Below are 40,488 nucleotides of genomic sequence, written 5' to 3'. Positions count from 1 at the left end.
TCTAATAATGGAGGGGTAAAGTTGGTAGAATTTATGCATAACCAGAATCCATCTTTGAGTGAGAGTGGCATGCTAGAGATTGTGAAAGGGATCTCTGAACTTCGAAAGGCTGTACAGGTTGAACGTATAACCAGAGGATATTCCCTGGATCACAAGTTCAAAGTCGTTGTTCCTGATCAAAGAAATATGTTGCTGCGAATCTTTCCTTGCCATGATATGGATGACAAGCAACAAGAGGCTCATGTTTTGGCAGCGTTGAGAGAGATGGGTGTTTTATGCTCTACACCGCTTGGCATTGGCAGGCTGGATGAGAACAATGGATATATGGTTTTGAGTTATCTTGAAGGAGAAGATGCTTCCGAGGTATTACCTTCGATGAGTGAACAGCAGCAGTATTCTATCGGCCTGAAAGCAGGTGCTGAGCTAAAACGCATTCATCGGTTAGCTGTAGAGGAGCAGGCCGAGTCTTGGTACATACGGAAAAGTAAGAAGCATCGGCGGTACGTGGAGCAATACAACGCGTGCCCTGTTGTGATAGACAGAGATCAGCATATTCTGAATTTTATTGAAGAGCATCTGGAATGGATGAAAGACCGTCCCGATGGTTTTCAGCATGATGATTTTCATCCAGCTAATCTGATAGTAAACAAGGGAGAACTGGCAGGAGTGATTGATTTTAACCGTGCAGATCAGGGCGACCCTGTGCATGAGTTTTTGAAGCTGGGGTTATTTGCTACAGAGATCAGCATTCCATACTCGATTGGACAGATACAGGGGTATTTTGATGGACATGAACCGGACGAGGGTTTCTGGAAGATGTACTCTCTATATATGGCCATGGCGCTGATATCTTCCGTGGTGTGGATTCAGAACGTGAAGCCAGAGGAGACGGAGCAGATGATGATGAAGATTGAACGTGTGCGGAATGATCATGATGATTTCCGTAGTATGATTCCAAGGTGGTATACTGTGAACAGATAGATTGCATTAGTAGTTGGGTTAAACCGATGTAGCATTTGTGAAGCAGAAAGGAAAAATGCCGTGGCACAACCAGCATCCATACTGCTTGTCGATGATGAGCAGGATATTATTAAATTGATGGAAATTTATTTTGGTAATGAAGGGTACCGGATTTTTACTGCGAATGATGGARTGCAGGCGCTGGAACTGCTTAAGACAGAAGTGGTTGACTTAATTGTTTTGGATATCATGATGCCGAATATGGACGGAATTGAAGCCTGTATGAAAATTCGCGAAGAGCAGAAAATGCCGATTATCATGTTGTCCGCGAAGAGCACAGATATGGATAAAATTACAGGTTTAAGTATTGGTGCCGATGATTATTTAACGAAGCCATTCAATCCGCTTGAGCTTGTAGCGAGAGCAAAATCCCAACTGCGCAGGTATCACACATTTAATGAGGGCAGGGAGAGCAAGGAGCACGAGTGGGTAATTGATGATCTTATTATTAATACCGATACACATGAAGTTTGGGTCGATGACAAGCCTGTTCACCTGACTCCCCGCGAGTTTGCAGTGTTAGAACTGCTCGCTCGTCATCAAGGATCAGTACTTAGTATGGAACAGATTTACCGTCAAGTCTGGAAAGAAGATTTCATGGAGTCCAACAACACTGTTATGGTGCATATTCGTAAACTTCGTGAGAAGATTGAACAAGACAGTAAACATCCTAAATTTATACAGACCATATGGGGTGTGGGATATAAGATGATCAAACCGATGTAAGTTGAAGGTTAAGAGCAGGTGGAATGCTATAGGCAGGGAGTTTCTACAATGAATTCAAAACTGATTAATACGGTACGTTGGAAGTTTATTTATGCATTTTTGTTGAGCGGTATTTTGACTGCTGTGATATTGTATGGGGTAGGCAAAGTGGGCGAGACAATTCTGCAAAACCAGCGTTATCCGAATTACACTTTCCCCGGACAAGTAGTTCGCTGGTTAGTGAACCATATTGGTTCTGTTCCGCTGATGATTGCCGTAGGAATCATCTGCTTTGTGCTGTTTTTCTTTCTGTTCACCCGCAAAGTAATGGTTGTGCTGGATGAGATTACAGCGGGAATCCAGGAGGTAGCCAAAGGAGAACTATCTCATCGGATTGAGGTGAGAACTTCCGATGAGTTCGGTGTGGTTGCGGCAAGTATTAATCAGATGGCGGAGCAACTGCAGAGATCGCTTGAGGAGGAACGAAGTGCGGTTAAGGCCAAAAATGACTTGATTACAGGCATTTCGCATGATCTGAGAACACCCCTAACCTCGATTCTCGGATTCCTGGAGTATATTGAAAAGGACCGGTATCAGGATGAATTGGAAATGCGTTATTACGTCAGTATCGCGTATGAGAAATCTTTAACGTTGCGCAAGCTGATTGATGATTTGTTTGAATATACGCGAGTCAGCGGAGGAAGTCTGCCATTGTCTTTAAGACCATTGAATCTGACCCCATTCCTGATGCAGCTCGCCGAAGAATTTGCTCCTATGCTCGAAGAGGCAGGTATGACGTATACCATTGTTGGAGGGCAGGAGCCATTATGGGTTCAGGCTGCTCCAGGAGAATTGGTTCGAGCTTACGAAAATTTGTTCAGTAATGCAATTCGTTACGGTGCACAGGGTAAATTAATGGAAATCGGACTTACCCTTGAAGATGGAGAAGCGGTTGTACGTATCAGTAATTATGGAGAGCCAATTCCGGCTAACGACTTGCCACATTTGTTTGAGCGTTTCTATCGGGTAGATAAATCACGTTCCCGTGATACCGGAGGTACTGGACTGGGACTGGCCATTGCCAAATCAATGATTGAACTTCATCGGGGGCAGATTGCGGCTTATAGTGAACAGGGCAGGACGGATTTTGTAACCCGTTTTCCAGCAATACCCCCCCCAGTCCATACTACATTGGAAGAGTAAAGGTGTCACATCAAATATCTTACATCAAGCCAATGTGAAATTAAGAATTTGATAAGAAGTTAACAAAGCTTCCTTAAGAACTGTTCGGTATGCTACCTCTATACACTTTGTTAGAAGTATGGGGAGGGCGCCAAAGATGAGTTCCAGATTTAATACAGTTCGAATGAAGTACATATATATTTGCGGAGCAAGTGCGCTTCTTAGCGCGGTGCTTCTTTTTGTTATGTATCAGATCATGAGATTAGCTTATCGCTTGATGTATCACGAGGCAGCTTGGCTTACTCATATGGTGCATTGGGGTATCAATCATATAGGGAAAAAGCCGCTCATTTTATTTATAGGCGGAGGTTTGTTTGCTTTGTTTTTCTGGATTCGCTCTCAGAAGATAACTGATGACATTCAAAGCCTTGTTCGGGTAACCCATGAACTTGCAAGGGGGCGGACACCTGCACCAATTCGGGTCTTAAGTAGCGGGGAGCTAAGGCAATTAAGTGATCAGATCAACGCGATCGCTGCTCTCATGACGGATCGGGATCGTTCATCGATCAAGAGTGAATCCGAGGAAACATCATGTTAGGTATGAAGATTAAACGTACATTGTATCGACTTTACGATATCGCTGTTGTTGCAGCAGTTCTACTGATCTTGCTGTACGTTTATCTGTTTTCGTATGGGAAGCTCGTTATTCGTCACCAACCGGAGGCAATACAACAAGTTTCGTCTTCATTAATTCTCGATGAGGCTGGACATGAAATCACCAGGTTGACTACACCAAACCGTGGGTATTCTACGTATGCAAACTTACATGAAATGCCGGATATGATGAAACAGGCTTTTTTAGTTACCGAGGATCGACGCTTCTACCGTCATGCCGGTTTAGATGTTATTGGTGTGGGCAGAGCCATGGCACAAAATATGATTCATATGAATTGGAGTCAAGGTGGAAGCTCAATCACACAACAACTAGCCAGGAATCTGTATCTGAACGGAAGTAAGACCATTTCCCGCAAAATAAATGAGCTATCCATTGCAATAGAGATGGAGAAGAAGTATTCAAAGGATGAAATTCTCGAAATGTATCTGAATCAGATTTATATGGGGCGGCAGCAGTATGGCGTTAAGGCGGCGGCATGGCGTTATTTCGGTGTGCATGATCTGCATCAATTGAAACTATGGCAGATCGCTACGCTTGCTGGTATTCCCAAAGGACCTTCCATTTATAATCCGGTGGATAATGAAATGCTCTCCCAAGAGAGACGCAGTGTGGTACTGTCACTGATGCATGAACAGGGGATTATTACACGCGAGCAGATGCGGAAGGCAGCAGCTGTGAAGTACAAGCCGGCGGTTTCGAGCCCGGAAAACTTGTTAACTGGACCAGCGCGAGGGTTTGACCCACCTTCTTATATATCTGCCATAGATGCCGTAATGCAGGAGGCTTCGCGTCTCACCGGTAAGAGTGAAAACGAGATTCGCTCAGCAGGGTGGACGATTAAAACCGGGTTGAATGCAAGTGCACAGAGGGCGATGGAGGAAACTTTTGCGGAGCAATTCTGGTTCTCGGATGACAGAGAGGATCAACGCGTACAGGCCAGCATGGTTATTCTTGATCAACATAATGGAGAAGTGAAGGGCCTGATGGGCGGCCGAACGCCTGCAAAGGGTGATATCAATCGAGCATTGATGGATGCGAGACAGCCTGGATCCGTTTTTAAGCCAGTCATCGTTTATGGGCCTGCGTTAGAGTCAGGACAATTCGAGCCAGCAAGTATGCTGCCTGATCGACCCACGCGTTACGGGGATTATCAGCCGGGCAATGTGGGAGGAAGATATAGAGGTACAGTATCGTTATCCGAGGCAATGCAAAAGTCAATCAATACACCAGCTGTATGGCTACTGCATGAGATCGGGTTGAAACAGGCTAAAGGGTTCACTCAGCGATTGGGGATTGAGTTGCAGAATGAAGACATGAATCTGTCCGTTGCTCTTGGGGGTCTACATCAGGGGATTTCGCCGATGAAACTGGCGCAGGCCTATGCTGTTTTTGCCAATGAGGGGAAATTCAATCGTGCGCATCTGATCCGTGAAATTACAGATGCTCAAGGAAGAGTGTTCTATAAGCATAGCTCTGAAAATAAACAGGTCATCACGAAGCGAACGGCTCAAGAAATAACGAACATACTGCAGCTTGTCGTGAGCCAAGGAACAGGAAAGCGTGCCCAGTTAACTGATGATCATGTCGCTGGCAAAACGGGCACGACACAGGCGGCATTTGCAAATGCGCCCAAGGGAGCGAATCGGGATATCTGGTTTGCCGGTTATACACGGGAATGGACGGGGGTAGTGTGGATGGGATTTGATTATACCGATGCCAAACATTACTTACAGTCGGGAAGCGGCACTGCAGCAGAGTTGTTCGGGACGGTGATGAAGCGAACCAAGCAATAAAAAGAAAGAATAAATTTGTAATCATGCTCAATCTACCAGGAAATATTATCCTTTTTATAACACAAATACAAATTTTAAGTTATAATAGATGTTCTCATATTGTTATAAGGAGGATATCATGGATAGTCGATATGGTAAGCAGGATGATGAACTGGAAATGTATTCATCCAGAAGCGGCACCCGACCTGAACTTCCAGGTATCTCTGGCCTGGGCGGGTGGTTGATTTTAATCCAGATTAGTCTGTGGGCCTCACTGGTTTTTCTATTCTCGGATATTTCACAGGTTACGGTGATCATGGACCCGGCACGCTGGGAAGGCAGTCGCGGTGTTGATCCGCAGCTTTATGCGGAAGTCATAAGGCCACTTCTGTGGTTTGGATTCATCAGCAGCGTCATTCTATTCGTCATCGTTGTTGTGAATCTTGTTCTGTTATACCGTAGAAAGCGGCTGTTCCCACGGCTGATGATTGTACAGTACATCGTCAATGTGATTATAGGTGTGGTTACGTGGATTCTCATTGCTCAAAATGAGGTGGGAAGGGAAGAACATGTGCTGGATGCAACACCTGCATTTCACCTGATTGTTCGCTCACTGCTGACGTGCTGTATTTTTATACCGTATTTTCTGAAGTCGGTACGTGTAAAAAATACGTTTATCAAGTAGACGAGATGAAGTTCGTTATTCTGATCTGATGCAAAAACGAAAAGACCCATGATCTACAAGATCGGAGTTTGATTAAAAATCCGGCTTGCAGGCCATGGGTTTTTTTGATGAAATGCTGAACCTGACGACCCGGAGGAGTCATTTGGTGGTTGATTTTACGCGGGCTGAACGAGATATGCTTTGAATCAGCTGGTTTAATACCTCGGATAATACAAGTCCTACGGCGATAGCACCCGATAACATGAGTGCTTTGGCGGCCATTCCCATGGCGGCACTATAGTCATTTTGTACAAAACTGCGCATTGCATTATACGCCAGTCCTCCCGGCACGAGAGGAATAATGCCTGCTACACTAAAAATAATGACAGGAGCGCGGAACATGCGGGAGAACAGCTGACTAATTACACCTACGGCAATCGTTGCTGCAAGTGTGGCTGGAACAGCATCTGCTGCATACTCCAACACAATATAGATGATCCAGCCAATCATCCCGACAAAGCCGCCATGAAGCAGCATACGTCTTGGTGCATTAAATATAATGCCAAATGCGGCTGAAGCGACAAAGCTGGTTAAGGCTTGTCCAATAAAATGCAGCATATCCTGCAAACCTCCGTCTTACATCAAAAGTGAAAACACAACAGCAATGCCTGTACCGATGGCAAAAGCAGTCAGAAAAGCTTCGGCACCCTTAGATAAACCGGATACGAGATGTCCGGCCATCAAGTCGCGTACAGCATTAGTAATGAGCAGTCCTGGAACGAGCGGCATGACAGAACCGATAATAATTTTGTCCCGCTCAAAGCCTGCACCAATATACACGAGGAAAAAGGCGAGCATGCCAATGACAAAGGAGGCCGTAAGCTCAGCAAAGAATTTGACGCGCACCCAGCGGTGAAAAAGGATGACTGCTGCGTAACCGATCCCGCCGCAGATGAGTGCCGGAAGAAAGTCACCCCAGCCTCCGCCAAACATAATGGTAAAGCAGGCGCTGGATAAGGCAGCAGCGCTTAGCTGCACAACGTACGAATAACCTGATGGTTTTCGTTCAATCTCCAGCAGAAGATCATGGGCTTCTTGAACTTTCAGTTGTCCTTGGCCGATGCGACGTGAGACGGCGTTAACTTCAGACACTTTATCGAGATCTGTTGTACGCTCAGAGATCCGAATCAGCTTCGCGGGTTCCGTGGCATCCACCGAGAAAAAGATGCCAGTAGGCACGACATAACTGTGTGAGTGAGGCAATCCGAGCGCTGCAGCCATCCGTTTCATTGTATCTTCCACGCGGTACGTTTCCCCACCACTTTGCAGCATGATTTTACCGGCAAGCAAACAGATGGCGATGACTTGGGATTGCTCAGACGATTCAGTAACAGCATGTTGACTTTTGTTACGCATCTCCGGCTCGGATTCAACAGGAGAGGTTGGTTCGTGACGTATGTATTCCAACCGGATCAAACTCCGTTTCATATGAAATAAGGCGCGGTACCGACACCATTGTATCATATTTCACACGCTCACAAGCAATCCTGGGACATGTAATAAAAGGCTTCGCCCAATCCCCGGAAGGAAGGAGGCGAAGCCTTTTGGCCTACATTAATAAGGTGATGACAAGCAATTCATACAGCACCAGCGGTAGTATCGTTGGACCAAACAAGGCACGAGGTTCAGGGTAACCATGCATTGGTGTCACCTGCAGGTACAGAATTCCGCGGTCCGCACTAATAATGACACCTTCCCAGACCTGACCGTCCATGTTCTGAACTTGTACTTTTTGGCCGACATGTTGACGAACCGAATGATGCAGCATATTCCGCACGCTTTGAACGGATTGCAGCACTGGTTGATTGGCTTGGTATACAACACGAGTGGTTGGTGTGGATGGTGATTCAGACATGATGCACAACCCTTCCTCGAAATAAAATCCTTCTTACTTAAAGGTATGCATCTGCCTACAAAAGGTGATTACACATATGTCATGTGCAGTGTTCCTTGGCCATCTTCGTAACTTACCTGACCCAATGCGCCATTCACAAAAGTCATCTGAGGCGGAAGGTGACCCAAGTCCACATCATAGAGGACAGGCACGTTCAGATCACCCAGCGCAGAAGACAACGCATCGATAAACGTAAAATCATCTGTGTCGGAATAACCGTCAGGTCGCCCAAACAGGAAACCATTTGCACCGGCAAACCAGCTGGCTTGTCTCATCTGCCACAGGCGGCGATAGATATCACTTGCGTCCATCTCACAGCTTTCCAGATACCAGATCGTCCCCTCGTCAGCGCAGTACTGATGCAAATAATCTTCTACCGGTGCAAAGGGAGTACCGATCAGGCATGTAATGGTATCCATGCAGCCTCCAAGTAATCGTCCGGAAAAGCTAGTTAGTTCATTCGTACCTTCGGCTGCTCCAAGCTGCTTCCAGTGAGAAGGCGTATCCAGATTGAATCCGGGTAATGCCATGTTCCATTTGGATTGATAATGCGTGGAGGAAGTTTGTGTAATTTCTTCACCAGCACGGGTCTGTAATACGTTCAACCAGCGAGAAGTAACAGCATCCTGCTCACTTAACCGAAGATCCATAAAATTAGTACCATGGGCTGAAGCTGTTCCTGTCAATAATGTGTAGGCGAACAGGAATGTACTCGTATCCGAGTAACCTAAAATCCATTTGGGAGATGATTTTTTCAGTGCCTCCCAGTCCAAGAGCGGCAGAATATCCATTAGAAACTGTCCGCCCCATGGAGGAATGATTGCATTTATACCAGGATCAAGCATAAATGCGTTCAGTTCTGCGGCACGAGTTTCTTTAGGCCCACTGACGCATTTGTCGTTATGACGCACGTAGGGACTTTCCTGAATAATAAAGTCAAGGCGCTCCATATGATCTGTGCTTTCTTCCAAATAGCGATGCATAGACTCGCCTACACCACTGGACGGTGCGACTACGCCAATTGTATCGCCCTTTACGAGTGGTCGCGGATAACGGATAGAACGCTGATTCATCTTATAACACACCTTTCTTCGCAGGTTGATGGCTTATTTGTTCACAGGTATCTCTAAGGAGAAAGGGGAACGGGTTTGAACAGGATAAGAGAAAATCTCCATGTTCAGTTTTCCTTTTGCCGCAGCTCCATTAGCTATGGTAATCCAAGCTTCCGCTGCACGATGTTCATAGGAAGGGCTCCATCCCGCTTCTTTTACTTCAAAACCTTTTCCGGTGCTGTCTTTGATATTGGTGAAAGAGAGTCCTGAGGCCCCATTTTCAGTATTGGCAACGGAAAAATGCATGATGGTGTCATTACCTTGAATCTTATAGTCAAGTAGAGTTATGTCTCGCGGTCCACCTTCGATTAATTTGGATGACGGATCAATAGTAATCATCAGTTTATCCTTATCCAGTGCTGTAAGTCCAGAACCTTGCAAGGTTAGCTTCTTTGGAATCGAGAAGTACATGCTTTCAAAGAAAACAGAAGTCCCATAGCCCCCTATGGAAGCTCCGTCTGTTCGCCAAGCACGGCCTTGTTCATCAACTAATTGAAGATCATTGATTCCGAAGATTTTTTTGGTGTTATTTGCATCATGCTTTATATCCAGAACAAGCCTTGTCGGATATAAGGTGGCCTGTTCAACTGTAAAGCGTTGCCCGTCCAGAGTAATGGTTTGATTAACAGGAACTATCTTTTTCATGTTTTTAGTTAGATTATGGTCGACCGGGAAAGTAACCTTCCACGTATTATTTGTTTTTTCTAAGCGGTTCTTAAACACAACAGTCAGTTGATTGGGTGGCAAAGATTCATTAAACGATACGTCAATGATATCCTCGTAATCTTGACCTTCTAAAGGCTGTTTGGGTGATGCGTAACTAAAGGCAACAGGAAGCTGCTTACCATTGCCATCAAGCAAGTCGATGTCATAGTCGAATTTCTCTGTATCTTTCATGCCTTTCATTTTATAAAAAATAACCATGCGTGATTCGTCTGTAATAATGCCTTCCACGGTTACAGAAGCCCCATCATGCTCGTCGGTGATTCCGACCTTCTGCAACAGAGACTGATCAATCGCCATCATTAATCCTTTGTCTTGCCGAATCAGGCTGACCACTCCCTCCATGCCAGGCAGTTGCTCAACAAAAGACGCAAAGGCAGGGGATACCCGGATACAGCCTGTGAACAATAAAATCAAGGCAGCTGCCGAAATAGAGCTTGTTAGCCAGCGCAGCTTTGTTTTTCGTTTATGGGAAGCTTGGCGTATTCCGGACTGAACAGCTTGTGATGCTGCCAGATCGGGGACGTGCATCGTATCGTATTCGGCCTTGCGTGCTTGAAGACGTGCCTCCAATGCTTCAAACGGATTGTGTTCGTCGGTCATGATAATTGTTCTCCTTTCGGTTCAAGTTGATCCCGGAGCTTTCCAAGCGCGCGGTGCAGTCGTGATTTAACCGTGCCTGCCGGAATTTCGAGGATGTCAGCGACTTCGGTCAGCGAGAAACCTTCGAAATAACTTAGAATAATAATTTGTTTGTATTCCGGTTCAAGTGCAGCTACTGCAGCGGCAAGATCTGGATCCTCTGGACGATCCCAGCGGCCGGATTCCCGAATTTCCGTGACGGGACTGAAACGGATTTTGCGTTTGCGCTCATCTGCACAATAATTCAGAAGGATGCGGATAAGCCATGTACTGAAGTAGGTGGGTTCTTTCAGTTTTTTGAGTTTGCGGTATGCGCGGTAGGTTGCTTCCTGTATCGCTTCCAGTGCATCGCCATCATTTTGCAGATAAGCATAGGCGATCCGATACAGACGGTTCTGATGCATCTCCATTAAGGCTGCAAACGCTGCAGCATCCCCCTTTTGTGCAGCTCGCGTAAGTTCGGTAGGGGTCACAAGGCTCCTCCTTTGCTGATGTTGTTTCGTATTAGACAGAGAAAGCTGCCAAACGGTTCTTGTATTTTCAAAAAAATATGGCTTCATTTCGTTTCAGAAAAGTTTCTATTGCATTATACAGCAAAAAACCGGTAGATCTCCTATGGGCATTGCTGCTCCAAAAAGAGTCTAACGGTTATAAGTGTGGCCTCAAATTTAGTTTCTGGTACTGCTTGGTGTCCCGAGTGTAGCATTGAGTCACAAGGTATAGTTGCTGAATCCATCCATCCATTCATTTATCTTAGGGAAGCTTCGCCACTACTGCTTGCAATCGAAACGCTACAGAGGTGTTACCTCGTTGCTCCGCAATGTCTTGTGCTGTTTCCCCAGAAGTATTGGGTACCTTGGGATCGGCTCCATATTTAAGCAACATGTCGATAATGACTGTTTGATCGGTATGAAAGGCTGCGGTGTGCAGTGCATGCTGTCCATCACTGTCAGGGATGCTCGTAGATGCTCCGTGTTCCAATAATAGACGGATTACTTCCGCCGAACGTTCTCCAGCCAGTGCAGCGTGCAAGGCTGTGTTACAAGGAATGAAAGAAACAAGAGAGCGGGAGATGGCATTCACATCAGCCTTATGCTCAATAAGGGTATGTACACTTTCCGTTTGTCCAAAATGTGCGGCATATCCAAGAGGTGTCAGTCCATCCTTATTATTGGTGTTTACCAGTTCGGGGCGTGCTTGAAGCAGTGACTGAAGTTTCACCACGTCACCATCCTGTGCGGCTTGAAATAGCTGATCTACCTGTTCTGTTTTCAGTTTCTCATCTGTCATTTGTAATAACCACCTTGTTCGTATAGATATATTAGGTTGTGATGCTGGTTCATAAGCGAATCCAAAGCTAACYTCATCATACACAGCTTATATTAGCGGCGCTTATCGATAATCACCTTTTTATCCGATACTGCGAAGGGGAGAGATGGAATCGTCTGGAGAAAAGGGAGCTAAACGAGCCTAAGCTCTCAAAACCAACTCTATAACAGATCTCCGTGACGGGGAGATCGGAGTCTGATAACAGCTGACAGGCAGCTTGAAGTCTGCGTTCTGTCAAAAATTGATGCGGCGAAATACCAAAAAGCTTCTTATAATTTCGAAGAAAATGATTTACAGACAGATGCGCGGCTGAGGCAGTCTCTGCAAGCGTAATAGGTTGACTATAGTAGGCTGTCATGTATTCATGTGCGATGTAGAGTCTGCGATATAATTCGTTCCTGGTAGAAGATTTCACCATATCAAGCTGGTCTATTTCACAGCGAATCTCACGATGTAAAGCGAGCATACGTAACGCAAGCTGATGAAGCTGCTCCTCCAATTCCCAGGTATCTAGGGTCTTAGAAACGTGGGAAGAACGCAGCCGCGCAAGGGCAGCACCTAATGGATCTTCCATTGAATATGTTCGTTCCACCCATTCCATTGAACCAGCAGAGGACAGAGTATAAGGCTCATCCAGAAGATATCGATCACTGCTTGAGACATTCCGCCCGACCTCTTCAACCATACCAGGAGGAAAGAAGATGCAGAAAGATTCGACGGGTACAGATGAATCAATATGCAACTGATATTCCTGTCCTTCGTTTAGAAGTAAATATCGATTATGACCTACAGAAAAGTGTCCATGACCCGCTTCGTATAACGAAGTTCCGTAACGAAAGGTTTTCAATGAAAGAGCCCCTTGACCTCTCCAGTCGAACTGAGTTCTGGATTCGTGCAATATGAAAGGGACGCTGCGTTGCGTTAACGTATTTCCCGTAAAGGTATTCATCGTGAGCTATCGATGTCATGCTTCTTGGTATATTGCTGCTTCGCTGCTTCCAATGCCGGGATGGCAAAAATGGCGAGTGGAGAAGGCAACTCATGAAGCGGGAACCATCCGATCTCACCGATCGCGCCGCCTTCTTCCCGATTGCGAGCCATCCCGTCGATTACTTTGGTAGAGTAGATCATGGAGATCCAATGTTCCTGTAATTCAGGATGAATGCTTTCTGCAGTACAGAGAAGACCGCCGATGGCAATATGCAGATTGACCTCTTCTTTAATCTCACGTATAACAGCTGTTTCGAGTGTTTCATACGCATCGACTTTTCCACCGGGAATGCTCCAGGTATACTGCTCCGGTGCACGATTCCGCCAGACCAGAAGCACTTCGTTTCGTTCATTAAGGATCACTGCTCCAACGCCGATCCGAGGAGCAACTTCCGAGTTGTTGCTGAAACTGGCAGAACCTGCTGTGCGGTCAGCCGGTATAACAACCGCTGGTTGAAATGAAACCGGATACCCGGTTTGAACAGACCAATCTGCTGCCAAAATACTCATCGAAATCAGATCGTATTGTGTACCGTCCCGCAGCACGGCAGCACGATGTCGGCCTTCTTCGCGGAATCCGGCTTTCAAGTACGCTCCCCTTGCGATTTCGTTGTATTCGATGACGTCCAGAGCGATCCGGTTCAGGTTCAATTCATGGAATGCATACCGCAAAATCAACGCAAGAGCGTCACTGCCGTAACCCTTGCCACGATCGCGCTCATTCCCTATACCAATAGCCAGATGTGCAGAGCGATTGTTCCATTCAATCCGATAGATAGCGACAAATCCGAGAAAACGGTTATCCTCCAAGGTCCGCAGTGCAAATTCGAAATCTTGACCGTTGCGAACCGAAGACGCTCCCGTTTCATCCGATGTTTGTGGAGTCGCAATATCTGTATCCATGTTACGCATATAATCATAGTTCTCGGTGAAATGTGCGATCTGAACACGATCTTCAGGGCAAGGTGGTGCGAGTCTAACCTTAGAGCCTTGAAAAGCATTGTAGTGACGAGCCATGTTGCACCTCTTTTACAGGATATAAGTTTCTTCGTTTTTACCATTATACTACAGTTGAAAATATTACCGAACTTACACGTTGATTACCAAGGCTTGGCGACGAAGAGGTGGTTAGGATGAGAGCAAAGGGAAACGGGAACAGACATTTTTACACAAAAAAAACAGCCGCAAGGGCTGCTACTCATTATTTTAAATCATTCAATAGATTTTTCATTTTTTTATAATGTCCGCTGACGCGATCAGCCATGTAGTTATACATCAGTTGATTCTCGGAAAGCATGGCCATCTCTTGATCAATATCTACATTGTTGTTGTTATTATTCATGGCTGTTTCGTTGTTCTGCATAACCCGGTACTGAACGATGGACGCATTCGGATTGCTTACTGGAAAATGTTTCTCATGTGTGCGTTGCATCCTGAGTTGTCCAGTATTACCGTTCTCGATGATACGTCTAAGCTCATCTTGAAACTCAACGGTTGTCTTTTTGTAATTGGGCGTATCTGCGTTAGCAATGTTGTTCGTGATGGCTGCGTGCCTGGCATTTAAGGCTTGCAAAAGGGACTCATTACGCTTGGTCGTATTCGTTTCGAACATGCCTCGATCCTCCTTCACCGCATCCGAATGCAGTTCTCTCTATTTTAAGAAATTCGCCCACACACTGTCAAGCTGATAAAGCTCCACATTAAGCATCCATAGATATCATATCCGGTCAACAACTCGTTAACAGGCAACGAAAAAAAGACAAACATATGAGAACCAACTTCTATTCTGGAAGCCGATCATCATCTGGATTGTCTTTAGTTCTCGTTTAGTTCTATTCCATTTTACTCAGAAGAGCGGTTAATATTTTTGCCATAATAAATTTCGTCCATCTCCAGCTTCAGCCACTCGGTGATCTCCTGTTGTTCCGCTTGGCTCAGCTTGTCCTTGGTGTACCCGAATAGATAATTATCCAGATCGAATTCTTTCAGCTTACATTTCGTGTGGAAAATATTTTCCTGATACACATTCACGTCAATCATATCAAAGCCGCTTTTGATCTCGTCCGGAATGTAATTCTGGATCGAACTGATCTCATGGTCAATAAACAGCTTGCGCCCGCTGGTATCCCTCGTAAAACCGCGCACGCGATAATCCATAATCATAATATCCGTATCAAACGAATGAATCAGGTAATTCAACGCCTTCAGCGGTGAAATCTCACCACAGGTCGATACATCGATATCGGCACGGAAAGTGCTGATGCCCTCGCTAGGGTGGAATTCGGGATAGGTATGCACGGTAATGTGGCTTTTGTCCAGCTGCATGACCACATTATCAGGCAGTGGACCCGGCGATTCATCGAATGATTCTTCGGGAATCTCCACGATGGGGCCTTCCGAGACAAGCATCGTTACACTGGCGCCCTGTGGCACATAATCCTGCTGCGCCACATTCAGGACGTGTGCTCCGATGATGTCCGATACATTTTTCAAAATATGAGTCAGCCGGTCTGCGTTATATTGTTCATCGATATATTCAATGTAAGCTTCGCGTTCTTTTTTGGTCTTGGTGTAACAGATATCGTACATATTGAAACTGAGTGACTTGGTAAGGTTATTGAACCCGTGCAGCTGGATACGCTGCTCTGGCGTTAAAGTCATGGTTGCAGTTCCCCTTTGTCCCATACGACATAGAAATCGCAGTTTTAATACTACTTATACCCAACCTTGCTCGAAAAAAAACATGAGTTTGCAATTCGTGGCGAGCGGGGCTGCTTCCTAGAGTTCAACTTAAGCACCGTTAACACAGTGTATGAATGAGTTATAACGTCCCACCGATCGTAGAGTGTAGTCCGAGAACAGGGTTCAGTCCAAAAACATGGAGTCCGGAATGATAGAAAAAAACTGCACAGCATTGGCTGCGCAGCATCAAATGTTATAAAGGCATGTCTTCATCATAAGCAAAATCATTCATGCGTTCTTCCTCCGCGACAGACTGGATGTCCTCGGAAGTGACCGTAATGATCGGATAATGCTCGTTCTGTTGTTTCTTTACCGCTTTTTCCTTCACAAAACGGGGGCTGCCTTCTCCGGCATCCTCGTCATAGACAAGCAGCAGGCCGTCACTTTTGCGCAGCAGCAGATCGTCCCGTGCAGTGAACTGCCACGGCCCGATGTAGGGCTGTTTGCTGATTGCGCCATAATAATCCACTCCGGACAGGATGGAACGATAGTACTCCTGTTTGTCTTCTTTCCATTGTTCCTCAGGGTTCTGAAAAGCGGTGATGATCGACAGCTTCAGATGTGGATAGCTCTGTTTCAGCTCCAGCACAACCTCGCAGGCCCACAGGTCAACGCCGTATTGACCGGGAGTAAGCACCCATTCCAGTCCATCTTCAACAAGAGGAGTGAGTCGGGAGGCGATGGCTTTTTTTATATAGGGAATGCCTTCGTGTTTCTGGCCAAAAATTTGTAGTTCATGTGCGCGGTAACCGGTAATAAACAGGTTTTGCAAACGTGAGAACCTCCTTTCAGACGGACGGAGTCAAGGTGTGATACATCATTCCAGCCATTCCATCCGTCTTCGTATGAGCACGTTATTGTGCGGGCGTAGCTGGTGTAGCCTCTCCGCGGAACGGATATAGGAATGGCTTCGGAATATCCGTTTCAAACGTCATCAGCTTGCCTGTTGTAGGATGAATAAATGACAGTACACGCGCATGTAGTCCCAGACGTCCAAGATCTCTTGTGCGTGCGCCGTATTTACGATCCCCTGCAATCGGATGTCCCAGGTCCTCCATGTGCACACGAATCTGATTTTTACGGCCCGTTTCCAGACGTACTTCCAGCAGTGAGAACTCGCGGTTCGACTTCAGACGTTTGTAGTGAGTAATAGCATGTTGTCCATCGTTTGGACGGGGACTGGAGTACATCTTCAGCGTTTTGGTTTCCTTCAGCCAAGAGGAGATGGTGCCTTCTTCTTGAGCTACTGCGCCTTCAACCAGTGCGACATAAACACGGTCCTGTACATTTTCTTTCCAGTTATTTTGCAGCTGCTGCTGAACCTCTTCACTTTTGGCAAACATCATCACACCTGAGGTGTCCCGATCCAGACGATGCACAATGAAAATCCGATTCAGTTCATTGGTACGACGCACATGTGTCATAAGTTGGCGATAGGCGGTCAGATCGTCACTTTTGTCTGCTGCGATGGACAATAATCCAGCTTCCTTGCGGATCACAATGATGTCGTCGTCTTCATGCAAAATGTTGATGCCCGTCAGGGAAGGAGCGGCAACTGCGCCTTCTTTGCTGATGAATACAACCTGTCCAGGCGTCAGCGGCTCGTTAAACTTGGTCACCACTTTCTCATTTACGGATACTTGCCCACGTCCCAAAATGGATTTTACGGCATTTCGTCCGGACTTCAGATGTTTCAGCAGAAAATTCAGCAGTTCATCCGGCTCCGTTACTTTGTACTGACGTGGCGGTTCGGACTTGCGATAATGTGCATTGCCCGGACGCTTGGATATCTTAGCCGGTTTGGCACCTTTACCACCGCTTTTTGCAGGGGTCACGGGCGAATGGGTGTCTGAAACATTCTTGGCAGCATCTCTTGATCGAGGGGAATTCGGTTTGGATGATGAAGTATTGGAGCGGCCGGAATGCGGCTTGGAAGAACCTCCATATGATTTTCCTTTGGCAGATGTACCGCTGCTTGCACGTTTACGTTTATTCATGAATAACTATCTCCTTCTGAACAGCCTGTACCCTTTGTGTGCATACGATCCGTTCATTTCGTTATGCAGTTCAATATACCATTAACTGCGTGGAATTAAAAATAGGTTCATCAAATCTGCCAACCATCCAATCCGAAGAGATTTCAGATTCATAGGATAAGATATCCCATAGCATTGGAGGTGTTACTTCATGGGCGTGTTTCTCGATATGAGAACCTCGGAGAACTCGGGATATGTAGGGGCACCAGGCTTACCTTTGTCTGAATCTCCTGAACCCTTCGGTGTAATCGGTCTTCAGACCCAGGGGGTCATTAATCCGATCATTACCTTCAACGGCACGGTAGGTGTTACGGGAGAACTGGGCGATACGTTTGTTGTAGAGATTGTGCGCGGTTTTCAGTACGATCCGTTTTTCATCATCTATCGTGCAGAAGGTACAATCGGGCAAAATGGCGGTGCCGAGTTCCATTCGTTCACAGCTCAGGATTTGGCTGCACCACCAGCGCTGGAAAATGTATATACGTCATTCATTTCCGGTGTATCCACAGCTGTGCGAACCGGGCCGGAGATGTTCTATGGTATTGCTGCGACCAACTAAAGGAAGACGGGGTAGACTATAGAGAGATGTTAGAGAGACTTTAGAAAAAGAATAGGGGAAGTTCGGTCACATAAGATCCACGTTATATAATGTCATTCAGGGCTTACTATCATTCAACCTTATCGTAACGTTGTTGTACTTGCGTCAGCTACATTGCAATCAAGATATAAGTCAAAATCCCCGCCTCGGTAGGCGGGGATTTTGAGTTTGAGATGAAGCAGGATTGTAAGAGCATTAATTTATAAGAGAGAGTTGAAAGACATTGATATAGAAGGAAAGGGAGAAGTAGAGATACAAGCGGGGCTATCGATCATGGGTATGAGGAAAAAATGGATATTGTAGATGGTGCTTAGTTGGCGCGTCCTTTCAAAATCATGTTATTGGCTTTGCCGAAATCGATAGCGACTTTACCAGCCAGTGCTGCTGTTCGTTCTGCAAGAATGACGGCGTTAACACCGCAAGAGAACAGAGCAACATCAAAATCATCCGGATGCGTTTGAATCCATTGCAAGGTCTCATCCATCTGATCATAGTTGTCAAACGCCAGTGTACTTACGATGTCGAGATGGTAAGGCTCCTTAACGAGTGCGGCCTGTAACTCATCCAGTTCACGCGTTACGAGCAACACACGTTTGCCGGCAAGGATCTGCCAGAACCGAGGTACTTGCACAAGTTCACGATTCACACAAGCATGGCAGGTCAGCGCAGGCGCGATGCCGTAGTGAGCAAAGATCATATCGGTTAACGGCCGTTTGAGATAATCGGGAGCCTTAATAGTGTTGTCTCCACGCGGAAGGACACCCACAATGGTCGCTCGCTTCAACGAAGCAGCGACTTCGTCCCGCATTTTCAGGTTGGGAAGCCGCAGCCCCTTTTGTCCGAGATTAGCTTTGACCGCCCAGCGCTCTTGGAGTACCTGCTCCATGGGCCATACGGATTCTTGCGACATCACGATATTTTCACCATCCCCCACACGCACCAGTGAGAATGGTCGCTTCTCTTGCAAAGCTGTTTCAAGCTGATCCAGCACGTCCTGCATTTCTAGATAAGTAGAATTCATTCCGAATGCCAGCCCCCTTTGAAAATCAAGCTCCTCTATTCTATGTTGCGAGAGAAACCGTGATCTGTGCGTTCGACCTCCAAGAGATAACTTGGGGTGTATATCAATCTATTTATAAGAAAATCAGTACATATGTCGGTGCCGGAATGTTCAGGAGTTCATACGTTATACAGTGCTGGCATTTAAGAGAATTGAAGTGTAAGCGATCAGCGCGAGGAACGAGTTTCGTAGATACGAGATTTCATTCTAAGAAAACTATGAAAACGTCTGTACTCGCCATATAGGCTTACAGCGTTCATGAGGAGGAAGGGTATGTCCAGGAAAGTTGTGATTGAAATTAACTTCAATAACTACGGGTTAGATCCGCAGCGGCTGACCCGCGAATGGCTGGAGCGCCGTATGACCATTTTTCGCACATTTACATTGCATTGTCTCAAGGCTCAGACCAATCAAAATTTCTTGACAGTGGTGAAGCTTTCGAAAGAATCCGGGGAGCTGATGCAGGAGATTTTGGCGAGCCAGGAGCCGATGCCTTCGAATATTCGTTTTGGAACCCATATCGAGAGTGTACGTGCGATTCTGGAGTTTGCCAAAGACGTAGAAAACATTTATATTGCCCGTCTGGATTCGGATGATCTGTATCACAAAACATTTGTGCAGCAGCTCTATGAAGTACAGCCTCAGCCAGAAACGATGGCATTGATTAATCAGAATGGCTATCTGTGGGACAGTGTGAACAACGAGATGGCTCCGGCATTTCACCGCTCCCCTCAATTTTATGTCTATCTCTACAAGACAGCGGAGTATGCCGCGGGATATCGTGTAAAACTTCCGGGCCGAGGAACGCATGGGAATGTGATCGACTTGCCACATGAGCTGCTTGCACCGCGGAACTACGTCAATATCGTGCATTCCAGCAACACGTCCGTCAAAAAAGTACCGCCTAAAGACCGCTTAAGCCGCGAGGAGATGGCGCAGGTATTACGTGAATTTATGATCTGAACAGGAGGGATTCATCCATGATTCAAGGACAAACAATTCTGGTCACCGGAGGAACTGGCTCCTGGGGTCAGAAGCTAACGGAGGTACTGCTTGCGCAGAACCCGGCGGAGATTCGACTGCTTTCCCGGAACGAGTATGCTCAGATCGCAATGCAGCGGGAGTTCAACCATGATCCGCGTTTGCGTTTTATCATTGGAGATATTCGAGATTACCGAGCAGTGGAGGAGGCTTGCCAAGGCGTGGATGTGCTATTCCATCTGGCAGCGCTGAAGCATGTCCCGGTCTGTGAGGATCAGCCGGATGAAGCATTTAAAACGAATGTGATTGGAACTCAGAATATTATTCGGGCGGCCATCCGTATGGGGATTCCGAAAGTCATTGACGTATCCACCGACAAGGCAGTCGATCCGATTAACGTATATGGCATGACCAAAGCACTGGGCGAAAAAATGATGATTCGTGCCAACTGGCTGAGCGAGAAAACAAGATTTGTGTGCATCCGTGGCGGCAACGTGCTGGGCACGAGCGGCAGTGTTGTACCTTTGTTCCGCAGACAGATTGACGAAGGCAAAAGCCTGACCATTACAGATGAAGGCATGACTCGCTTTTTCCTGACACGCACCGAGGCTATTCATCTATTGCTCAAAGCTGCGGAAGCGGCAGTGGGCGGAGAGACGTTTGTGATGAAAATGAAAGCTTGCAACATGACCGAGCTGGCTTCTGTCATGCTCGAACAGGCAGGCCGCCCGTCAGGCGATTATAAAGTGACCGGCATTCGTCCAGGGGAGAAGCTGCACGAAGTGTTGATCTCGCCATTCGAAGCGCCGCGCACACGCCAGTACGATGCGCAGTATTATGTCATTTTGCCGGAGCATGCCGATCAAGGTCTTACGAAACATTATGATCATCTGCCGCGTGTGAAATTTGATCAGTATCGCTCTGACAGTGAAATGATGAACAAACCGGCGATTGCTGCGTTTTTGCGTGCAGGAGGATATATCGACTAACGGAAGGGAGGCGGAACGTTTGGAGGTGGAAGAGATGAGTGAGAACAGCCTGAATCTTGAAGAGAAAGGGCAAGACGAAAAGGAGAAGCAGGCACAGACTCCAGGAGAGCACCGTGGCCGGAAACAGCAACGATTGAAGCAACTCTACCCGAAGCCACAGCAGACCACGCTTCAATGCATTCATGACCGCTCCCTGAAGGCTGTTGTCATCGGTCTTGGTTACGTGGGGCTGCCGATGGCCGTTGAGATGGCACAGTCCGGTTACCAGGTGCACGGCATTGATATCGATGCAGGCAAAGTGGCTAAGCTACGCGCAGGCCATTCGTATATTATCGGCATTGAAGATGAGGTGCTTCAAACGCTGCTGGAGGCAAATCTATTAACGGCAGGCACAGATTATGCAGCAGTTGCAGGTGCGGATGTCATTGTCATCTGTGTACCGACTCCGTTAACGGATAAACATCAGCCGGATATATCCTATATCTCATCAGCCGTAGGGGGCATGACCCCCTATCTTCAGCTGGGCAGCCTTATCATTCTGGAGAGCACCACATATCCAGGCACAACGGAAGAGCATGTGAAACAGCCTGTAGAAGCAGCGCGCGGCTGGACTGCAGGTGAACATTTCTATGTCTGTTATTCTCCGGAGCGGGTTGATCCGGGCAGTGTGCATTATGGGGTGAAAAACACACCGAAAATCATCGGCGGTTCGACTCCCGCCTGTCTGAATTATGGAACACAATTCTACGGCTCGTTTCTGAACGAAGTCGTACCTGTTAGCTCGACAACGGTTGCCGAGACAGCCAAACTGTTCGAAAATACGTTTCGCAGCGTAAACATTGCGCTGGTTAATGAGTTGACCCCGGCTTGTGAGCAGATGGGAGTGGATATCTGGGAAGTGTTACAGGCAGCGGCAACGAAGCCGTTTGGGTACATGCCGTTTTATCCTGGGCCGGGTATTGGCGGACACTGCATTCCGATTGATCCGATCTATCTATCTTGGGCAGCCAATCGCCAAGGATCGGAGCTGCGATTCATTGAGCTTGCAGATGCGACCAACAGGCAGATGCCAGAGCATGTAGTTCAACGTGCAGCAGCCCTGCTGGAGCAACGTGGTCATTCCATTCGCGGCGCCCGCGTTGTACTCGCGGGTATGGCGTACAAAAAAGATATTGACGACCTGCGCGAATCCCCTGCGCTCGACGTCTTTCGGCTGCTGAGCGCAGCGGGCGCCGAAGTTGTTTTCACCGATCCGATGGTGCCCGTATTCCGTCAAGATGATGGTTCCATGCTCCAGTCCCGGGCTGCTTCGCCCGAATTATGGACATGGGCCGATCTGGTGATCATCACGACAGACCACTCCGCGTTTGATTATCAGGAGATGGCGGATCATGCACCGCTGATTTTTGATACACGTAACGCCACAGCCGGATGCCGCGGAGATAATATTGTTGTGCTTGGTCAGCCGGAACGACATTACAGCAGGATTTCAGAGAGCTTAGGGCAGGAGAAGGGTGCTGAAGGGTATACGGGTGCGCAATCAGAACATGTAAAGCATGAAGGCCGCGAGGTACATGTGGAATATGCAGAAGTTGTGGAAGATGCTGAACATGAAGAAACAGAACATGTAGAGCATGAGGAACAAGTGATGGAGAAAGAGGGTTTTCAAGATACAGAGCATGAAGCGGTAGGATTGGAAGGTCATAATAACAGCGTTCAGGTCACGAGAGAGGGAGATTCAGCAGGGGCAGATGTAAAAGGACAACATGAAAGAACTTCGCATACGAAACGCGAGAGTGTTACCTCGGGTGAAGGTGCAGAAAACGAGAACAGTGAATCGCATGGAAGCCAACACGATGCATGGACGGATCAAGATGTGAAAAATGTGCACGGGAAAACGGGAGATGGCTATGGCGAATCATGATCGGGTGAACGAACGTTATTACGGAGAGATTAATTCCGAAGATTCTCATGAAGCGACGAGGACCCGCGTGCACTGGATGTGCAGGGAGACCACAGGCAAACGTATTCTGGATGTGGGATGCAGTCAGGGAATTACGTCTATTTTGCTGGGGCGTGAAGGGTTTCGTGTGACAGGTGTGGATTTGGAGGAAGAAAGCATTCGCTATGCGCAAGAGGAGCTGGCTAAAGAATCAAAGCCCGTCCGTAACCATGTCGATTTCCGCATGCTGGACATCACGCAATGGAAGGCGAGAATAACCTTTGATACTGTACTGCTGGGGGAAGTGCTCGAACATTTTGCGCATCCCGAGACACTGCTATTGCAAGTTCACCGTCTGCTCGGAGAGGAAGGTACACTCATCGTTACTGTTCCTTATGGCTATCATCCATTCTATGATCATAAACAGACGTTCTATGCGAGTAATCTGGCTATGTGTTTATTACCGTATTTTGAAGTATTGAAACTGGAAGTTCATCATAAATATCTATGTTGTGTGGCGCGCAAACGGCAGAAAATACAGCTCGACGTAAAGCCGTCTCTGAACCAAGTGCTGGACTGGACGAAACTGGATCATATTCATTTTGAAGAGTTGGAGCAGCAGCATCTTCGCTCCATGAAACAGCGCAAAAAAGCGCTGGACAGTGCCGTGGAGCAACTGAAACGGCTACGTCGTCAGGAGAATGAAGAAGGGTAGGAGAGGAAGAGTAAGTAGGGTAAGGAGATAAGCAGAGTCTTAAACACTGACAAAAGTACCAACACCAACACCAACACCAACACCAACACCAACACCACACAGAAGCAAGGACACCATGTACAACACTTTCATCGTCCACATCTACATTAACATCGATATTCACAGCCACATTAACCACGAAACCAGGCCAAACATTAGCAATTGTATCACTAGCATGTAGACCATTAACATTAGGAGCAATACCTGTAATTTCAACAACAGTATCGCACTAACACACGAACTACACTAGCTACAAAAACACGAACGACACGAACACTAACCTTAACTTTACACACTTCACACCTCATAAAAAGTAACGCACTAACTCAAGTATTACTCTCAGTGACTGCACGAGCAGAACGGTCACTATACAAGAATTCTCATCGTTAACAAGCACATTAACCGCGAAACCAGACCAAACATTAGTAAATGTATCACTATCATGCTGACCACTGACACCAAGAACAATACCAGTGATCACACCAACTATGGTAACAGTATACGAACTACACTAGTTACACGAACACTAACCTTAACTTCAACACTTCTCAAACGCTAACCACACTAACTCAAGTATTACTGTGAGTGATTGCACCATTAGTATGGGCACCTCCGACACCTACAGTCATTGCAGTAGCAACACTCCCACTCCCAGTACCAATTACTATAGAGAATACAGCGCGTAAAATGAGGCAAGTTTTTCTAACGATCACCAGAAGCCTTATTTAGGTCATTTCGAAGCTCACAGAATTCTAACGATCACCAGCGACGTTATTTACCTTAAAACCACCGATTTCCCTCAAATTTAGGCTTGAAATGCGAAAATAGGATCATCTGTGATCGTTAGATTTTAGAATGCTCTGAAATGTGCTAAATAGGGTCATCTGTGATCGTTAGAAATTTTAGAACGTATATAACGCATAGAACTCTTAAAAATTTTAGAATGTGCAAAATCCTTTTTTGACTGTGTTGCATCAGTACGTGTAAGGYGGGAAGGGGCTCAAAACGTGATCACCATCAGTTTGTGTATGATTGTGAAGAACGAAGAACGCACGCTGGCACGGTGTCTTGACTCGGTGGCCGACCTTATGGATGAGATTATCATCCTTGATACAGGGTCGTCTGATCGAACGATTGACATTGCTACAAAGTATACCAGCCGGGTCTATACGTATACGTGGAATGACGACTTTGCCGCAGCTCGGAATGAGTCGTTCGCACGGGCTACACAGGAGTATATTCTGTGGCTCGATGCGGATGATGTGCTGCTGCCCACGGAACGGGCAAAGCTTGCGGCGTTAAAAGAGCAGCTGCCGTCCGGAGGTAAAACGGCGGGTGTGATTATGGGCTATACGCTGGCCGAGGGGCCGGAGGGAAGTCCGCTGGTGGCGGACCGCCGGCTTCGCCTGGTCAAGCGGGATACCGGGTGCCGCTGGCATGACCGGCTACACGAGCAGCTGCGCTTCCCACAAGGCGAGGTCATGACGGCAGATATTGCCGTTACCCATCGCCGCGAGGCGGGCAATCATTCGGCGCGAAACGTGCGCATCCTGCGCAAATGGATCGCCGAAGAGGGCGTAGCCCTGGGACGCCTGCTGTTTTACTATGCAGGCGAATGTTATGACCGCCAGCGCTACGCGGCGGCGGCACGCGGTTACGCGAAGCTGCTGGAGCAGCCCAGCGGTTACCGCGAGGACCGGCTCATTGCCTGCGCAAGGCTGGCGGAATGTCATGAGCGGCTTGGCGAGCCGGGCCGTAAGCTGGGTGCATTGCTGCAGTCGTTCCAGTACGACCTGCCGCATGCCGATTTCTGCTGCGCCATTGCCGCCTGCTTCCATGAGCGGCAAGAAATTATCACCGCCATCTATTGGTATATGCAGGCGGTGGATGTGAGCAGCCGTGATCCGGGTCTCCGCCCCGTACCAGCGGCATGCCGAACCTGGCTGCCGCATGCCCGGCTCTCGCTCTGTTATGCCCATCTGGGCAACTGGGAGCAGGCGCTTTTGCATAACACCAAAGCTAGAAAATATCTGCCGGATGATCCAGGTCTGATCGGGAATCGGGAAAAGCTCGAAGCCGTAATTCGCAAACAGAGGAAAGAAAGCGAAGGGTAACATATGGAAGAAGGAACAAAAACGGAAAGTGAAAATGAGGTATCCAATAAAATGAAGCTAGCGATCCATTGTTGAAACGAATCATAATAGTTTTCAAATATATGAATCAAATTAGCAATCCAATAAGGGTCTTCTACAGAGGCCTAATAAAAATAAACCCCGTTTAGCCGAGAAAGTCGGTGAACGGGGTTTGCTGTTGCTTTGTTTTAGTATGAACAGTGTATATCGCGTTTAGAACAACTGAACTTATCGTCCATATCCATGTTCCGAAGCGAAGTTGTCATGACACGATATTTCATCAGCATATGTTGATCACGATTCAGGCGCCAAGCACCGTACATACTGGTCTTTTGTACGCAAGCTGCTGCAAGCCCAGCCCCATCCATCATAAATTTCTTCATCTATATTTAAGGTAACCGTCTCGTTACTATACTCGCTCCAGTTTTCGATGCGAAGGGTATTGTCGCTTTCCCATTCGAGGTGATTTCCTCCATGAAACTCTGCTCGATAGATGCTTTTGGCATTCGAAGCGTTTTTATCCGCTGTTTTCCTGACGTCTACCCAAATGGTCACCCCGCCTGCTGCGCCGCCATAGGGAACACCGTATAGTTCTGCCGTGTATTCTCCATTCGGCGATGGCATGGAATAGCTCAGATCACCCTGATCGGCACGATCAAATGTGGAAAGATAGGACCGAAGCGTGAAAAAAAGCGTCAAAGCCACAATGGGTAACACAAACAAGGCGATAAATATGGAAGCGATTGGATGCCTGCGAACCCAAGATTTGCGAGAGATCATGGATGATGAATCTGGACGCATAGCCGTATCTTTTTTCATAACACTACACCTTCCTTTAGAGCGTAATCTGTTTGGCAGGGATATAAATATCCAGTTCTCCGTAATGCTCCTGGGCGAGACTGCCGTCTATTCTTTCAAAATAATAAGCATCACTTTTGCTGTATCCGGAATGACTTTGCCAGTATTCATCGATAAACGTCCAGACACTATCCAGATGATCGATATTGATCAGGCTTGGATGAAAATCACAGACAAACTTGAACACGGCATACTGATTGGCAGGTACTTCGATGCCGTTCAGTTCTTCCGGGATCTCTTCCAAACTCGTAACTTCAACAGATGGCTGATAGGTACTGTAATGTTCTTCAATCTCATTGGTCAATCCAATATATACGTTATCGTGTAGCACGTTAGGGATCAGATGAAAGTATTTTTCATAAAAAAGGTTGCCTGCAGAATTGGATTTATAATATTCCTCGTTATCTACATATCGAATCCGGGATTGCTGACCAATAAGCTTCATCGCAGGTTTCCGTACATAAATCGGATGAAAAATGTATCCATACGGAAGGATCGTAATCATCGATGAAGTCATACGAGCCGTAAACCGTAAATCACCAGCACCTTGCTTGCGATATTGCAGGGGTGTTATCCCAAAGGCCTGTTTGAAAGCCCGAATGTAAGACTGCTCATGTTCAAAAGAATAATGTCCGCTAATATCGATAATTTTCCAGTTCAGATCGACCAGTTGCTCCAGACTACGGGCTAATTTGCGAGCACGAATATACTCTCCAGGTAACTGCCCGCTGGCATGTTTAAACATGCGATGCAGATGGAACTTGGAGATATGGGTTATCGATGCAAGATGATCGAGTGTCAGTTTCTCATGAATATGGTCTTCTATGTAATCAAACAACGTATCCAATGTCTGTAGTAGATCTGGTTGCATATATAAACTCCTTATTTCGTCCTGATTTATAGGGGATAGCAAGAAATGTTCATTTTTTCCTTATCACTGATGATATCATAACCAGATACTTAATTTGATGACAAGATTGGAGTAATTACATATGTTAGCCGACCAAACGATAACAGACAAAAGAACGTATAAGCCCATCCAAATACTGACACGGTTATGGAAATTAACTGGAAAATATCGCATGTTCATCATCCCACTGCTCATTGCAGCTTTGGCCGCCTCACTGGTAGAAGTAGGATATCTGGAATCCATTCGCAGATTGGTCAAAGGGGCAGCGGAATCACAGTTTTCTCTAATGTATTCAGGGTTGATCATCGGCGTTTCGATTGTCGTGCTACGTGTCATTGTAAGCCTATTCACAACATGGTCGGAGACGTTATTCCAACAGAAGACCCAGGTGTTTTTACAGTCCAGGCTGCTACATTCCCTTGCACGAACAGATACACAAGAACTGGCAAAGTATCATACGGGGGATCTCACATCCAGAGTATGGACTTCAGCTACGGAGGCTCAGAAAGGCATCAATCAACACGGGATCGAACTTGCGAAAAATATGATTCAATTGCTTCTGGCTTTTGCCTATTTCAGCTGGGTGAACCTGCAACTTGCTCTTGCCATTATTGCGTTCACATTAATCTATCCGCTGGTAACGGCAGGACTCGGAAGAAAACTGCAGCGAGAACACGACCGATTGAATGCAAGTGCAGCGGAGCGGGATGAATTGCTTACGGATATCATTCAAGCCCCGGTGGAAATCCGCAGCTACGGACTTTCGGGTTATATGCAACAACAGTTTAGCAGACGAATGAATAAGGTGTTTAGGCGTACGATGTCCGTTTCGGTATTACAGCGTTTGACGGAGGCTGCTGGACGGGTTTCTACTTACGGGGGCATGATCCTGATCTTGTATCTCGGTGGAATCCAGGTGCTGAACGGACATATGGATGTAGGCGGATTGGCGGCTTTTCTGGTCGCAAGCAGTCAGTTGACACGTCCGATTGAAGCACTGTCAGGGTTATGGAGTGAGGTCATTGGGTCAGCTTCTCATGCGTCCCGTGTGTTTGAGATGTTGGATTTGGAAAAAAAGAAACCGGCTGCAGCTCAGCCGCAGCACAAATTTATGACTGAAGGTGTTCATGTAAACCAGATCTTCTACAGGTATGCAGAGCAAGAAGAAGTGTTATCGAACATTTCTTTTACAGCCGCCAAAGGCAAACTTACGGTAATTACAGGCCCTAGCGGATGCGGAAAGACTACTTTACTGAAACTGATAGCTGGTTTACATGCGCCTGCGAGCGGTTCAATCCAGTTTAATAACTCAAATAACTCAACGCTTCCCTCCAAGGACTCTGTGGGATCGGAAGCACTTAAATACCTTGCTCAGGACTTAGAAAGGGATATAAAACACGTTTATGTTCCACAGCAAGTCTTCATTTTCTCGGGAACCGTAGAAGAAAATATTAGGTTTGGTGCTGAAGGGGTGTTTGCGGAAGAAATACAACTTGCTGCCCGTATGACTCATGCGCATGATGCCATTATGAACCAGACAGATGGTTACGAGACGGAGCTTCAGCCGCAAGAAGGAACGATGTCTGGCGGAGAACTTCAACGGATCAGTCTCGCCAGAGCAGTGTTAAGAAAATCGGAAATTTTATTGCTCGATGAACCAACCTCCTCACAAGACCCGTGGCATGAGCAACAGTTGAACGAGCTATTTACTGTGTTAGCTGCGGAGTATGACACAACGATCATAGCAGTCACTCATCGGTTATCTTTGATTGAGCGTGCAGATCAGTTGATCTATATGCAGGATGGAGAAGTTGTTGACATCGGCACTCACCGTGAACTGCTGAATCGTGAGAATGGTTACCTTGCTTACCTTGCGGAGCAGGATGCAGAAGAACGAATATACGGGGAAGTGCCGGAACAGTTGTAAACAGATCGAAAGAGTAGTCAGATCGATAGAGAATTAAGACGTTTGAATAAATAACAGGGCAAAAAAGCTGAAGTGCTCTTAAAAGAAATGTGAAGAATTAGATTGAGGTAGCCCGCGAAGGTAAAGGTAGAAGTATAAGTAAAACTGGGGGAACAGCATGTCATATGAATATGAAGATAAGCAGAAAGGGAATGAAACGTGTCCACAAAAGAGATGCACATGAAGCAGCAGTGTCGATGGAAAATGAACATGAGCGTATAGAGGTGGAGGGCAAGAGCATAGATGGAAGAGCAATATAAGAACAATGATGCAGAGGGAAATGAGCGTATAGATGGAGAGGAACATAAGCACATAGATGAGGAGAGACCTAATAGCAGTGATGAAGAGGGCCCTCATACCAGTGATGAAGATCAGGGTTTGAATAAGGCCAAAGAAGCAGCATCTCTGAGAAAGGTTTGGCCGATTATTGTGCGCTTTATGAAGCCCTATAGATGGGCGGTAATCATTTTGTTTCTTTTTATTACAGCGGACGCGGTGTTCGATTGGGGTCTGGCCTTTGTGCAGGGATTTTTCGTTGATGCAATCCATGACGGCGGACAGGAGAAACTGAATGCTACGGCGATAACCTTTATCGCAGTGTTGATCGGGTTTATCGTATTACTGGGGATGCATCGCTATGTGCTAGTAAGGCTCAAAGAATCTATGCATAGGGATATGTCAATGAACCTGCTCCAGCTTTTCAACCAGATGCCTTATCCCTGGGCGCGTAGACAGAAGTCCGGGGATGTGATGCTGCGAATCAAAGAAGATACGAAGCATGGCGCAGAAGTGGTGGAAGCTATAGCAGAAGGAGTCACGGTCGTTTTTATTATCGTTCTCTCGCTGGGGTACTTGTATCGTGCAGATGCATGGGTTGCAGTCATTGCACTTGTCAGTGCGGCGGCGATCTGGTTTACGGCCAGGGTGTATGACCAGCGCATTATAAGGTTATCGGATGAAGTGGAATCGATGGAGGGTGAGTCACAGCAGCAGATTCAAGAGTACATGGAAGGTGTGTCTGTGATCCAGGCCTACAACGCTTCGCCATGGTTTCTTACACGCTTGCGTACGCAGCAACAATCACTTAACCGTGTGCAGGCGAAGTTGCAGATGACTTTGAGTGTATCGGATAATGTGGCGATGGCCGTATTTGGTCTGGCTCAATTGGCAGCCTTATTTCTGATTGCTTTAGCTGCAGCGAGGGGCGCTTTGTCACCGGGAATGGTTGTGGCAAGCAGCTTGCTGTTTGAGCTTGTGGTATGGCCTGTACTAGGGTTGTCGAGCCAATGGAGCCAAATGCAGGCGAGTATAGGCGCATTTGGTCGCATCTCCACATGGCTGAATCTAGCACAGCGAGCGCAACAAAATAATGTGGAAGAATACAATTCAGGGCACAGAGGACTTCCGCAAAATGAACAGCCTGTCCTGACACTGGATCAGGTCACGGTGTTGGATGAAAACAGCAGTCGAACCATTCTGGATCGGATTACGCTCAGATTGGTACCCGGTGAACTGGTGGCTGTAGTGGGCAGCAGCGGAGCCGGAAAGTCCACTCTATGCCAGGTGTGTGCGGGGTTAATCAAGCCGACTTTTGGACGTGTGATGCTGGGGAACGAAGATGTAGAGCAGATTATGGCTCAGGATCAACAATCCCGGCTAACGTATATGTCGCAGTCACCGGCTTTTTTTACAGGCACGATCGAAGAGAATATACGTCTTGGCAGGGACGCTACATTAAATGAAGTAAAACTTTCAGCGGGACAGGCTGGTTTACATGAATTTATTGAGGCCCTGGAAGGCCAGTATGATGCGATTTTGCAAGAAAAAGGAGCCAATCTGTCAGGTGGACAGCGTCAGCGTCTGTCCCTTGCCCGGCTTATGATGAGAACTTCAGATGTGTATATTTTGGATGAACCGACATCATCGCTGGATAACCAGACCGAGCAGTTTGTCATGCAACAACTTCGCCGCTTGGTGCGAGAGAAAACGGGATTGCTGGTGACTCATCGCATGGAGCTCGCCCGTCAATGTTCCCGGATTCTAGTGATGAACCAAGGACGAATTGCTGAGGATGGCACGCATGAGCAACTGATGGAGCGAAAAGGCTTGTACTATAGCATGAATGTCAGGGATGCAGCGTCGGGAAATTGAGAATGGAGGAAGAACTGAAGAAGTGTGTTACGATTAATATTCTAAATTATTTATTTATTGCCAACGAGCGATATCATAATATCTTTCATCTGAGAGAAGATCACACTGGACTTGAACTGAGTGATGATATAGAAGTACACTTTATGGAACTTTCCAAGCTTGACGCTCAATCTGTCCCTATAGATGGAGGGTTAATTAACTGGCTTTTGTTCTTAAAGGGTGCTGACAAATCCAATTGGGAGGTACTGCAAATGAATGAGCCGACATTGAAAAAAGCGATGGATACGTTGGAGTTTCTAAGTCAGGATCAGGAGGCGCGTCGTTTGTATGAGGCGCGTCAAAGTACTTGCATGATGAGGCCTCGATGATTGAATGGGCTACGGAAAAGGGATTGGCTCAAGGAGAACAAAAAAAAGCTTTGGAGATTGCCCAAAACATGCTTTCACTAGGAATTGACGTTTCGGTTATCGTCCAAGCCAGCGGTTTAACAGAGTCTGAGGTAAAAGCGCTTAAAAGCTAAAACTGTTTAAAAGATAGAACTGTTTAAAAGCTAAAACCGCATGTGACAGCTAAAATAGTTTGTTATGAAAAGGAAAGCAACCGTTCGTCTCCACCCGGGATGAACGGTTGTTTTATTTGTGTTTGAGAAGATTCAGGTTTTTACAGGAAAACGCGGTTGCTCATTCGGGCTGTGCCCGTTAAACTAAAGGGAGCGGCGTTTTGCTTGACGAACAAGTCATGAGAACGCCATTTTGTTGTCAGAGATGCGGCGCTGATGCCCGCGTCCAGATGTCAGAATCGGATAGAACCAAGCTGGTGCAGGAACACCGGTGACAAGTAAGGAGTCTTTACATGAGTGTGCAAGTACCTACTTTAGAAGAAGCACAGGGTCTTCTGCAAAAATATTATGGTTATCCCGATTTTCGTGAGGGTCAAAAAAAGATCGTTTCCAGCCTGCTTGAATATGAGGATACGCTGGGCATTATGCCAACCGGAGGCGGGAAGTCGATCTGTTACCAGATTCCCGCTTTGTTATATCCGGGGCTGACGCTGGTCGTCTCCCCGCTAATATCCTTGATGAAAGACCAGGTCGATGCGCTGACGACCGCGGGCATTGCCGCCGCTTATATTAATAGTACGTTAAGCGGCAGAGAAGTGAATGATCGAATCCGCGCGGCGCAGCGCGGTGAGCTGAAGTTGCTCTACGTCGCGCCGGAGCGACTGGAGCTGGATTGGTTCCGCGATGAGATGGGGCAGCTGCCGATCTCTTGCGTTGCCGTGGATGAGGCCCACTGTGTGTCACAGTGGGGACATGATTTTCGGACAAGCTACCTCGCGGTAGCGCCGTTTGTGGATAGTTTGCCGGAGCGGCCGGTGGTTGCGGCCTTTACGGCGACAGCGACGCCCGAGGTCATGGGCGATATACTGCGGCTGCTGCGTTTGCAGGACCCGCAGACGTATGTGACCGGACTTGGGCGAGATAATCTCGCGTTTAGCGTGCTGCGCGGCGAGAGCAAAAAAGATTTTGTCTTAAACTATGCGCGCGAACATGCGAGCGAGCCAGGTATTGTATACGCCGCGACCCGTAAGGACGTGGACGACCTGCATCAGCGTTTACTGCAGGCAGGTTTGCCCGCAGGACGTTACCATGCAGGGATGACGGACGATGATCGGGCTCAGAGCCAGGAACAGTTTTTGTATGATGATATCCGCGTGATGGTGGCAACGAATGCATTCGGGATGGGGATCGATAAGTCCAACGTACGTTATGTGCTTCACTACAGCATGCCGAAGAATATGGAGGCATATGTACAGGAAGCCGGACGTGCAGGACGGGATGGTGAGCCGAGTCAGTGTATTTTGCTATTCGGAGCACAGGACATCATTACTCAGAAGTTCCTGATTGAGCAGAACCCGATGGAGGGTGACCGCAAAGCGAACGATTACCGCAAGTTGCAACAGATGGTGGATTACTGTTATACCACACGCTGTCTGCGCAGTGCGCAGCTGGATTACTTCGGTGAAGTGCACGAGGACAAGCCATGCGGCATTTGCAGTTCCTGTACAGACGAACGTGAGCTGGTGGATATGACCATTGATGCGCAAAAAATATTCAGCTGCATTCACCGCATGCGTGAACGCTATGGGGTATCTCTTGTGGCGTCGGTGCTCAAAGGCTCCCGTGCCAAAAAGGTGCTGGACTACGGCTTCGATTCCTTGCCGACATATGGAGTCATGGGCAATCGCACAGAGCGCGAAATTGCCGAGATCATCAACGTGATGGTATCCGAAGGGTATCTGATGTTGTCTGAGGGACAATATCCCGTAGTACGTCTGCAGCCGCTGGCGGTGGAAGTGCTGAAAGGCCAACGTGAAGTCATGCAGCGTGTTGTGCGCAAAACAGCAGCTACAGCTTCCGGTACGAACTACGGCGGACGTCGCGGACGTGATGCAATGCCTTCGGCTGTTAACGAAACGGTGTTTGAACAGCTGCGCCTGATCCGTCGTGATCTGGCCGCCAAAGAACATGTGCCATCCTATATTATCTTCAACGATGCCACCTTGCGTGAGATGAGTGTGGTATGTCCGAAGACAGAACGTGACATGCTGACCATTAAAGGGGTCGGTGAGGTCAAGTACCGCAAGTACGGATTGCCGTTCCTGGAATTTTTCCAGAAGCAATCGGGTGAAGAAGTGGACACGGACGATGACGCGTTTTATGAATATGAGTGATATGTGATATTGATATGTCATGAGTGATGAGGATAAATGACCAGAGACAAGTGATATCTGATCTGTGATCAGCGACCTGTGCCTGAAGACAAATTCTAAAACCTAAAACCTAAAACCTAAAACCTAAAACCTAAAACCTAAAACCTAAAACCTAAAACCTAAAACCTAAAACCTAAAACCTAAAACCTAAAACCTAGAGATTAGAGATTGTACTAAGTTTTAGGGGATAGAGATTATACTAAAGTTTAGGAGATAGAAATTAGGACAGACAGAGATATGGACAGAAACAGAAACTATATATAGAACTAAAGAAACGACATTATGCCAATTAACGGTTCATGATCGTCAAAGTGCGCTGAATGGGGCAAGAATAAAAACCTTTGCAGTCTGCTCAAGTAGAACATGGAATGCTAACGATCACCATGGAGCTTATTTTCCATGAATCGGGTACATTTGAAATCTAACGATCTCCAGGAAGCTTATTTCATTCAAAATCCTGAAAAATGAGCCTGATCAAGCTGATTTCAGCAGAATAGCGTCTCTGGGGATCGTTAGAATTTTCCAAAGCCCGAATATGCCGAAATAAGGCTTCTCCTGATCGTTAGCGCTCGCAGTAGAGGGTGGCGGACTTGCAATAGCCATGAGCGATGGGGGATGGGCGATATTTGACTAATGGCCTGGATTGACGAGAGCAATAGTGGATTGTGTACATTCTTTAGTGCAACTTATATAGATCAGAAGCAAGAACGTGAACAAAAACAGAATAGAACTAGATCATACGCAGATAAAGAAGTAGAACAAGATAACGAGCAAGACAAGAAGCAACACAAGGAGCACAATAAGAACCAGTACCAGAGACAAGATCGGAATAGAAACGGATTCAAAAATCAGGATAAGTATCTCATAAAGTGTGTCTATGTACAGTAGACAAAATGGGCGAGATTGTCTTTCAAAGGGTGGACATGGACGTTAAAAGTTGCTAACGAGTATTGGCACAGTATATAGTGATTTTTATGTGAATTAGTCTATATATTGTGCTTTTAGTCGGCCGGAGAGTGTATATGTTTTCAAAGAGGTGTCCACTCTTTGAAAGACAAATTGTGGATTTGTTTATGAGGTATGGACGGTTATAGAATAGGGACTGGTTAATAGATCTTGTTTCTATTCCGCCGGAGAGTGTATGTGTTTTTCAAAGAGGTGTCCACTCTTCGAAAGACAAATTGGGGATTTGTTTATGAGTCGCGGACGTTTTAGCATACGGACTGGTTAATGGATCTTGTTAATAGATCTTGTTTTTAGATCTTGTTTTTAGATCTTGTTTTTAGATCTTGTTTTTAGATCTTGTTAATAGGTCCTGCGCGTGTATTGGTACGTGATGCGCTTACTGACGCGGATACTGGTGTGAGTTGTGCAAGTGTGGCCATAGATAAGGCTCAGAGTTGCGTAGATGTTTGTCTGAACAGCATCCGGGGAAGGATGGCTGTGGAGCTTTACTTTTCCCAAAAAATATAGGGTCTGGGTGTCCAGGCAAAGGTTGTGAACCATGAAGGTAATTTTATCGACTTTGAATGCAAAGTACATCCATACCTCGCTCGCGCTGCGGTGTTTGAAGGCGTACAGTGAGAAGGATTTTGATATTGAGCTCGCGGAGTATACGATCAAAGACCCGGTCATGAATATTGTGTCGGATCTGTACCAACGCGGTGCTGATGTGATTGGGTTTTCGTGTTACATCTGGAACATTGAAGAGACGATCAAGGTGATTGATAATTTGAAAAAGGTTATGCCTGACGTGAAAATTTTGCTGGGCGGGCCGGAGGTGTCCTACGACACCGAATATTGGATGAACCGGATTCCAAATGTCGATTTTATCGTCATGGGTGAAGGGGAAGAGACGTTGCATCAGCTTTTGACGGAGCTTGAAGGCAGCAAGAAGTTTCATTTTGTCTATGGACTGGCGTATCGCAAAGGGGAAGAGGTTATTCTCATGCCAGGACGCCCGAAAGCGGACTTGAATGATCTGCCTTCGCCGCATCGATTTGAAGAGGATATCCCGGATCTCGGGAAGCGGGTTGTTTATTTTGAGACTAGCCGGGGCTGTCCGTTTAGTTGTCAGTTCTGTCTTTCCAGTATTGAGGTTGGCGTACGGTATTACGATATCGAGCGGACGAAGTCGGACATTCTGTACCTGATCGAGAAGGGCGCGAAGCTGATCAAGTTTGTGGATCGTACGTTTAACATTAAACGGGATTATGCGATGGAGATGTTTAAATTTTTGATCGAGAATCATCAGGGAACGGTGTTTCAGTTTGAAATTACGGCTGACATTATGCGTCCTGAGGTGCTCGACTATTTGGCGGAGAATGCGCCGCCGGGTACGTTCCGTTTCGAAATCGGGGTGCAGTCCACGAATGATCCGACGAATGAACTGGTGAAACGCCGTCAGAACTTTGCCAAGCTGAGCCGTACGGTGAACAAGGTCAAAGCCAGCGGCAAGATCGACCAGCATTTGGATCTGATCGCAGGACTACCGGAGGAAGATTATAATACGTTCCGCAAGACGTTTAACGATGTATTTGCTTTGGGGCCGGAAGAGCTACAGCTTGGATTCCTCAAAATGCTTCGCGGTACGGGACTGCGTCTGGATGCGGAAAAGTACAATTATACGTACATGGATCATGCGCCGTATGAGATTTTGGGCAGTGACGTGTTGCCGTTTAGCGACATCGTGCGCCTGAAACGCTTGGAGGATGTGCTGGAGAAGTACTGGAACGCGCACCGGATGGATCATACGCTGAAGTATTTGATGGAGCAGGAGTTTGATTCACCGTTTGATTTCTTCCAGGCCTTTGGCGATTACTGGGAGGGTCAGGGCTGGCAGAAGATCGGGCACCAGCTAGAGGATTTGTTTACTCGTCTGCACAGCTTCCTGGAGTCACGGAACACACCRCATATGGATATCGTGCTGGGTCTGATGAAGCTGGATTATTTCCTGGGACATAAGTACAAGCCTCGTAAAATCTGGTGGGAGGATGTGCTCCAGAAAGATCAATGGGCAGGCTATATGAAAACGTTGGCTGAACGTCCAGAAGACGTTCGATTGCCACGTGTTGCCGGTGCCTCTGGCTCGGCATGGCTGGAAAGCAGCGGCGCGAGTGGAACGGCCGCTGCGGGAACTTCGGCGGCTGCCGGAGAGGACACTGCCGCTGATGCGGCGGGTGTGATCGGCAGCCATGCCGGGGATGTTGCGTCGCTTGCAGCGCGCGACGCAGTAGAGTCCGCCGCGGATGGAGCGGCGGACATGGGGCACGGCAACGCTTCGCGTGCGTTGCCGATGACCTCGGCCATGACCGCACAGACGGTCATGGGTGCCCGTGCTTTCGCCGATCTGAGACTCGGCGAAAAGGAACTGCAGAAGCACGCCGTACTGGACGTGCTTCCGTTCCGGCTTGAGCGTGTGCTAGCTGGCGCGAGCCCGCTTGCCGCGAAAGGCCAAACGCTGCTGGTCGTCGTATACCAGCAGCACGAAGACCAGCAGGCGCAGTATTACACGCTGCCGCTGGGAGAAGAAGCCGCTGCCATGTAGGTGCAGCGACTATAGTTCCGAAAGTATCGGAAGATCATTGGATTCCCTTAGGGGATGAAGATGATCTTCTTTTTTATTTTCCAAATTCAATCCAAATGAGCTGAAGGAGAATGTCGTATGAACAACAGAACAGAAGCTGCCATCATATTAACCAAAGGCTCCGCTGATACATTGTATGCACAAATTCCATATAATCCGGTGCATATCCAGCGCATTCGTCAGGTAACAGGAAGAAAGTGGGAGTCTGATACAAAACGTTGGATTATCCCCTTCTCAGAAGTATCTCTTCAGGAGTTTACAAAGCACTTTGACGCGCAAGATGTAGAGATTTCCCCGGAGTTGTGGGTGGAGAGTGACATATTGAGAAACTGGAAATTAAGTGGGGAATATCCCAAATGGAAAAGAGATCACTTACAGCAAGCCTTAAAATTAAGAGGATACAGTCGCAAAACGATTAAAGCATATAGTAATCAGATTGAACGGTTTATAACTAACCTTCCTCAATTAGATACAGAAATCAGTGCATCTAGTGTCCAAACATATTGTTTGAGTTTACTTGAGCGAGGAGTCTCCCATTCCAGTGTGAATCAGACAATTAGTGCAATCCGATTCTATTGTAAACATGTTCTCCATCATCCTGCGGAGATTCAATATATACGCCCCAAAAAGCAGACGAAGCTGCCCAATGTCATGTCGGAAAAGGAAGTTACCCAATTGCTGAAAGCTGTGACTAATCTCAAGCATAAGACGATTCTTTATCTAACCTATTCGGCAGGACTTCGTGTAGGCGAAGTCGTTCGTCTACGCTATAGAGATCTGGATATTGAGCGTCAGACCATTATCGTAAGGCAGGGAAAAGGTCATAAGGATCGGAGAACTCTTCTCTCCAATTTTGCTTGGGAAATGGTGCAGAAATACATTGCCAAATATAAACCCGATCGTTGGTTGTTTCCGGGACAATCTTCAGATCGACATCTTACGGAGCGCAGCGTACAAAAGGTTTTTGAAGAAGCTAGACAACGAGCGGGTCTTGTAAAAAAGTGTAGCATTCATGCTTTGCGGCACTCTTTCGCTACTCATTTGCTGGAAAATGGAACAGACCTGCGCTATATTCAGGAGCTTCTTGGTCATACGAGTACACAAACAACGCAACGATATACGCATGTTAGCACGAAAAATATTCAGCGTATTCAGAGCCCGCTGGATCGTATGGATATGGGAGATTGAGTATCTCAAACTTCTCCCTTTTTCACCAAATTTTTCTTCGCATATATCATCCCATAGGTTATCATATACGTAGTTCAGATATTACCTTGAATGTGTGGTATTTACGAAGTACATAAATAAGATGTTAGGTGAAATTAATGCGGAATATATTAGTGGAGGGATCAAGGATGAATAAAGACATTCAGAAATATCTTAATTGTATGGAAGAAATTAAATTAAGAACTGACGTTGCTATGTTGTATTTACAAGGAGTAAAAACATCCGGTTATATTAATACCGATGTTGAGATGATTAGTTTGCAAATCAGAAAAATATTGGAATTAATTGCTCTATCATCTCTTGCGGCGAATAAAGAGGAATATTCAAAACAATTTACAAAGTTTGCAACACACTGGAATCCAAAATTAATATTACAGGATATTGAACGAGTTAACCCTTATTTTTATCCTGTACCAACAAAACAAGTTTTAGATGATGATTCAGGTAAAGTAGTGAGAACTGAACCATTGGATCAAGATTTTTTAAAAAGAGAAGAATTTGATGAAATTTATAATATGTGTGGAGGCGTACTACACGCTAATAATCCATATGGTGAAGAAAAGAATATTGATGAAATACATAAAAGACTTCCTTTGATATTAATAAAGATTGTGAATCTTCTAGATCATCATGAAATACAACTTATAGATAGTGAATTACAATTATGGGTAATAATGAAGTCGGATGATGATGGTCGAGTTCACTATGCAATAATGAAACGTGTAGAGAATAATTAGTATTTCGAAGATGACAGCAACTTCACCTAACATAATATTCAAGCAGCGGCTCCTTGGGAGCCTTGGTCTGCGGATGGATTTCGGAGAGGGATTTCAGCAGACAACCCCTTTGGGGTTCATGAATACAGGAACGTTATAGGAAATCCATGTGAAGTCACTTCAGGAGGGATTAAAGAAGATGAACAAAAAACTAGTAGACCAGTTTGAGCATTTCAATGAATTTGTAAAAGTAATTGATGATCGGACTTGGCAAAAGCCGATTGCTCCTGGAAAGTGGA

Annotated in this window: 34 protein-coding genes and 2 pseudogenes; 19 read left to right on the top strand and 17 right to left on the bottom strand. The window is 46.6% G+C overall.

Going from position 1 to position 40,488, the window contains the following annotated elements:
• The 6 genes from AB4Z30_RS28650 to AB4Z30_RS28625 all read left to right on the top strand — a co-directional run.
• On the top strand, window positions 1-981 hold a 981-nt coding region (locus AB4Z30_RS28650; protein ID WP_441931039.1), incomplete at its 5' end, for an aminoglycoside phosphotransferase family protein.
• A gap of 60 nt (window positions 982-1,041) precedes the next feature.
• Entirely contained in the window at window positions 1,042-1,746 is a 705-nt protein-coding gene (locus AB4Z30_RS28645; RefSeq protein ID WP_441931038.1) for a response regulator transcription factor, read from the top strand.
• Between the two features lie 48 nt (window positions 1,747-1,794).
• The gene (locus AB4Z30_RS28640; RefSeq protein WP_441931037.1) at window positions 1,795-2,928 is read left to right on the top strand and encodes a sensor histidine kinase; all 1,134 of its coding nucleotides are present in this window, start codon (window positions 1,795-1,797) and stop codon (window positions 2,926-2,928) included.
• A 136-nt stretch (window positions 2,929-3,064) separates the two neighbouring features.
• Window positions 3,065-3,505 carry a hypothetical protein gene (locus AB4Z30_RS28635; RefSeq protein WP_441931036.1) on the top strand — a complete coding sequence of 147 codons (441 nt, stop codon included), beginning with the start codon at window positions 3,065-3,067 and terminating at the stop codon, window positions 3,503-3,505.
• Window positions 3,499-5,376 carry a transglycosylase domain-containing protein gene (locus AB4Z30_RS28630; RefSeq protein WP_441931035.1) on the top strand — a complete coding sequence of 626 codons (1,878 nt, stop codon included), beginning with the start codon at window positions 3,499-3,501 and terminating at the stop codon, window positions 5,374-5,376. Before AB4Z30_RS28635 ends, AB4Z30_RS28630 begins: the two co-directional genes overlap by 7 nt.
• A gap of 118 nt (window positions 5,377-5,494) precedes the next feature.
• The gene (locus AB4Z30_RS28625; protein ID WP_441931034.1) at window positions 5,495-6,040 is read left to right on the top strand and encodes a DUF2569 domain-containing protein; all 546 of its coding nucleotides are present in this window, start codon (window positions 5,495-5,497) and stop codon (window positions 6,038-6,040) included.
• Between the two features lie 138 nt (window positions 6,041-6,178).
• Here the strand turns inward: AB4Z30_RS28625 and AB4Z30_RS28620 are convergent, their stop codons facing one another.
• From AB4Z30_RS28620 to AB4Z30_RS28555, 14 genes and pseudogenes are all read right to left on the bottom strand, one after another.
• Window positions 6,179-6,637: a threonine/serine exporter family protein gene (locus AB4Z30_RS28620; protein WP_441931033.1), complete on the bottom strand. Its 459-nt coding sequence runs from the start codon at window positions 6,635-6,637 to the stop codon at window positions 6,179-6,181.
• Window positions 6,638-6,655: 18 nt separating this feature from the next.
• A complete protein-coding gene (locus AB4Z30_RS28615; protein ID WP_441931041.1) occupies window positions 6,656-7,435 on the bottom strand; it encodes a threonine/serine exporter family protein in 780 nt (259 codons plus the stop codon).
• Window positions 7,436-7,628: 193 nt separating this feature from the next.
• Window positions 7,629-7,934: a hypothetical protein gene (locus AB4Z30_RS28610; RefSeq protein WP_441931031.1), complete on the bottom strand. Its 306-nt coding sequence runs from the start codon at window positions 7,932-7,934 to the stop codon at window positions 7,629-7,631.
• A gap of 68 nt (window positions 7,935-8,002) precedes the next feature.
• Entirely contained in the window at window positions 8,003-9,046 is a 1,044-nt protein-coding gene (locus tag AB4Z30_RS28605) for a S66 family peptidase (RefSeq protein ID WP_441931029.1), read from the bottom strand.
• A gap of 33 nt (window positions 9,047-9,079) precedes the next feature.
• The gene (locus AB4Z30_RS28600) at window positions 9,080-10,411 is read right to left on the bottom strand and encodes a DUF5643 domain-containing protein (protein ID WP_441931027.1); all 1,332 of its coding nucleotides are present in this window, start codon (window positions 10,409-10,411) and stop codon (window positions 9,080-9,082) included.
• Window positions 10,408-10,923: a sigma-70 family RNA polymerase sigma factor gene (locus AB4Z30_RS28595; RefSeq protein WP_441931026.1), complete on the bottom strand. Its 516-nt coding sequence runs from the start codon at window positions 10,921-10,923 to the stop codon at window positions 10,408-10,410. Before AB4Z30_RS28595 ends, AB4Z30_RS28600 begins: the two co-directional genes overlap by 4 nt.
• Before the next feature lie 280 nt (window positions 10,924-11,203).
• Window positions 11,204-11,740 carry an ankyrin repeat domain-containing protein gene (locus tag AB4Z30_RS28590; RefSeq protein WP_441931024.1) on the bottom strand — a complete coding sequence of 179 codons (537 nt, stop codon included), beginning with the start codon at window positions 11,738-11,740 and terminating at the stop codon, window positions 11,204-11,206.
• A 112-nt stretch (window positions 11,741-11,852) separates the two neighbouring features.
• A complete protein-coding gene (locus tag AB4Z30_RS28585) occupies window positions 11,853-12,626 on the bottom strand; it encodes a helix-turn-helix domain-containing protein (RefSeq protein WP_441931023.1) in 774 nt (257 codons plus the stop codon).
• Between the two features lie 98 nt (window positions 12,627-12,724).
• Window positions 12,725-13,147, bottom strand: a complete 423-nt coding sequence (locus tag AB4Z30_RS28580; protein WP_441931040.1) for an NUDIX domain-containing protein — start codon at window positions 13,145-13,147, stop codon at window positions 12,725-12,727.
• Window positions 13,148-13,300: 153 nt separating this feature from the next.
• Window positions 13,301-13,786 (bottom strand): annotated as a pseudogene (locus AB4Z30_RS28575) (GNAT family N-acetyltransferase); the annotation flags it as partial.
• Between the two features lie 184 nt (window positions 13,787-13,970).
• Entirely contained in the window at window positions 13,971-14,381 is a 411-nt protein-coding gene (flgB, locus tag AB4Z30_RS28570) for a flagellar basal body rod protein FlgB (protein ID WP_441931022.1), read from the bottom strand.
• Window positions 14,382-14,611: 230 nt separating this feature from the next.
• Window positions 14,612-15,430 carry an adenosylmethionine decarboxylase gene (speD, locus tag AB4Z30_RS28565; RefSeq protein ID WP_441931021.1) on the bottom strand — a complete coding sequence of 273 codons (819 nt, stop codon included), beginning with the start codon at window positions 15,428-15,430 and terminating at the stop codon, window positions 14,612-14,614.
• 274 nt (window positions 15,431-15,704) lie between these two features.
• Window positions 15,705-16,283: a DUF1273 domain-containing protein gene (locus AB4Z30_RS28560; protein ID WP_441931020.1), complete on the bottom strand. Its 579-nt coding sequence runs from the start codon at window positions 16,281-16,283 to the stop codon at window positions 15,705-15,707.
• An 82-nt stretch (window positions 16,284-16,365) separates the two neighbouring features.
• Window positions 16,366-17,508, bottom strand: coding sequence for an RluA family pseudouridine synthase (locus AB4Z30_RS28555; RefSeq protein WP_441931019.1), 1,143 nt, complete (start codon window positions 17,506-17,508; stop codon window positions 16,366-16,368).
• 190 nt (window positions 17,509-17,698) lie between these two features.
• Here AB4Z30_RS28555 and AB4Z30_RS28550 point away from each other — a divergent pair, with 190 nt between their 5' ends.
• Window positions 17,699-18,106, top strand: a complete 408-nt coding sequence (locus tag AB4Z30_RS28550) for a hypothetical protein (protein ID WP_441931018.1) — start codon at window positions 17,699-17,701, stop codon at window positions 18,104-18,106.
• 349 nt (window positions 18,107-18,455) lie between these two features.
• Here the strand turns inward: AB4Z30_RS28550 and AB4Z30_RS28545 are convergent, their stop codons facing one another.
• Entirely contained in the window at window positions 18,456-19,166 is a 711-nt protein-coding gene (locus AB4Z30_RS28545; RefSeq protein WP_441931017.1) for a GT-D fold domain-containing glycosyltransferase, read from the bottom strand.
• A 312-nt stretch (window positions 19,167-19,478) separates the two neighbouring features.
• On the opposite strand from AB4Z30_RS28545, the gene AB4Z30_RS28540 reads away from it, so the two are divergent.
• The 5 genes from AB4Z30_RS28540 (at window position 19,479) to AB4Z30_RS28520 (ending at window position 25,985) form a co-directional block, all read left to right on the top strand.
• Window positions 19,479-20,168 carry a glycosyltransferase gene (locus AB4Z30_RS28540; protein WP_441931016.1) on the top strand — a complete coding sequence of 230 codons (690 nt, stop codon included), beginning with the start codon at window positions 19,479-19,481 and terminating at the stop codon, window positions 20,166-20,168.
• 17 nt (window positions 20,169-20,185) lie between these two features.
• Window positions 20,186-21,175, top strand: a complete 990-nt coding sequence (locus tag AB4Z30_RS28535; protein ID WP_441931015.1) for a polysaccharide biosynthesis protein — start codon at window positions 20,186-20,188, stop codon at window positions 21,173-21,175.
• 34 nt (window positions 21,176-21,209) lie between these two features.
• Window positions 21,210-23,099 (top strand): nucleotide sugar dehydrogenase, encoded by a 1,890-nt coding sequence (locus tag AB4Z30_RS28530; RefSeq protein WP_441931014.1) that lies wholly within the window; start codon window positions 21,210-21,212, stop codon window positions 23,097-23,099.
• A complete protein-coding gene (locus AB4Z30_RS28525; protein WP_441931013.1) occupies window positions 23,086-23,832 on the top strand; it encodes a class I SAM-dependent methyltransferase in 747 nt (248 codons plus the stop codon). Before AB4Z30_RS28530 ends, AB4Z30_RS28525 begins: the two co-directional genes overlap by 14 nt.
• Window positions 23,833-24,878: 1,046 nt before the next feature.
• Window positions 24,879-25,985 carry a glycosyltransferase gene (locus AB4Z30_RS28520; protein ID WP_441931012.1) on the top strand — a complete coding sequence of 369 codons (1,107 nt, stop codon included), beginning with the start codon at window positions 24,879-24,881 and terminating at the stop codon, window positions 25,983-25,985.
• Window positions 25,986-26,297: 312 nt separating this feature from the next.
• On the opposite strand, the gene AB4Z30_RS28515 is transcribed toward AB4Z30_RS28520, so the two are convergent.
• Both AB4Z30_RS28515 and AB4Z30_RS28510 read right to left on the bottom strand, forming a co-directional pair.
• Window positions 26,298-26,822, bottom strand: coding sequence for a DUF5412 family protein (locus AB4Z30_RS28515; protein ID WP_441931011.1), 525 nt, complete (start codon window positions 26,820-26,822; stop codon window positions 26,298-26,300).
• Window positions 26,823-26,838: 16 nt separating this feature from the next.
• The gene (locus tag AB4Z30_RS28510; RefSeq protein ID WP_441931010.1) at window positions 26,839-27,732 is read right to left on the bottom strand and encodes an AraC family transcriptional regulator; all 894 of its coding nucleotides are present in this window, start codon (window positions 27,730-27,732) and stop codon (window positions 26,839-26,841) included.
• A gap of 121 nt (window positions 27,733-27,853) precedes the next feature.
• Here AB4Z30_RS28510 and AB4Z30_RS28505 point away from each other — a divergent pair, with 121 nt between their 5' ends.
• The 7 genes and pseudogenes from AB4Z30_RS28505 (at window position 27,854) to AB4Z30_RS28475 (ending at window position 40,210) form a co-directional block, all read left to right on the top strand.
• Window positions 27,854-29,698, top strand: a complete 1,845-nt coding sequence (locus tag AB4Z30_RS28505; RefSeq protein WP_441931009.1) for an ABC transporter ATP-binding protein — start codon at window positions 27,854-27,856, stop codon at window positions 29,696-29,698.
• A 282-nt stretch (window positions 29,699-29,980) separates the two neighbouring features.
• Window positions 29,981-31,888: an ABC transporter ATP-binding protein gene (locus tag AB4Z30_RS28500; protein WP_441931008.1), complete on the top strand. Its 1,908-nt coding sequence runs from the start codon at window positions 29,981-29,983 to the stop codon at window positions 31,886-31,888.
• Between the two features lie 14 nt (window positions 31,889-31,902).
• Window positions 31,903-32,408, top strand: a pseudogene (locus AB4Z30_RS28495) (Rpn family recombination-promoting nuclease/putative transposase); the annotation flags it as partial.
• A 332-nt stretch (window positions 32,409-32,740) separates the two neighbouring features.
• Window positions 32,741-34,621 (top strand): DNA helicase RecQ, encoded by a 1,881-nt coding sequence (recQ, locus tag AB4Z30_RS28490; RefSeq protein WP_441931007.1) that lies wholly within the window; start codon window positions 32,741-32,743, stop codon window positions 34,619-34,621.
• Window positions 34,622-36,164: 1,543 nt separating this feature from the next.
• Window positions 36,165-38,207, top strand: coding sequence for a B12-binding domain-containing radical SAM protein (locus AB4Z30_RS28485; RefSeq protein ID WP_441931005.1), 2,043 nt, complete (start codon window positions 36,165-36,167; stop codon window positions 38,205-38,207).
• 117 nt (window positions 38,208-38,324) lie between these two features.
• Window positions 38,325-39,434: a tyrosine-type recombinase/integrase gene (locus AB4Z30_RS28480; protein WP_441931004.1), complete on the top strand. Its 1,110-nt coding sequence runs from the start codon at window positions 38,325-38,327 to the stop codon at window positions 39,432-39,434.
• A gap of 167 nt (window positions 39,435-39,601) precedes the next feature.
• Window positions 39,602-40,210, top strand: a complete 609-nt coding sequence (locus tag AB4Z30_RS28475) for a hypothetical protein (RefSeq protein ID WP_441931003.1) — start codon at window positions 39,602-39,604, stop codon at window positions 40,208-40,210.
• The last annotated feature ends 278 nt before the right edge of the window (window positions 40,211-40,488 follow it).

Source organism: Paenibacillus sp. 2TAF8 (assembly GCF_052114825.1).
In the GTDB taxonomy this organism is placed as follows: domain Bacteria; phylum Bacillota; class Bacilli; order Paenibacillales; family Paenibacillaceae; genus Paenibacillus.
Note: the sequence above shows the minus strand (reverse complement) of the source record. Positions and strands in the feature narration are given on the sequence as shown.

What these genes read in the sequence shown, in the direction of transcription:
- AB4Z30_RS28615 (WP_441931041.1), bottom strand. Translation starts at nt 7,435, where the DNA reads ATGCGTAACAAAAGTCAACATGCTGTTACTGAATCGTCTGAGCAATCC.
- AB4Z30_RS28530 (WP_441931014.1), top strand. Translation starts at nt 21,210, where the DNA reads ATGAGTGAGAACAGCCTGAATCTTGAAGAGAAAGGGCAAGACGAAAAG.
- flgB (WP_441931022.1), bottom strand. Translation starts at nt 14,381, where the DNA reads ATGTTCGAAACGAATACGACCAAGCGTAATGAGTCCCTTTTGCAAGCC.
- AB4Z30_RS28610 (WP_441931031.1), bottom strand. Translation starts at nt 7,934, where the DNA reads ATGTCTGAATCACCATCCACACCAACCACTCGTGTTGTATACCAAGCC.
- AB4Z30_RS28625 (WP_441931034.1), top strand. Translation starts at nt 5,495, where the DNA reads ATGGATAGTCGATATGGTAAGCAGGATGATGAACTGGAAATGTATTCA.
- AB4Z30_RS28540 (WP_441931016.1), top strand. Translation starts at nt 19,479, where the DNA reads ATGTCCAGGAAAGTTGTGATTGAAATTAACTTCAATAACTACGGGTTA.
- AB4Z30_RS28620 (WP_441931033.1), bottom strand. Translation starts at nt 6,637, where the DNA reads ATGCTGCATTTTATTGGACAAGCCTTAACCAGCTTTGTCGCTTCAGCC.
- AB4Z30_RS28640 (WP_441931037.1), top strand. Translation starts at nt 1,795, where the DNA reads ATGAATTCAAAACTGATTAATACGGTACGTTGGAAGTTTATTTATGCA.
- AB4Z30_RS28535 (WP_441931015.1), top strand. Translation starts at nt 20,186, where the DNA reads ATGATTCAAGGACAAACAATTCTGGTCACCGGAGGAACTGGCTCCTGG.
- AB4Z30_RS28515 (WP_441931011.1), bottom strand. Translation starts at nt 26,822, where the DNA reads ATGAAAAAAGATACGGCTATGCGTCCAGATTCATCATCCATGATCTCT.
- AB4Z30_RS28605 (WP_441931029.1), bottom strand. Translation starts at nt 9,046, where the DNA reads ATGAATCAGCGTTCTATCCGTTATCCGCGACCACTCGTAAAGGGCGAT.
- recQ (WP_441931007.1), top strand. Translation starts at nt 32,741, where the DNA reads ATGAGTGTGCAAGTACCTACTTTAGAAGAAGCACAGGGTCTTCTGCAA.
- AB4Z30_RS28525 (WP_441931013.1), top strand. Translation starts at nt 23,086, where the DNA reads ATGGCGAATCATGATCGGGTGAACGAACGTTATTACGGAGAGATTAAT.
- AB4Z30_RS28500 (WP_441931008.1), top strand. Translation starts at nt 29,981, where the DNA reads ATGGAAGAGCAATATAAGAACAATGATGCAGAGGGAAATGAGCGTATA.
- AB4Z30_RS28480 (WP_441931004.1), top strand. Translation starts at nt 38,325, where the DNA reads ATGAACAACAGAACAGAAGCTGCCATCATATTAACCAAAGGCTCCGCT.
- AB4Z30_RS28555 (WP_441931019.1), bottom strand. Translation starts at nt 17,508, where the DNA reads ATGAATAAACGTAAACGTGCAAGCAGCGGTACATCTGCCAAAGGAAAA.
- AB4Z30_RS28505 (WP_441931009.1), top strand. Translation starts at nt 27,854, where the DNA reads ATGTTAGCCGACCAAACGATAACAGACAAAAGAACGTATAAGCCCATC.
- AB4Z30_RS28545 (WP_441931017.1), bottom strand. Translation starts at nt 19,166, where the DNA reads ATGAATTCTACTTATCTAGAAATGCAGGACGTGCTGGATCAGCTTGAA.
- AB4Z30_RS28475 (WP_441931003.1), top strand. Translation starts at nt 39,602, where the DNA reads ATGAATAAAGACATTCAGAAATATCTTAATTGTATGGAAGAAATTAAA.
- AB4Z30_RS28550 (WP_441931018.1), top strand. Translation starts at nt 17,699, where the DNA reads ATGGGCGTGTTTCTCGATATGAGAACCTCGGAGAACTCGGGATATGTA.
- AB4Z30_RS28635 (WP_441931036.1), top strand. Translation starts at nt 3,065, where the DNA reads ATGAGTTCCAGATTTAATACAGTTCGAATGAAGTACATATATATTTGC.
- AB4Z30_RS28590 (WP_441931024.1), bottom strand. Translation starts at nt 11,740, where the DNA reads ATGACAGATGAGAAACTGAAAACAGAACAGGTAGATCAGCTATTTCAA.
- AB4Z30_RS28630 (WP_441931035.1), top strand. Translation starts at nt 3,499, where the DNA reads ATGTTAGGTATGAAGATTAAACGTACATTGTATCGACTTTACGATATC.
- AB4Z30_RS28510 (WP_441931010.1), bottom strand. Translation starts at nt 27,732, where the DNA reads ATGCAACCAGATCTACTACAGACATTGGATACGTTGTTTGATTACATA.
- speD (WP_441931021.1), bottom strand. Translation starts at nt 15,430, where the DNA reads ATGACTTTAACGCCAGAGCAGCGTATCCAGCTGCACGGGTTCAATAAC.
- AB4Z30_RS28600 (WP_441931027.1), bottom strand. Translation starts at nt 10,411, where the DNA reads ATGACCGACGAACACAATCCGTTTGAAGCATTGGAGGCACGTCTTCAA.